Annotated in this window: 50 protein-coding genes and 1 tRNA gene (1 of these 51 running past the window's edge); 19 read left to right on the top strand and 32 right to left on the bottom strand. The window is 69.1% G+C overall.

Features of this window, described 5'->3' with window-relative positions; genetic code table 11:
* A protein-coding gene (locus ACTVZP_RS13680) for a DUF4159 domain-containing protein (protein ID WP_443212705.1) crosses the window boundary here: on the top strand, positions 1–1931 show its 3' portion. 841 nt of this gene lie to the left of the window's left edge; only the last 1931 of its 2772 coding nucleotides appear in the window; the start codon falls outside the window, past its left edge; it ends in the stop codon at positions 1929–1931.
* Positions 1928–3994, top strand: coding sequence for a hypothetical protein (locus ACTVZP_RS13675; protein WP_443212704.1), 2067 nt, complete (start codon positions 1928–1930; stop codon positions 3992–3994). Before ACTVZP_RS13680 ends, ACTVZP_RS13675 begins: the two co-directional genes overlap by 4 nt.
* 87 nt (positions 3995–4081) lie before the next feature.
* On the opposite strand, the gene ACTVZP_RS13670 is transcribed toward ACTVZP_RS13675, so the two are convergent.
* Positions 4082–4837 carry a DUF599 domain-containing protein gene (locus ACTVZP_RS13670; protein WP_443212703.1) on the bottom strand — a complete coding sequence of 252 codons (756 nt, stop codon included), beginning with the start codon at positions 4835–4837 and terminating at the stop codon, positions 4082–4084.
* A gap of 81 nt (positions 4838–4918) precedes the next feature.
* Between ACTVZP_RS13670 and ACTVZP_RS13665 the strand changes: the two genes are divergently transcribed.
* From ACTVZP_RS13665 to ACTVZP_RS13645, 5 genes are all read left to right on the top strand, one after another.
* A complete protein-coding gene (locus ACTVZP_RS13665; RefSeq protein WP_443212702.1) occupies positions 4919–6352 on the top strand; it encodes an FAD-linked oxidase C-terminal domain-containing protein in 1434 nt (477 codons plus the stop codon).
* A 64-nt stretch (positions 6353–6416) separates the two neighbouring features.
* Positions 6417–7493, top strand: a complete 1077-nt coding sequence (locus ACTVZP_RS13660) for an FAD-binding protein (RefSeq protein ID WP_443212701.1) — start codon at positions 6417–6419, stop codon at positions 7491–7493.
* A 12-nt stretch (positions 7494–7505) separates the two neighbouring features.
* On the top strand, positions 7506–8807 hold the full coding sequence (gene glcF / locus ACTVZP_RS13655) for a glycolate oxidase subunit GlcF (protein WP_443212700.1): 1302 nt from the start codon (positions 7506–7508) through the stop codon (positions 8805–8807).
* Positions 8808–8859: 52 nt separating this feature from the next.
* Positions 8860–9669, top strand: coding sequence for a trypsin-like serine peptidase (locus ACTVZP_RS13650; RefSeq protein ID WP_443212699.1), 810 nt, complete (start codon positions 8860–8862; stop codon positions 9667–9669).
* A gap of 291 nt (positions 9670–9960) precedes the next feature.
* A complete protein-coding gene (locus ACTVZP_RS13645; RefSeq protein ID WP_443212698.1) occupies positions 9961–10437 on the top strand; it encodes an Hsp20 family protein in 477 nt (158 codons plus the stop codon).
* 192 nt (positions 10438–10629) lie between these two features.
* Here the strand turns inward: ACTVZP_RS13645 and ACTVZP_RS13640 are convergent, their stop codons facing one another.
* Positions 10630–12579: a vWA domain-containing protein gene (locus ACTVZP_RS13640; RefSeq protein ID WP_443212697.1), complete on the bottom strand. Its 1950-nt coding sequence runs from the start codon at positions 12577–12579 to the stop codon at positions 10630–10632.
* Entirely contained in the window at positions 12576–13115 is a 540-nt protein-coding gene (locus ACTVZP_RS13635; protein ID WP_443212696.1) for an RNA polymerase sigma factor, read from the bottom strand. Before ACTVZP_RS13635 ends, ACTVZP_RS13640 begins: the two co-directional genes overlap by 4 nt.
* A gap of 119 nt (positions 13116–13234) precedes the next feature.
* On the opposite strand from ACTVZP_RS13635, the gene ACTVZP_RS13630 reads away from it, so the two are divergent.
* A complete protein-coding gene (locus ACTVZP_RS13630) occupies positions 13235–14179 on the top strand; it encodes a hypothetical protein (RefSeq protein WP_443212695.1) in 945 nt (314 codons plus the stop codon).
* Between the two features lie 34 nt (positions 14180–14213).
* On the opposite strand, the gene ACTVZP_RS13625 is transcribed toward ACTVZP_RS13630, so the two are convergent.
* On the bottom strand, positions 14214–15692 hold the full coding sequence (locus ACTVZP_RS13625) for an NAD-dependent succinate-semialdehyde dehydrogenase (RefSeq protein ID WP_443212694.1): 1479 nt from the start codon (positions 15690–15692) through the stop codon (positions 14214–14216).
* A 109-nt stretch (positions 15693–15801) separates the two neighbouring features.
* Here ACTVZP_RS13625 and ACTVZP_RS13620 point away from each other — a divergent pair, with 109 nt between their 5' ends.
* On the top strand, positions 15802–16683 hold the full coding sequence (locus ACTVZP_RS13620; protein WP_443212693.1) for an alpha/beta hydrolase: 882 nt from the start codon (positions 15802–15804) through the stop codon (positions 16681–16683).
* A gap of 22 nt (positions 16684–16705) precedes the next feature.
* Here ACTVZP_RS13620 and ACTVZP_RS13615 read toward each other — a convergent pair whose 3' ends face one another.
* From ACTVZP_RS13615 to ubiA, 3 genes are all read right to left on the bottom strand, one after another.
* Positions 16706–17029 carry a hypothetical protein gene (locus ACTVZP_RS13615; protein WP_443212692.1) on the bottom strand — a complete coding sequence of 108 codons (324 nt, stop codon included), beginning with the start codon at positions 17027–17029 and terminating at the stop codon, positions 16706–16708.
* Between the two features lie 240 nt (positions 17030–17269).
* Complete coding sequence (locus ACTVZP_RS13610) at positions 17270–19234, bottom strand: OmpA family protein (protein ID WP_443212691.1); 1965 nt, start codon at positions 19232–19234, stop codon at positions 17270–17272.
* 68 nt (positions 19235–19302) lie between these two features.
* Positions 19303–20295 carry a 4-hydroxybenzoate octaprenyltransferase gene (gene ubiA / locus ACTVZP_RS13605; protein WP_443212690.1) on the bottom strand — a complete coding sequence of 331 codons (993 nt, stop codon included), beginning with the start codon at positions 20293–20295 and terminating at the stop codon, positions 19303–19305.
* An 11-nt stretch (positions 20296–20306) separates the two neighbouring features.
* Between ubiA and ACTVZP_RS13600 the strand changes: the two genes are divergently transcribed.
* From ACTVZP_RS13600 to ACTVZP_RS13590, 3 genes are read left to right on the top strand one after another with little or no spacing between them, the layout of a single operon-like run.
* Complete coding sequence (locus ACTVZP_RS13600) at positions 20307–21080, top strand: 16S rRNA (uracil(1498)-N(3))-methyltransferase (protein WP_443212689.1); 774 nt, start codon at positions 20307–20309, stop codon at positions 21078–21080.
* Positions 21077–21643 carry a hypothetical protein gene (locus tag ACTVZP_RS13595; RefSeq protein ID WP_443212688.1) on the top strand — a complete coding sequence of 189 codons (567 nt, stop codon included), beginning with the start codon at positions 21077–21079 and terminating at the stop codon, positions 21641–21643. Before ACTVZP_RS13600 ends, ACTVZP_RS13595 begins: the two co-directional genes overlap by 4 nt.
* Positions 21644–21695: 52 nt before the next feature.
* The gene (locus ACTVZP_RS13590; protein ID WP_443212687.1) at positions 21696–23060 is read left to right on the top strand and encodes a glutamate--cysteine ligase; all 1365 of its coding nucleotides are present in this window, start codon (positions 21696–21698) and stop codon (positions 23058–23060) included.
* A 147-nt stretch (positions 23061–23207) separates the two neighbouring features.
* Here the strand turns inward: ACTVZP_RS13590 and plsY are convergent, their stop codons facing one another.
* The 3 genes from plsY to ACTVZP_RS13575 all read right to left on the bottom strand — a co-directional run bounded on the left by plsY (position 23208) and on the right by ACTVZP_RS13575 (position 26267).
* Positions 23208–23813, bottom strand: a complete 606-nt coding sequence (plsY, locus tag ACTVZP_RS13585; RefSeq protein WP_443212808.1) for a glycerol-3-phosphate 1-O-acyltransferase PlsY — start codon at positions 23811–23813, stop codon at positions 23208–23210.
* Between the two features lie 217 nt (positions 23814–24030).
* A complete protein-coding gene (gene pyrC, locus ACTVZP_RS13580; protein ID WP_443212686.1) occupies positions 24031–25308 on the bottom strand; it encodes a dihydroorotase in 1278 nt (425 codons plus the stop codon).
* Entirely contained in the window at positions 25305–26267 is a 963-nt protein-coding gene (locus ACTVZP_RS13575; RefSeq protein WP_443212685.1) for an aspartate carbamoyltransferase catalytic subunit, read from the bottom strand. The genes pyrC and ACTVZP_RS13575 overlap by 4 nt, the downstream gene beginning before the upstream one ends.
* Before the next feature lie 116 nt (positions 26268–26383).
* On the opposite strand from ACTVZP_RS13575, the gene ACTVZP_RS13570 reads away from it, so the two are divergent.
* Positions 26384–27166: a uracil-DNA glycosylase gene (locus tag ACTVZP_RS13570; RefSeq protein ID WP_443212684.1), complete on the top strand. Its 783-nt coding sequence runs from the start codon at positions 26384–26386 to the stop codon at positions 27164–27166.
* 256 nt (positions 27167–27422) lie between these two features.
* Here the strand turns inward: ACTVZP_RS13570 and ACTVZP_RS13565 are convergent, their stop codons facing one another.
* Complete coding sequence (locus ACTVZP_RS13565; protein ID WP_443212683.1) at positions 27423–28220, bottom strand: protein-disulfide reductase DsbD domain-containing protein; 798 nt, start codon at positions 28218–28220, stop codon at positions 27423–27425.
* Positions 28221–28358: 138 nt separating this feature from the next.
* Here ACTVZP_RS13565 and ACTVZP_RS13560 point away from each other — a divergent pair, with 138 nt between their 5' ends.
* Positions 28359–28913, top strand: coding sequence for a YqgE/AlgH family protein (locus ACTVZP_RS13560; protein ID WP_443212682.1), 555 nt, complete (start codon positions 28359–28361; stop codon positions 28911–28913).
* 125 nt (positions 28914–29038) lie between these two features.
* Here ACTVZP_RS13560 and ACTVZP_RS13555 read toward each other — a convergent pair whose 3' ends face one another.
* The 10 genes from ACTVZP_RS13555 to ACTVZP_RS13510 all read right to left on the bottom strand — a co-directional run bounded on the left by ACTVZP_RS13555 (position 29039) and on the right by ACTVZP_RS13510 (position 41265).
* Complete coding sequence (locus tag ACTVZP_RS13555; RefSeq protein ID WP_443212681.1) at positions 29039–31372, bottom strand: aldehyde dehydrogenase family protein; 2334 nt, start codon at positions 31370–31372, stop codon at positions 29039–29041.
* A 4-nt stretch (positions 31373–31376) separates the two neighbouring features.
* Positions 31377–32369, bottom strand: coding sequence for a deoxyribose-phosphate aldolase (deoC, locus tag ACTVZP_RS13550; protein WP_443212680.1), 993 nt, complete (start codon positions 32367–32369; stop codon positions 31377–31379).
* Positions 32370–32639: 270 nt separating this feature from the next.
* Entirely contained in the window at positions 32640–33938 is a 1299-nt protein-coding gene (nhaD, locus tag ACTVZP_RS13545; protein WP_443212679.1) for a sodium:proton antiporter NhaD, read from the bottom strand.
* A 140-nt stretch (positions 33939–34078) separates the two neighbouring features.
* Positions 34079–34465 carry a Na+/H+ antiporter subunit G gene (locus ACTVZP_RS13540; RefSeq protein ID WP_443212678.1) on the bottom strand — a complete coding sequence of 129 codons (387 nt, stop codon included), beginning with the start codon at positions 34463–34465 and terminating at the stop codon, positions 34079–34081.
* 5 nt (positions 34466–34470) lie between these two features.
* Complete coding sequence (locus tag ACTVZP_RS13535) at positions 34471–34740, bottom strand: K+/H+ antiporter subunit F (RefSeq protein ID WP_443212677.1); 270 nt, start codon at positions 34738–34740, stop codon at positions 34471–34473.
* Positions 34737–35228: a Na+/H+ antiporter subunit E gene (locus tag ACTVZP_RS13530; protein WP_443212676.1), complete on the bottom strand. Its 492-nt coding sequence runs from the start codon at positions 35226–35228 to the stop codon at positions 34737–34739. Before ACTVZP_RS13530 ends, ACTVZP_RS13535 begins: the two co-directional genes overlap by 4 nt.
* Positions 35225–36736, bottom strand: coding sequence for a monovalent cation/H+ antiporter subunit D (locus ACTVZP_RS13525; RefSeq protein ID WP_443212675.1), 1512 nt, complete (start codon positions 36734–36736; stop codon positions 35225–35227). The genes ACTVZP_RS13530 and ACTVZP_RS13525 overlap by 4 nt, the downstream gene beginning before the upstream one ends.
* Complete coding sequence (locus tag ACTVZP_RS13520; protein ID WP_443212674.1) at positions 36733–37068, bottom strand: Na+/H+ antiporter subunit C; 336 nt, start codon at positions 37066–37068, stop codon at positions 36733–36735. The genes ACTVZP_RS13525 and ACTVZP_RS13520 overlap by 4 nt, the downstream gene beginning before the upstream one ends.
* On the bottom strand, positions 37068–39917 hold the full coding sequence (locus ACTVZP_RS13515) for a monovalent cation/H+ antiporter subunit A (protein WP_443212673.1): 2850 nt from the start codon (positions 39915–39917) through the stop codon (positions 37068–37070). The genes ACTVZP_RS13520 and ACTVZP_RS13515 overlap by 1 nt, the downstream gene beginning before the upstream one ends.
* A 124-nt stretch (positions 39918–40041) precedes the next feature.
* A complete protein-coding gene (locus ACTVZP_RS13510; protein ID WP_443212672.1) occupies positions 40042–41265 on the bottom strand; it encodes an ROK family transcriptional regulator in 1224 nt (407 codons plus the stop codon).
* Between the two features lie 196 nt (positions 41266–41461).
* Between ACTVZP_RS13510 and ACTVZP_RS13505 the strand changes: the two genes are divergently transcribed.
* The 4 genes from ACTVZP_RS13505 (at position 41462) to ACTVZP_RS13490 (ending at position 45185) form a co-directional block, all read left to right on the top strand.
* A complete protein-coding gene (locus tag ACTVZP_RS13505) occupies positions 41462–42484 on the top strand; it encodes a sugar ABC transporter substrate-binding protein (protein ID WP_443212671.1) in 1023 nt (340 codons plus the stop codon).
* 243 nt (positions 42485–42727) lie between these two features.
* Positions 42728–43819: an ABC transporter permease gene (locus tag ACTVZP_RS13500; RefSeq protein WP_443212670.1), complete on the top strand. Its 1092-nt coding sequence runs from the start codon at positions 42728–42730 to the stop codon at positions 43817–43819.
* The gene (locus ACTVZP_RS13495; protein ID WP_443212669.1) at positions 43819–44595 is read left to right on the top strand and encodes an ATP-binding cassette domain-containing protein; all 777 of its coding nucleotides are present in this window, start codon (positions 43819–43821) and stop codon (positions 44593–44595) included. Before ACTVZP_RS13500 ends, ACTVZP_RS13495 begins: the two co-directional genes overlap by 1 nt.
* Positions 44592–45185: a nucleoside/nucleotide kinase family protein gene (locus ACTVZP_RS13490; RefSeq protein WP_443212668.1), complete on the top strand. Its 594-nt coding sequence runs from the start codon at positions 44592–44594 to the stop codon at positions 45183–45185. The genes ACTVZP_RS13495 and ACTVZP_RS13490 overlap by 4 nt, the downstream gene beginning before the upstream one ends.
* On the opposite strand, the gene ACTVZP_RS13485 is transcribed toward ACTVZP_RS13490, so the two are convergent.
* Positions 45182–46102: a DMT family transporter gene (locus ACTVZP_RS13485; RefSeq protein ID WP_443212667.1), complete on the bottom strand. Its 921-nt coding sequence runs from the start codon at positions 46100–46102 to the stop codon at positions 45182–45184. The two genes, ACTVZP_RS13490 and ACTVZP_RS13485, sit on opposite strands and share 4 nt — an antisense overlap.
* A gap of 230 nt (positions 46103–46332) precedes the next feature.
* Here ACTVZP_RS13485 and ade point away from each other — a divergent pair, with 230 nt between their 5' ends.
* Positions 46333–48030, top strand: coding sequence for an adenine deaminase (ade, locus tag ACTVZP_RS13480; protein WP_443212666.1), 1698 nt, complete (start codon positions 46333–46335; stop codon positions 48028–48030).
* 79 nt (positions 48031–48109) lie between these two features.
* On the opposite strand, the gene ACTVZP_RS13475 is transcribed toward ade, so the two are convergent.
* From ACTVZP_RS13475 to ACTVZP_RS13430, 10 genes are all read right to left on the bottom strand, one after another.
* The gene (locus ACTVZP_RS13475) at positions 48110–48364 is read right to left on the bottom strand and encodes a glycine zipper 2TM domain-containing protein (protein ID WP_443212665.1); all 255 of its coding nucleotides are present in this window, start codon (positions 48362–48364) and stop codon (positions 48110–48112) included.
* Between the two features lie 156 nt (positions 48365–48520).
* Positions 48521–49216: a NapC/NirT family cytochrome c gene (locus ACTVZP_RS13470; RefSeq protein WP_443212664.1), complete on the bottom strand. Its 696-nt coding sequence runs from the start codon at positions 49214–49216 to the stop codon at positions 48521–48523.
* Positions 49217–49234: 18 nt separating this feature from the next.
* Positions 49235–49681 carry a nitrate reductase cytochrome c-type subunit gene (locus ACTVZP_RS13465; protein WP_443212663.1) on the bottom strand — a complete coding sequence of 149 codons (447 nt, stop codon included), beginning with the start codon at positions 49679–49681 and terminating at the stop codon, positions 49235–49237.
* 17 nt (positions 49682–49698) lie between these two features.
* Positions 49699–50607 (bottom strand): quinol dehydrogenase ferredoxin subunit NapH, encoded by a 909-nt coding sequence (napH, locus tag ACTVZP_RS13460; protein WP_443212662.1) that lies wholly within the window; start codon positions 50605–50607, stop codon positions 49699–49701.
* The gene (napG, locus tag ACTVZP_RS13455) at positions 50604–51407 is read right to left on the bottom strand and encodes a ferredoxin-type protein NapG (protein ID WP_443212661.1); all 804 of its coding nucleotides are present in this window, start codon (positions 51405–51407) and stop codon (positions 50604–50606) included. The genes napH and napG overlap by 4 nt, the downstream gene beginning before the upstream one ends.
* 1 nt (position 51408) lies before the next feature.
* Complete coding sequence (gene napA, locus ACTVZP_RS13450) at positions 51409–53895, bottom strand: nitrate reductase catalytic subunit NapA (RefSeq protein WP_443212660.1); 2487 nt, start codon at positions 53893–53895, stop codon at positions 51409–51411.
* Positions 53896–53908: 13 nt separating this feature from the next.
* Positions 53909–54163 (bottom strand): chaperone NapD, encoded by a 255-nt coding sequence (locus tag ACTVZP_RS13445; RefSeq protein ID WP_443212659.1) that lies wholly within the window; start codon positions 54161–54163, stop codon positions 53909–53911.
* Entirely contained in the window at positions 54157–54648 is a 492-nt protein-coding gene (gene napF, locus ACTVZP_RS13440; RefSeq protein ID WP_443212658.1) for a ferredoxin-type protein NapF, read from the bottom strand. The genes ACTVZP_RS13445 and napF overlap by 7 nt, the downstream gene beginning before the upstream one ends.
* A 759-nt stretch (positions 54649–55407) precedes the next feature.
* Positions 55408–55483: transfer RNA gene (locus ACTVZP_RS13435), tRNA-Ala, on the bottom strand.
* Between the two features lie 113 nt (positions 55484–55596).
* Positions 55597–55932 carry a TIGR02300 family protein gene (locus ACTVZP_RS13430; RefSeq protein WP_443212657.1) on the bottom strand — a complete coding sequence of 112 codons (336 nt, stop codon included), beginning with the start codon at positions 55930–55932 and terminating at the stop codon, positions 55597–55599.
* Positions 55933–56090 lie beyond the last annotated feature (158 nt).

The following is a 56090-nucleotide window of genomic DNA, read 5'->3' as shown; positions in this document are numbered from 1 at the left end:
AACTGCGCAACCGGATCTCTCGCTTCGAGATCGCGGGCGTGCGGTCGGCGGGCGCCGTCAGTCTGACGGATGACAGCCTGAAGCGGCGGAAGGTGGCGTTGATCGCCGGCCGCGAGGGGCGCGAGCAGCTTCAGCTTCTGTCGGCCACCCACTACCTGCGGCAGGCGCTGGAGCCGGTTGCGGACCTGATCGACGGCTCGTTGCAGGACGTGCTCCTCGCCAGCCCCGACGTGATCGTGCTGGCGGATGTGGCGCGGCTGACGCAGACGGAGCAGGACGGCATTCTCGACTGGCTCGATGGCGGAGGGCTGCTGCTGCGCTTCGCAGGGCCGCAGCTTGCCTCGTCCGATGTGAGCCGCCTGTCCGAGGATCCCCTTCTGCCGGTGCGGCTGCGCGAGGGTGGCCGGACGGTCGGCGGCGCGATGAGCTGGGGCGAACCGAAGACCCTCGCCGGCTTCCCCGAGGGCTCTCCCTTCCACGGGCTGCCGATCCCGCCGGAGGTGTCGGTCACGGCGCAGGTGCTGGCCCAGCCCGATCCGGACCTGGCCGAGCGCACCATCGCCTCTCTTTCGGACGGCACGCCGCTGGTCACCCGCAAGCCCGTCGGTCAGGGGCAGGTGGTACTCGTGCACGTGACTGCCAATGCCGAATGGTCCAGCCTGCCACTCTCGGGCCTCTTCGTTCAGATGCTGGAGCGGCTGGCTGTCTCGACCAGGCCCGCAGCCCCCGAGGCGGCCGATCTTGCGGGTCAGGTCTGGGCGCCCGAAGTCGTGCTCGACGGGTTCGGCGCCTTGCGCGACGCGGGCGAGGTTGCGGGAGTGCCGGGCGAGGTGCTGGCCGAGGGCGAGCCGGGGCCCGAGCTTCTGCCCGGCCTCTATGCAGGCGCCGACCGTCGCGTGGCGCTGAACGCCGTGGGTCCCGAGACCGAACTCGTGGCCGCGACCTGGCCGGACCGGATCCCGGTCGAAGGGCTGGAGACCGCCGAAGAGCAGGCGCTCAAGGGTGCATTTCTCGCAGGGGCGCTGGCGCTCCTGCTGGTCGACGTGCTCGCGGCGCTCTTCGTCTCGGGGCGGCTTGGCACGCGGATCGGCGCGATGCGTGCCGCGGCGCTGGTCGCGGCCTGCCTCGCGCTTGCCGCCGGCGAGGCGCGGGCGCAGCAGGATCCGGGCCCGGCCGACGATTCCTTCGCGATCGAGTCCACGTCCGCGGTCCATCTGGCCTATGTCGAGACCGATGACTCCGAGGTGAACCGCGTGGCCGAAGCGGGCCTGCGCGGGCTGGGCCTGCGACTGCGCGAACGGACGTCGGTCGAGCCGGGCGCGCCGATGGCCCTCGACATCGAGCGGGACGAGCTGGCCTTCTTTCCCTTCCTCTACTGGCCGGTCACGGCGAGCCAGCCGATGCCTTCGGCTGCGGCCTACGGCAAGCTCAACGACTATCTCCGCACCGGCGGCATGATCCTCTTCGACACGCGCGACGCGGGCTCGTCCGCCGGAGGCTCGACGCCGGAGTCGCGGCGGCTGCAGCAGCTGGCGGCGCCGCTCGACATCCCGCCGCTCGAGACGATTCCGCAGGACCACGTTCTGACGCGCACCTTCTACCTGCTTCAGGACTTCCCCGGCCGTTACCAGAACGCGCCGGTCTGGGTCGAGGCCGCGCCACCGGATGCGCAGCAGGCCGAGGGCATGCCGTTCCGCAACCTGAACGACGGGGTGACGCCGGTGGTGATCGGCGGCAATGACTGGGCCTCGGCCTGGGCAGTGGACGAGCGCGGGATGGAGCTTCTTCCCGTGGGCCGGGGCTATGCCGGCGAGCGGCAGCGCGAGATCGCCTGGCGCTTCGGGATCAACCTCGTGATGCATGTGCTGACGGGCAACTACAAGTCCGACCAGGTGCATGTGCCGGCGCTTCTGGAAAGGCTGGGCCAATGACCGGAAGCGTCGTCTTCGACCCGATCCTGCCCTGGGTCGTCATCTGGATCCTGGCGGCCGCGGGCGCGGTCATGGTGACGGTCGCGCTCTGGCGTGGGCTGTCGGGGTGGTGGCTGCGCGGGCTCGCGCTCGCCGTGCTGCTGCTGGCGCTGGCCAATCCCGCATTGCAGGAAGAGGATCGCTCGCCGCTTTCGGACATTGTCATTGCCGTCGTGGACGAGAGCGCGAGCCAGCGCATCGGCGACCGGGCGGAACAGAGCGCAGCGGCCCTTGCCGCCGTCGAGGCCGAGATCCGCGCGCTGCCGAACACCGAACTTCGCGTGGTGCGGGTCGGAGACGGAGAGGGCGACGAGGGCTCGCTGGTGATGACCGCCCTTGCCGAGGCGCTGGCCGAGGAGCCGCGTGCGCGCGTCGCCGGCGCCATCCTGATCACCGACGGGCAGGTCCATGACCTCGAGCTTGCACCGCAGATGCCCGCGCCCCTCCATGTGCTGCTGACCGGGCACGAGGACGACTGGGACCGGAGGCTGGTGATCCGCAACGCGCCGGCCTTCGCCATCCTGGGCGAGCCGGTCTCGCTGACGCTCCGGATCGAGGATCAGGGGCGGGTGCCGGCATCGGCGGGCACCTCGGCCGAACTCACGCTGTCGGTCGACGGCGGCGAGCCCCAGACCGTGCGCGTGCCGGTGGGCGAGGATCTCGAACTGCCGGTGACGCTGCCCCACGGCGGCATTAACGTATTGCAGTTCCAGGTCGCGGCTTCGGCGCAGGAACTGACTGACCGCAACAATTCCGCCGTGGTGCAGATCAACGGCGTGCGCGACCGGCTGCGCGTGCTGCTCGTCTCGGGCGAGCCCCATGCGGGCGAGCGGGTGTGGCGGAACCTCCTGAAGTCCGATGCCTCGGTCGATCTGGTCCATTTCACCATCCTTCGCCCCCCCGAGAAGCAGGACGGGATCCCGGTGTCGGAGCTGTCGCTGATCGCCTTCCCGACCCGCGAGCTCTTCATCGAGAAGATCGAGGAGTTCGACCTCATCATCTTCGACCGCTACCGGCTGAGGGGAATCCTGCCGACCTCCTACCTCGAGAACGTGCGCGAATACGTGCGCAACGGCGGCACCGTGCTGGTGGCCGCAGGTCCGGAGTTCGGGTCGGCCGACAGCCTCTGGCGCTCGCCCCTCGCCGATGTGATGCCGGTGCAGGCCACGAGCCGGGTGATCGAGGGAGGGTTCCGCCCGGCCCTGACGGACGTCGGCCGCAAGCATCCGGTGACGCAAGGCCTGGAGGCGCAGGCCCCCGAGGACGGCTGGGGCCGCTGGTTCCGCCAGATCGAGCTTTCCGCGACCTCCGGACAGGTGGTGATGAACGGCGCGGGCGACCGGCCGCTGCTCGTCCTCGACCGGGTCGGCGAGGGGCGGATCGCCGTTCTTGCCTCGGACCAGATATGGCTCTGGGGGCGCGGCTACGAAGGCGGTGGCCCGCAGCTCGAGCTGCTGCGCCGGCTCGCGCACTGGATGATGAAGGAGCCCGACCTCGAGGAGGAGGCGCTGGTCGCCACGGCCGAGGGAGCGGAGATGACCATCACGCGCCGCACGATAGGCGAGGATCCCGGCGCGGTCACTGTGACCGAGCCTGATGGCGGCGAGACGGCCCTGACCATGGAAGAGAGGGCGCCGGGCCGCTGGGTTGCGACATGGGAGGCGCCCGAGATGGGGGTCTACCGGCTGGCGCAGGGCGAGCAGGCGGCGGTGATTGCCGTCGGCCCCTCGGCTCCGCGCGAGTTCGAGGAGACGATTGCCAGCGGCGACAAGCTGGCGCCGGTGATCGGGCCGACCAATGGCGGGGCGCTCAGGCTCGAGGACGGTTCGCCGGACATCCGCTCGGTGCGCGAGGGCCGGGTTGCGGCGGGTCGCGGCTGGATCGGCATCACCCCGCGCGGCGCCCATGTCACGCAGGATGTGCGGGTGGCGGCGTTGCTGCCGGGCTGGCTTTACCTGCTGATTGCGGCCAGTCTCGCGCTGGGCGCCTGGCTGCGCGAAGGCCGCTTCGGCCGCCGCGCCTGACAGAGGTAAACCGGACCGAGGCGGCAGGACCGCCCGGCGGACCTGGCCCTCGTCGGCCCCTCGTCCGGCCGCTGCCCTGTTGCTCCGCTAACGCTCGGGGTCGGACGGCGGGCGCGGTCCCACGGGACCCGGATAGAGAAGCCGCGGGTCGCGGCCGCCGGGATCGATGATCGCCTCGCGGGTGGCCGAGCCGAACTCGGCCCTCAGGATGGCGAAGCTGGTTGCGAGCGTCGTGAGGATCAGCGCCACGGGCCCGAGCAGCCAGCCGAGCGCGGCCAGCGCGAAGAACACGGCCCTCAGTCCGCTGTTGAAGTTGCGGGCGGCGTTGATGTTGACCTCGGCGGCCTGCGCGGCCAGCGGATAGGCGCGAGGGTCGTCGGGCTCGTTCGGCACGGCGGCCATGAGGATCGCGCAATAGCCGAAGACGCGATGCGACCAGACGAACTTCAGGAAGGCGTTGGCCGCGATGAAGAGCACGAGGATCACCCGAAGCTCGAGACGCACCGTGTCGGTGGGCAGCGTCAGGTCCTCGACCAATGTCTCGAGCCGGTCCGGGTTGCCGATCAGCGCCATGCCGCCGCCGATGGCGATCATCGATCCGGAGGTGAAGAAGGCCGTTCCCCGCCGCAGGCTGTCGATGACGCTTGCGTCGAAGATGCGGGGGGACCGGCTGACCATCTCGCGCATCCAGGCGCGGCGATGGTCCTTCATCAGGTAGGAGACCGACGGCCGCCGGGCCGGAGGATGCTCGCAGAGAAAGCCCGTGCCGCCCCATGCGACGAGAAGGAGCGCGACCGCAAGCAGGTCGAGAGGCATCAGGGCGGCAGGCAGTTCGAACGGCATGGCCGCACCATAAAGCAATGCCGTCCTGTTGCCATGAGGCAAAATTGGTTATAAAAGCTGACCACGCGAGGGAGGACCGCCATGCACATGCCGCCACCGGATCCGGGCGTCCTGTCCCGGAAGTCCAGCATCGTCGAGCGGCTGCGGGCCGTCCTGCCGGAAGACGCGGTCGTTCACGACGAGGCCGAGACGCGCGCCTACGAATGCGACGCGCTGACGGCCTATCGCTGCCCGCCGCTGGCCGCCGTCCTGCCGCGCTCAACGGCCGAGGTCGCCGCCGTACTGCGCGTCTGCCATGAGGAAGGCGTGCCGGTCGTCCCGCGCGGCTCGGGCACCTCGCTGGCCGGAGGGGCACTGCCCACGGCCGACTGCGTGATCCTTGGCATCGCGCGCATGAACCGCGTGCTCGAGACCGACTATGCCAACCGCTTCATCCGGGTCGAGGCGGGGAGGACGAACCTCTCTGTCACCGGCGCGGTCGAGGCCGACGGCTTCTTTTACGCGCCCGACCCGTCGAGCCAGCTCGCCTGCGCCATCGCGGGCAACATCGCCATGAACTCGGGCGGGGCGCATTGCCTGAAATACGGGGTGACGACCAACAACCTCCTCGGCGTGACCATGGTGCTGATGGACGGCACGGTGGTCGAGATCGGCGGCGCCCATCTCGATGCGGGGGGGCTGGACCTGCTGGGGGTCATCTGCGGCTCGGAGGGGCAACTGGGTGTCGTGACCGAGGCCACCCTGCGCATCCTGCCAAAGCCCGAGGGGGCGCGGCCCGTGCTGATGGGATTTGCCTCGAACGAGGTTGCGGGGGCCTGCGTGTCCAATATCATCCGGGCGGGCATCCTGCCGGTCGCGATCGAATTCATGGACCGGCCCTGCATCCGCGCGACCGAAGCCTTCGCCCATGCGGGCTATCCCGACTGCGAGGCGCTGCTGATCGTCGAGGTCGAGGGCTCTCCGGCCGAAATCGATGACCAGCTGGCCCGGATCGTCGAGATCGCGCGGCGGCACGATCCGGTCGAGCTGCGCGAGAGCCGGTCGGAGGAGGAGAGCCGGAGGATCTGGCTCGGGCGCAAATCGGCCTTCGGCGCCATGGGTCAGATCAACGACTACATGTGCCTCGACGGGACCATCCCGGTCACGGAACTGCCGCTCGTGCTGCGCCGGATCGGCGAGATGGCGGCCGAGGCGGGACTCGAGGTCGCCAACGTCTTTCATGCGGGTGACGGGAACATGCATCCGCTGATCCTCTTCGACGCGAACAGGCCGGGCGATCTCGAGCGCTGCGAGCGGCTGGGGGCGGAGATCCTGAAGCTCTGCGTCGAGGTGGGCGGGTGCCTCACCGGCGAGCATGGGGTCGGGGTCGAGAAGCGCGACCTGATGGGCGTGCAGTTCTCGCCCGTCGATCTCGAGGCGCAGATGCGCGTCAAGGACGTGTTCGATCCGAAGTGGCTGCTGAACCCGGCCAAGGTCTTCCCGCTCGACGCGAGCGGGGAGCGGCGTGCCTGCTGACGCGCCGGGGGCTTTGCGCCCCCGGACCCCCGCAGGATATTTGAACGAGAATGAAAGGGGCAGCATGCGGCCTTCGACCGAGACGGAACTGGCGGAGATCGTGCTGGGCGCCGCAGGTCCCCTGTTCATCCGGGGCGGCGGCACGCGCGCGATCGGGCGCACGGCCGGAGATCCGCTCGAGACCGCGGGTCTCGCCGGGGTGCGGCTCTACGAGCCGGGTGCGCTGACGCTGGTGGCCGGAGCGGGCACACCGCTGGCGGAGATCGAGGCGATGCTCGCCGGTGAGGGGCAGCGGCTGCCCTTCGAGGTGCCGGACATGCGCGGGCTTCTGGGCCGCGACGGCGTCTCGACGTTGGGCGGCATGGTTGCGGCCAACGCGTCAGGGCCGCGGCGCATCCAGGCGGGCGCCTGCCGCGACAGCCTGATCGGGGTGCGCTTCGTCGATGGCGCGGGGCAGGTGGTCAAGAACGGCGGGCGGGTGATGAAGAACGTCACCGGCTACGATCTGGTGAAGCTGCTGGCCGGCAGCCATGGCACGCTTGGCGTGCTGAGCGAGGTGTCCTTCAAGCTTCTGCCGATGCCCGAGAGGACGGTGACACTGGCGCTGCCGGACCTTGCGCCGGCGCGGGCGGTCGAGGCGATGGCCATGGCGCTGGGGTCGCCCTTCGACGTCTCGGGCGCGGCGCATTGGCCGGGCAGGGGGACCTTCCTGCGGATCGAAGGCTTCGAGGCCTCGGTGCGGTATCGGACGGCCCGGCTCCGAGCGCTGCTCGCGCGGTTCGGTGAGGCTGGCGAGGTGGATGATCCCTGGGCGGAGATCCGGGACGTGGCGCCCTTCCACGCGAAGGCGGGCGATGTCTGGCGGCTTTCGCTGAAGCCCTCCGACGCACCCGCCGTGGCCGAGCGCGCGGGCGGCGCGGCCCTCTTCGACTGGGGCGGAGGGCTCCTCTGGGTGCTCTGCGAAGCCGGAACGGACCTGCGCGGACGGATCGGTCCGTTCGCCGGGCACGCGACCCTCGTCCGCGGCACCCCGCCGGTCGCGACGTTCCAGCCCGAGCCCCTGCCGCTCGCCGCCATCGCCGCGAGCCTCCGTGCGCGCTTCGACCCGCGCGGCCTGTTCAACCCCGGTCTCATGGCCTGACGGGAGCGCCCCTTGCAGACGAACTTCACCGAAGAGCAACTCCGGGATCCGGGTGTCGCGCGCGCCAACGAGATCCTGCGCGCCTGCGTGCACTGCGGCTTCTGCACGGCGACCTGCCCGACCTATCAGGTGCTCGGCGACGAGCTCGACAGCCCGCGCGGGCGGATCTACCTGATCAAGGACATGCTCGAGGCCGGGCGGCCGGCCGACGAGAAGACCGTCAAGCACATCGACCGTTGCCTCGGCTGCCTCGCCTGCATGACGACCTGCCCCTCGGGTGTTCACTACATGCATCTCGTGGATCACGCCCGCGACCACATCGAGAAGACCTACCGCCGGCCGCTCTTCGAGCGGCTGATGCGCTGGACGGTGGCGCAGCTTCTGCCCTATCCCGCGCGGTTCCGGGTGGCGCTGAAGCTCGCGCAGCTGGGGCGGCCCTTCGCCTGGGCGGTGCCGGACGCCCGGCTGAAGGCGATGCTGGCGCTGGCGCCTCATCACGTGCCGAAGCCTTCACCCAACGACCGGCCGCAGGTCTTCGAGGCGACGGGGCCGAAGCGGATGCGGGTCGCGCTGCTTACCGGCTGCGCGCAGCGGGCGCTCGACACCGACATCAACGACGCGACGATCCGGCTCCTTCGGCGGATGGGCTGCGAGGTGGTGATCCCGAAGGGCATGGGCTGCTGCGGGGCGCTCACCCATCACATGGGCCGCGCCGAGCAGAGCCACGGGCTGGCCGCGACCAACATCCGGGCCTGGATGGACGAGAAGCGGGCGCGGGGGCTCGACGCCATCGTCATCAACACGAGCGGTTGCGGCACGACGATCAAGGATTACGGCCACATCTTCCGCAACGATCCGCTGGCCGCCGAGGCGGCCGAGGTCTCCGGCCTCGCCCTTGACGTGACCGAACTGCTCGAGCGGCTGGGCCTGCCCGAGGGCGCGCCGAAGGGGCTGAGGGTGGCCTATCACTCGGCCTGCTCGCTCCAGCACGGCCAGCGCATCCGGCAGACGCCAAAGGACCTGCTCGCCCGCGTCGGTTTCGAGGTGACCGAGCCCGCCGACCCGCATCTGTGCTGCGGATCGGCCGGGACCTACAACCTCCTCCATCCCGAGATCTCGGCGGAACTGAAGGCTCGCAAGGTCGAGACCATCGAGGCACGGAAGCCCGACGTCGTGGCCGCAGGCAATATCGGCTGCATCATGCAGATCGGATCGGGAACGCAGGTGCCGGTGGTGCATACGGTGGAGCTTCTGGACTGGGCCACCGGCGGGCCGGAACCCCGGCGGCTGGACTTCGGCAACGACCCGCCTTGAAATGGCCATATCGGACCCCTAGCCCCTGAGGCGAGGGCATTCCGGAGCCGCCATGCGCCTGATCCTGAGTTTCATTCTGGCCGTGGCCCTCGCCCTTCCGGCGGCGGCGCAGCAATCGCGGTTGCGCAGCCTCGAGACCGGAGACGACAGCCGCGGCTGGAACGCGGTCGGCAAGCTGCTGCTGGGTGACCGTGGCTTCTGTACCGGCGCGCTGATCCGACCCGATGTGGTGCTCACGGCGGCCCATTGCCTGTTCGAGAAGGGCAGCGGACTGCGGATCGATCCTGCCACGGTCGAGTTCCTCGCCGGCTGGCGCAACGGTCGCGCCGCGGCCTACCGGCACGTGCGGCGCGCGGTCGTCCACCCCGATTACGTCTATTCCGGCGAGGATCCCGCGGATCGGGTGGCCTTCGACGTGGCCGTTCTGGAACTCGACCAGCCCATCCGGCTGCCTTCCGTCCGGCCCTTCGCGGTCGATCACGGCACGCTTTCGGGTGACCGGGTGGGGATCGTGTCCTATGCGCGGGGCCGGTCCGAGGCGCCTTCGCTGCAGGAGGTCTGCAATGTGATCGGCCGGTTGCCGGGAACGCTGGTCCTGTCCTGCTCGGTCGATTTCGGCGCATCGGGCGCGCCGGTGTTCACCATGCGCGAGGGGACGCCGCGGCTCGTCTCGGTGGTCTCGGCCAAGGCGGAGCTTCGGGGGCAGGCGATTGCGCTCGGAGCCGACATCGGAGACCCGCTCGAGGACCTTCTCGCGGAATTTGACGGGGGCGAGGGGATGATCCGGAGGGTTCGGCCTTTGGTGCGCATGGAGGGCACGACGGCGGGAGGAGCGAAGTTCGTCCGGCCGGAGGTGCCATAGACCTCGTGCGCGGCCCTCCGCCTCGCCATGTGAAGCGGAGCGCGCGGATGATCGCGAGATGAGGATTGCCCAGCCCCTGCAGGCGCTTCCCCGGCGCCGGTTCAGGGCTAATCCGTTGTCTCGCATGGCCTTTCCGAGACCTGCCGGAATCTTCGGACGTCCAGCGTCCGGCTCTTGAAACCCCGGCGCTGTCTCCCCAGATTTTTCCTGCCGGGCGCCGCGACGGGTCCGGTGACAGAGGTCCGTCCCCCTGCGGGAGGGCCGAATTGCATCGCTTCTTGGAGGATGACCATGCGCAGCTACGACTTTTCGCCGCTCTACCGTGCCACCGTCGGCTTCGACCGTATCGCCGACCTGATGGACCGGGTGATGACGAGCGAGGTCGCCCAGCCGACCTATCCGCCCTACAACATCGAGAAGACCGCCGAGAATGCCTATCGCATCTCGATCGCGGTGGCAGGCTTCACGCCTGAGGAACTGGCCGTCGAGGTCAAGGAGAACACCCTCCATGTCGGCGCTCGCAAGGCCGCCGACGAGGCCGAGCGGACCTATCTTCACCGCGGCATCGCCACCCGTGCCTTCGAACGCCGCTTCGCCCTTGCGGATCATGTCCGCGTATCGGGCGCGAGCCACGAGCACGGGATGCTCCACATCGACCTCGTCCGCGAGACGCCCGAGGCGCTCAAGCCTCGCCGCATCGAGATCGCCCGCGGCGACTCGGCCGGTACCCGGACGATCGAGGCGGTGAAGGAGCAGGTCGAAGCCTGATCCTTCCCGGTTCTGCCGAGGGCGCGCCAAAAGGCGCGCCCTTTCGTCATTCCGGTGAGCGACCTCGGATCTTCCGTCGCCTGGCCGGTCCCCGCCATTCGCGAAGCGCGAAATGCGGCTGAACCTGATCCTTGCCGTGCTCTGCCAGCCGCTCCGACAATCGGCTGCCTTCCGCCTCCGTGTGAGGCCGCCTCAGTGGATCAGGCTCTCCGCCAGCCGCATCAGTTGAACGGCTTCGACGCGGTAGCCGTAGGGATCCGTGCCGCGGGCGCCGTCTGCCAGCGCGATGGCGTCGTCCCACGTCCAGCGGCCCAGCATCTGCGATCCGCGCAGCAGTTCCCCGAAGCCGGCAATGGCGGCCGAGAAGCGCACCTCGTCGTCAGCCTCCGTCATCGCGTCCGGGATCGGCGTCTCGATCAGGGCCGACTCGCTCTCGCCCGGCGCCTTGTAGCGCAGGCGCAGGAAGCCGAGTTCGTCGCCCTGGCTTTCGCCTTGCGGCTCAGCTTCGCCGTAGCGCAGGGGTTCCGTCAGCCGGGCCGGGCTGTCGACCGGCGTGATCTCGTAGATCGCCGTTGTCGCGTGGCCCGCGCCGATCTCGCCCGCATCCACCCGGTCGTTCGCGAAATCCTCCCGGCGGAGGGCGCGCGTCTCGTATCCGATCAGGCGGTATTCGGCGACGCGCGCCGGGTTCCACTCGACCTGCACCTTCACGTCGTTCGCGATGGGGAAGAGCGCGCCGGAGAGCTCGTCCACAAGGACTTTCTGCGCCTCGTTCAGGCTGTCGATGTAGGACGCCTGCCCATTGCCGTTCTGCGCCAGCGCCTGCATGGTCGCATCATCGAGATTTCCGCGCCCGAAGCCGAGCACGGAGAGGTAGACGCCGCTGTCGCGCTCCTGCGCGACGAGCCGCGTCAGCTCCGCCGGATCGCTGATCCCCAGGTTGAAGTCGCCGTCCGTCGCCAGAACCACGCGGGTGACCTCGCCCGCACCTGCCATCTCGGTCGCGGTGCGGTAGGCGAGCCGCAGCCCTTCCTCGCCCGCCGTCGCCCCGCCCGCGTCGAGGCGGTCGAGCGCCTCGAGGATCGTTGCGCGCTGGTTCGCTTCCGTGGGCGCCAGAACTTCTCCGGCAGAGCCCGCATAGGTCACGATGGCGACCTGATCCTCGGGGCGCAGTCGCCCGAGCATCAGCCCGAAGGACTGCTTCAGGAGCGGCAGCTTGGCCGGATCCTGCATCGAGCCGGAGGTGTCGATCAGGAAGACGAGATTCAGCGGGGGACGGTCCTCCACGGCGGGCTTCCGGCCCTGCAGCGCCACATGCACGAGGCGCGTGCCCGGATTCCACGGCGTAGGAGTGACCGCGACGGTCGGCCGGAAAGGGGGCTCGCCGCTCTCGGGCGCCGGGTAGTCGTAGGGGAAGTAGTTGATCATCTCCTCGATCCGGACGGCCTCCGGCGGAGGCAGCTGCCCTGCGCGCAGGCTGGATCGGATGATGGAATAGCTCGCGGTATCGACATCGATCGAGAAGGTCGAGACCGGCGCCTCGGCCGTCACCCGAAGCGGATTCCCGGGTGCATTGGCGAAGGCCTCGGTATCGCCCTGCTGAACGATGGCCGGCGCCTCGGCGGCTTCCTTCCGCAGCATGATGCTCGGCGCAGGGGCCGCGGACATTGGTGCGGCGTCGCTTTCGGCAAGCGATTCGAGTTGCGGCACGGCTTCATCGGCGGCGAGGGGGACCGGGGCCGCTCGCTGCGTCCTCGCGTCGGCAGGCGGTGCGTCGCTGTCGCGACCGGCTTGACCGGCGGCCTGCGGTTCGATGACACCGGAAGACGGCCCATCGAGCCGGGCGTTCGGCATGATCACGACGAGCGCGAGGCCAAGCGCGGCCAGCGACCCGGTCGCGGCAAGAAGGGGGCGGGATAAGAGGGAACTCGACATGCGGCGCACTCCGTTGAGGAACTCCGCCCGTCCTGGGCGGTCCATCCCCTGACGCGCCTCGGCCGCCCTTCCTTGGAACCGGTCGAAATTCTCCAGAGCGAGCGCCATGGCCCGTGCGCGCGCCTCAGGATCGGGCGCGGGGGCCGCCGTCCGCGACAGTGCCTCGCGCAGCTCGTCGATCTCGTCGCGGTTCCGGTCGTCGCTCATGCGCGGGCCTCCCGGAGGGCCAGAGCCCTCAGCCGTTTCTTCACCTCGGACATGCGCCAGGCGACCGTGCCCTCGGCGAGACCCAGAACGGCGGCGGCCTCGGCTTGCGTCATCTCCTCGCCCAGCACCAGGGCCACCGTGTCGCGCAGCTCGACCGGCAGCGCCGTCATCGCTGCAGACAGCCATTCCTGTGCTTCTCTCGCGCAGCCGATTTCGTCCTGCCGCGCCAGTTCCCAGTCGCCCCAGCCGAGCGCCGCACGGCTGCGGGCAGACTGCCGGCGGCGCAGATCATGGGCCGCATTGACCACCACCCGGTAGAGCCAGGTGGTGAAGCGCGCTTCGCCGCGCCATCCGCGCAGCTTCATCGGCAGGCCGGCGCAGATATCCTGCGCCAGGTCCTCGGCCTCGGTCCGGCTGCCGGTCAGCCGCCAGCTCAGGCCGAAGATGCGGTCGTAATGCCGTTCGACCAGCGCCGAAAAGGCCTCGCGGTCGCCCTTCGCGGCGGCCATTGCCAGGGTGTCATCGGAACCGTCCATGCGCGTCACGATAGGTGAGACGCAGGCCGCGCGGCAATCCTTGGCCGCTCGCATCCGCTTGATCGGTTCGTGAACGCCGCGCTAGGCTCGACGCAATGCGGCTTTGGGCGAGGCGGGGCATGGCGGCATCGGCAGGGATCGGCATTTTCTCGGCGATGTTCCTCGGGCTTCTGGCGGCGTTGCCGCTTCGGGCTGAACCGATGGAGCAGCAGGTAGGAGTGTTCCTGACCGGGGTCGCGGGCTTCAACGCCGGTGCGGGATCGGTAGAACTGGAGGGTTACCTCTGGTCCCGCGGCACCGCAGGCTTCAATGCCGCCAACTCGCTGGAACTGCTCGGGCGCGGGGTGCAGCTGGAGCCCTTCACCAGCGCCGTCCTGCCCGACGGGACGGTGTATCAGGCGGTGCGCTTTTCCGGCCAGTTTCCGCAGCGGTTCGACATGACCGACTACCCGTTCGACCGGCAGACGCTGCGCCTGATGATCGAAAGCTCGGTCGATGCGGAGCGGGTGCGTCTCGATCCCGACAGGCAGGACACCCGCATTGCAGATTTCGTCTCGCTCCCCGGCTGGGAATTCGGGGTGCCGCAACTCGAGTCGGGCCTGATCCGCTACGACACCCGCTTCGGATACCGCGAGAGCGACCCGGCGTTTTCGCGGATCGTGCTGTCGGTGGAAGTGTCGCGCCAGCGCTCGGCCCTGCTGGTCGAGCGGTTCGTGGGCTTCCTCATGGCGCTGATGCTTACGGGGCTGATCCATTTTCTGCCGGTCACCGAACTGGGGATGCGGATCGGGTTGACCTCGGCCGCAGTGTTTTCGGCCGTGGGCAACCGCTACGGGGTGGAGGACATGCTTGGCTTCGACGAAAGCTTCGGCCTCGTGGACCAGATCACCGTGCTGACCTTCGCGGCCATCCTTGTCGCGGTCGGGTCGTCGCTGCACCTGAGCCGCGTCGCGGCGCGCATCGGGCCGGAGGCCGCGCGGGTCGAGGCGAACCGGTGGGCAGCGATCGTGCTGCCCGCGGTGGTCTTGCTTTGGGTGGCGGCCTTCGCCATGGCGATGCTCTGAGGGCTGGGCCGGGGGCAGCCCCCCGGCCGTTTTCTCAGATCGAGAGGCAGACGTATTTCATCTCGAGGTAGTCCTCGATCCCGTGGCGCGAACCTTCGCGGCCGAGGCCCGACTGCTTCACCCCGCCGAAGGGCGCGACCTCGGTCGAGATGATCCCGGTGTTCACGCCCACGATCCCGTACTCCAGCGCCTCCTGAACGCGCGTGATCCGGCCCACGTCGCGGGCGTAGAAGTAGCTTGCCAGCCCGAAGATGGTGTCATTGGCGTAGCCGATCACCTCTTCCTCGGTCTCGAAGCGGAAGAGCGGCGCGAGCGGGCCGAAGGTTTCCTCGGTCGAGACCTTCATGTCCTGTGTGACGCCGGTGACGACCGTCGGCTCGAAGAAGGTGCCGCCAAGCTCGTGCCGCTTGCCGCCGGTAACGATCCGGCCCCCACCGTCGAGGACGTCGCGGATGTGCTCCTCGACCTTCTCCACCGCCTTCTCGTTGATGAGCGGTCCGGCCTCGGTTCCCGCCACCAGCCCGTCGCCGACCTTCAGCTTGCGCACGGCCGCGGAGAGCTTCTCGGAGAAGGCGTCGTAGACGCCGGCCTGCACGTAGATCCGGTTGGCGCAGACGCAGGTCTGGCCGTTGTTGCGGAACTTCGAGGCCATCGCGCCCTGCACCGCCGCGTCGAGATCCGCGTCGTCAAAGACGATGAAGGGCGCGTTGCCGCCCAGCTCCATCGAGCATTTCATCACCTGGTCGGCCGCCTGCCGCAGCAGGATGCGCCCCACCTCGGTCGAGCCGGTGAAGGTCAGCTTGCGGACCTCGGGGTTCTCGCAGAACTCCTTGCCGATGTCCGAGGATTTCTTCGAGGTGATGACCGAAAGGATCCCCTTCGGCAGCCCGGCCCGCTCGCCCAGCACCGCGAGCGCCAGCGCCGAGAGCGGCGTCTCGGCCGCCGGACGGGCGACGAAGCCGCAGCCTGCCGCCAGCGCCGGGCCGCACTTCCGGGTGATCATCGCGTTGGGGAAGTTCCAGGGAGTGATCGAGCCCACGACGCCGATCGGCTGTTTCAGCACCGTGATGCGCTTGTCGCGCATGTGGCCGGGGATCGTCTCGCCGTAGACGCGCTTGGCTTCCTCGCCGAACCATTCGATGAAGCTGGCGCCATAGGCGATCTCGCCCTTCGCCTCGGCCAGCGGCTTGCCCATCTCGGCCGTGAGGATGGCGCCCAGGTCGTCCTGGTTCGCCATCATCAGGTCGAACCACTTCCGCAGCACCTGGGCGCGCTCCTTTCCGGTCCGGGCAGCCCAGTCCTTCATCGCCTCGGCGGCAGCCGCGATGGCCCGCGCGGTCTCGGCCCTACTGAGATCGGGAACGGTGCAGATGACGTCGCCGCGAGCCGGGTTCGTCACCTCGAAAGTTGCACCGTCGTCGGCGCCGATCCACTCGCCGGCCACGAAGGCGCGGGTCTCGAGCAGCGACGGGTCCTTGAGCAGCGAGCGCAGGTCGGTGACGGAATCGAGCATGGGATCCTCCCGGGGATTGGAATTGCGGCCGCCCGGAGGTCCGGGCAGAGTGCGCCATCATGCAAAGCACGGGGCGGGGTGCATGTCCAGTAACGGCGAGGAGAGAGAAATGGGCGACCCGGAGCCTCTGCGCGACGCGAGTGAAGGCCACTCTGCATCTTCCACCGGTGCCGGGGATGCGTGCCCGGCCGCGCAGGATGCGGACGAAAGCCTCGCCTATGCCAACGGGCCGTTCATCCCGGAAGCGGACAGCTATCCCCCGCGCTGGAAGGCCGCCGCCGCAGCCTTCCGCTCGGCCCTGGGGGATCGTGCCCGCCTGGACCTTGCTTACGGCCCCGAAGAGCGCCAGCGCTTCGACCTCTTCCTTCCGCAGATTGACCCGAGGGGCCTCGTCCTCTTCCTTCACGGCGGCTACTGGATGGCTTTCGGGCGCGAGGACTGGTCGCATCTGGCCGCCGGATCGCTCGCGCAGGGCATGGCGGTGGCCGTGCCCTCCTACCGTCTCGCGCCCGCCGCGCGCATTGGAGAGATGGTCAGGGACGCCGCCCGCGCGCTGGAGGCGGCGGCAGAACTGGTGCCCGGACCCATTGCGGTCACCGGCCATTCCGCCGGAGGCCACCTCGCTGCACGCCTCGCCTGTGCGGACGCTCCGCTCTCTCCCGCAGTCGCGGGGCGGCTGCGGCGCTGCGTGCCCATTTCGCCGCTTGCGGAGCTTGCCCCGCTGATCCGGACGGGCATGAACGCAACTCTCCGCCTGGATGCCGTGGAGGTCGAAGCCGAGAGCCCGGCGCGCCTGATCCGCCGCCCCTCGACGGCCGTGGCCATCCATGTAGGCGGACAGGAACGGCCTGCCTTCCTCTGGCAGGCGCGGCTCTTGTCGGAAGCGTGGTGCTGCCCCTGGCACGTCGTGCCGGACCGTCACCACTTCGACGTGATCGATGCACTGGCCGATCCTGGCTCGCCGCTGGTGGTCGACCTCACGGGCGACTGATCCGGGCGAAGGCGCCCACGGCTCAGCCCGCGTTCATGCGCTCGATATAGGCGCGCAATTCCTCTGCCTCGGAGCGCGCTTCGCGCAGCCCGTCCATCGTGGCGCGCAACTCAGCCTCGGTCTGCGCGAGCTGGGCCCCGAGCTCGGCCTCACGGCTTTCGAGATAGAGCACGGCCTGATCGCGCTGCTCCTCGGCTTCGTGGAGGTGCTGCGCGAGCCGGTCCACCTCGGACATGTCGCCGGTCACGCGCGAGAAGCGGCTGACGAGCCAATGCGCGAGCCAGCCGATGCCGAAGGCGAGGAACAGGATGACGGCAGTCGCAATGATGAATTCGGTTCGGTTCATGCTCTTCTCGGTCGTCTGCCGCCCGGGGCGGCCTTGATCTGTGCGGCCGGACCGACACCGGCCCGGATGTCGGACCCGATCCTCTTCCCTTGGCCCGGGAGCGGGGGAGGCCACCGGTCCCGCCGCGCCGCGGCTCCGCGGGTCACGTCCTGCCGCGGGTTCGCGGACGGCCTTCCCGCGGCGGCAGAGGCTGGGCCGGTGCCCTGTTCCGGCACCGCCGTCCCCTGGCGGCGCTGCCGGTCAATCGTCCTGCGGCCGGCGCTTCGGGCGCATCGTCATTTCGTCCGGTGCGGCGGAAGGCCCGTCGTCGAGCTCCGCCCCGGCGGCGCCGTCGGCATCGGCGGAGGCTTCCACCGTTTCCTCCACGACGGGAGCGGCATCGTCAACCGGATTGCCACCCTCGTCCAGCAAAGTGAACTCGATCCGGCGGTTGGCCTCGCGTCCCTCTTCCTCGCCATTGTCGGCAATGGGGCGCTCTTCGCCATAGCCCACGGCCTTCATGCGGCTCACATCCACCCGGCGTCCCTGAAGCGCGAGCAGCACCGCCTCGGCCCGCGCCTGGCTCAGCGCCTTGTTGCCGCCTTCGCTGCCCTGGCTGTCGGTATGGCCGGCAATCTCGAGCGGCATGCCCTTGCAGACCTTGAACACCTCCGCGAGACCGTCGAGCGTTCCGCGAGCGACCTGGTCGATCTCGGCCGAACCGGGCTCGAAGGTGATCTTCTGCCCGGCGAGGACACGGCGGATCCGCGTCATGCATTCCTGCGGCGTCGGAAGCGCGGCCTCGGGGTCGAACTTCTCGTCATAGAGCACGTCGACCTTGAAGCTCCGCCCTTGTCCGAGCCGCGCCGAGAGGACCTGCGAGATGCGGGCGCTGGCCTGCTTCGAGCCGGTGACGCCCTTGACCTCGACCGTGTCGGCGCGCACCAGAAGCTCGCCCGAATGCAGTTGCGCCAGCGACTCCAGCCCCGCGAGAACGCGCGTCGGCCAGCCCTGCGGAAGTTCGGTGTCGATACGGGTGGTGCTGGCCACCTTGGAGGCGCCGAACTGCGCGCGGGCGAAGCTGTCCACGGCCTTCCGGGTCAGCTCGTCGGTGACGCGGCCCGCAAGTTCGACGCGCCCTTCTCCCGACAGCGAAGCGCGGAACTCCGCGGGTCCCTCCGCAACCGCCTGGGGTGCGGGCGGCAGGGTCGCCTCGAGCGAGAAGACGGGCGGGAGCGCAGCCTCGAGCGCGCCCACGGCCCGGTCAAAGTCGGCGCGCGGCAGTCCCGGCCGGGCCTCGAGCGTCACGTCGGCGTCCGAGAAGGTGACGCTGCCCGAGCCGAGCGCAGCCACGGCGCGGATGCCGGCCTCGGCCGCCTCCGCCCAGCGGGGCGAGGGCACGCCGAGGCCTATGGTGCAGGTCGTGTCTCCCTTCAGGCCCACGGCGAGGCCCGCCGCAAGGATCCGGTCGCGGGCGCGCGTCGTGTCGGCCGAGCAGGCGTCGAACCGGGCCCCGTTCTCGTCCATGACGAAGCGGAGCGTGAAGGGCGTCAGCACCGGCCGCGGGGCCGTGATGTTCATCACGAGTTCCAGCCCCTCGGGCGCGAGCCGCAGGATCTGGCCTTCGAGCTTGCGCTTCTCCTGCTCGCTGCCCGAGATGGCGGTGATCGATACACGGTCCGCGGCCACCGAGATCTTCGACTGCGGCAGGAGGCGGAGGGCCCCGAGCCCGAAATCGAGCGCGGCGGACCACCCGTCGGGAGCCGGGAAGTCCGCGGTCTCGAGCATGTCGGCCACCTGAAGTCCCGTCCCGAGGCGGCTCGCGGCCTCCGCGAGATCCTCGGTGCCCGCGTTATCGGGCAGGAGACCGATCAGAGACACGCTGTCGTCGTTCCGGAGCATCTCGACCGAAAAGCGCGGCGCCTCGATCTCGCGCACGGGCGTCACTTCGAGAGCGTCGCGCAGCCGCGTCGCGTCGACCACACCGCCGGCCAGGTTCACGGCCCGGAACCGGGCGGCCTCGTTCGGCGCGGTGCCGCTCAGCCAGACCTGCAGCCCGTCGGCGCGGACGTCCACGAAGGTGAGGCCCGAGGTCACGAGCCGCGACCGGACGGCCTCGACCGACCGGGTTTCGATGACGGTCGCTGCCCAGGACGCGCCGACCACGGCCAGCACGGCGGCCGCAGCGAAAGCGGCGGGGGCGAGGAGGCTCGGTTTCATGCGCATGCAGGGGAATCTCCCGTCGAGAGGTCGTCGGTCGCTTCGTGCTTAGGCGCTGAGCGGCGAGCCTTCAATCAGAGCAGCGCCGCTGCGGCGAGAAACAGCGCAGGGATCAGACCCGCGTCGCGGTTCGACCGGAAGAGCCGGAGGCAGCGATCCGTGTCCTCGGTATCGAGTTGCGCAAGCTGCCAGGTCATGTGCGCGCCGAAGCCCCAGACCCCCGCAAGCGCGACGAGAAGCTGGAGGACGGAGCCCTGCGGCAGCACCGCGAGCAGGACGGCGAGCGTCATCAGGATCGTCGCAACCATCATGAAGACCATCAGCCACCGGCCCGTGTGCCGCCCGAACAGCCGCGCCGTCGAGCGGACCCCGATCAGCGCATCGTCCTCCTTGTCCTGGTGGGCATAGATCGTGTCGTAGAAGAGGGTCCAGGCAATGCCGGCTGCGTAGAGGGCGACCGGCGGCCATCCGAGGCTGCCCGTATGGGCGGCCCAGAGCAGCAGCGCGCCCCAGTTGAAGGCAAGGCCGAGGAAGGCCTGCGGCCACCAGGTGAAGCGCTTCGCGAAAGGATAGATGCAGACGAGCGCCAGCGACGCCACCCCGAGCAGGATCGCGGTTGCGTTGAAGCTGAAGAGGATGAGCGAGGCCACCAGCGCCTGGACCACCATCCAGACGACGGCGCCCTTCGTGCTCACCTGCCCCGAGGGGATCGGCCGCGAGCGGGTGCGGGCGACCGCCGCGTCGAAGTCCCGGTCGGTGATGTCGTTCCAGGTGCAGCCGGCACCGCGCATGAGGAAGGCGCCGATGGAACTGCCGATGACGAGCCAGAGGTCGAGCGGGCGGTAGCCCTCGGGGTCGGCGAGGGCTGCGAGCGCCACGGCCCAGAAGCAGGGGATGAGCAGCAGCCAGGTCCCGATCGGCCGGTCGGCGCGCGACAGCCGCAGGTACGGCCGCGTCACGGCGGGCGCCAGCCGGTCCACCCAGTTGCCGGGCGGGGCGTCGGCGACCGTGCCCGGGGCCGCTCGCCCCGTCGCGGGAGCCTCTGGCGCTTGGCTCGGCTGCTGCATAAGGTGCCCTCATGTCGGATGCGAAAGTCAGGCTTTATGTAGATCAGCCCCTCGGACCCGGGCAACCCGTTCCTCTGACGCAGGACCAGGCGCATTATCTTTTTGGCGTGATGCGGCTCGGCCGCGAGGCGTCGATCCTCGTCTTCAACGGATGCGACGGCGAGTGGCGCGCCGAGGTGACCGAGGCGGGCAAGCGCGGCGGCACGCTCGCCTGCGTCGCGCAGACCGCGCCGCTCCGGCTGCCGCCCGACCTCTGGCTGATCTTCGCGCCGATCAAGAAAGCGCGCACCGATTTCATCGTCGAGAAGGCGGCCGAGATGGGGGCCGCGCGCATCCTGCCCGTGCAGACCCGCTTCACGAACTCCGAACGCATCCGGCAGGACCGGCTGCAGGCCCATGCCGTCGAGGCCGCCGAGCAGTGTGGCGGCGCCTACGTCCCCGAGGTGGCCGAACTGACGAGCCTCGACCGCCTGCTGGCCGAATGGCCGGCCGAGCGGCGGATCATGTGGTGCGACGAGAGCCTGCTCGGCGCGCGGGCGGGGCTTCTGGAAGGCGCAGGCGCTTCCGAGGCGCGCGGCTTCGAGGAGGCGCCGAAGCGTCCTGCGCCCGGCCCATGGGCCATCCTCATCGGCCCCGAGGGCGGTTTCTCCGAAGAGGAACAGGCGCGCCTCCGCCGGATGGAGCAGGTCGTCCCCGTGAGCCTCGGGCCGCGCATCCTGCGTGCCGACACGGCGGCCGTGGCCGCGCTGACGCTCTGGCAGTCGGTCCTCGGGGACTGGGTGTGAGCTTCCTGCGACCGGAGGTCGAGGCGCTCCTTCTCCGCTGGCGCGAGCCCGCGGCGGCGGCGGCGGCCATGGGCGGCGCGCTCTGGCTCGCCTCGTTCGGCGGCTGGTTCTTCGTTCCGCTGGGCCTGACGGCCTTTGCCGCGGCGGCGGGCTGGGGCGTGATCGCGCTGCGCCGGGTGCGGTTCGGACAGTCCGCCGACGGGCCCGGCGTCGTGGAACTCGACGAGGGCCAGATCGGCTATCTCGGCCCCGATGAGGGCGGCTTCGTTGCCGTCGAAGACCTCGAGGAGCTGCGCCTCGTCACGGTCCGCGGCCAGCGGCACTGGCGGCTCCGCCAGTCGGACGGCCGGATCCTCGTCATCCCGGTGGGGGCCGAGGGAGCCGAGCGCCTGTTCGACGTCTTCGCCACGCTGCCGGGGCTCGAGATGGGAAGGCTGCTTGCAGCCCTGCGCGGGCCGGCCGCCGAAGCGCCCGCCGCAGGCAACGTCATCAGCCTTTCGTCGCAAGCGCCGATGATGGGGCAGGTGATCTGGCGCAGGCCCGCCCGCGCGGTCTTGACTTGACTGCGGCGAAGCGACAGGTCTTGCGTCCCGAATGAACGATCGGAGCGCGTGCATGTCCATTCCCCAGTCCGGCGGCGGGCCGATCGAAAGCTTCGACCAGCTGGCAGCCTATATGGAGGCGGGATGCAAGCCCGCCCGGGACTGGCGCATCGGGACCGAGCACGAGAAATTCGGCTATCTCACATCCAGCCTCGGACCGCTGCCCTACGACGGGCCTGCCTCGATCCGGGCGGTTCTCGAAGGCCTCCGCGACCGTTTCGGCTGGACGCCGGTGATGGAGAAGGAGGCGATCATCGGCCTCTCGCGGGACGGCGCCAACATCTCCCTCGAGCCGGGTGGGCAGCTCGAACTGTCGGGCGCGCCACTCGAGACGGTGCATCAGACGAAGGCCGAGCTCGAGGATCACCTGCGCGAGGTGGAGGAGGTGGCCGGGCCGATGGGGGTGCGTTTCCTCGGCGTGGGAGCGGCGCCGATCTGGACCCACGAGGACATGCCGGTGATGCCGAAGGGCCGCTACCGGCTGATGACCGACTACATGCGCCGGGTCGGCACCCATGGCACGCAGATGATGTACCGCACCTGCACCGTGCAGGTGAATCTCGACTTCGCCTCCGAAGCGGACATGGTGAAGAAGTTGCGCGTGGCGCTGGCGCTGCAGCCGGTGGCGACGGCGCTCTTCGCCTCGTCGCCCTTCTTCGATGGCCGGGTGAACGGACACAAGAGCTGGCGGTCGCGCATCTGGCGCAGCCTCGACGCCGCGCGGACGGGCATGCTTCCCTTCGTCTTCGAGGAGGGGATGGGCTTCCAGCGCTATGTGGACTGGGTGCTCGATGTTCCGATGTATTTCGTCTATCGCGACGGGGTCTACATCGATGCGCTCGGGCAGTCCTTCCGTGATTTCCTGAAGGGCGAACTGCCGGCTCTGCCGGGCGAGAAACCAACGCTCTCGGACTGGGCCGACCACATGACGACCGTCTTCCCCGAGGCGCGCGTCAAGCGATACATCGAGATGCGCGGCGCGGATGCGGGCCCGCTGCCGCATCTCGTGGCGCTGCCGGCGTTCTGGGTCGGGCTGATGTACGACAGCTCGGCGCTCGATGCCGCCTGGGATCTGGCCAAAGACTGGAGCGCGGAAACGCGGGAAGGGCTACGCGTGGCAGCCTCGGTCGATGGGCTTCAGGCCGAGGTCGGGGGCGTGCGCCTTCTCGACGTCGCGCGCGAGGCGCTCCGTCTCTCGCAGGGCGGGCTCCGCGCAAGGGCCATGTCCGGCGAGGGCGCCGAGGACGAGGCAGCCCATCTCGACGTGCTGGCGGAGAGCGTGGAGGCGGGCCGGGTGGTCGCGGACGACCTGCTCCTGCGCTATCACGGCGAGTGGGAGGGCGACCTGCGGCGGATCTACCCCGAGATGAGCTACTGAGGAATGACCTCTGGTCGCCGATGAGGGATCGGCACCGGGCGGGCCGGCTCGGGGGGCATCGAGCCCCCGCTCGCCGGCGCTGCCGCGGAACCGGGCCGTCGTGGCGCCCAAGGTCGCGTGCGGATGCGCGACGGAGTCGGGCGCCGCCTACTTCCGGCCTATCCTCGGCTCGGCCCCGGCAAGGATCCGGCGGATGTTCGCCTCATGCCGGATGAAGATCAGCGCCGCGAGCACCAGTCCGAGCGCTGCCATCTGGCCGTAGCCGAGGAGCAGCATCCAGACCACGCCGCTCGCTGCCGAGACCAGCGCGGAGAGCGATGAGATCCGGCTGACGAGGGCTGTCGCGAGCCATGTGAGGCAGCAGGCGATGCCCACGGGCCAGGCGAGCGCCAAGAGCGTGCCGAGGAAGGTCGCAACACCCTTGCCGCCGCGGAAGCCGAGCCAGACCGGGAAGAGGTGCCCCAGAAACGAGGTGAAGGCCGCGAGTTGTGCCGCATCCTCGCCGACGGCCGCGCGGGCGATCAGCACGGCGATGGCGCCCTTCCCCGAATCGAGGAGCAGCGTCGCGAGCGCCGCGGGCTTGTTGCCGGTGCGGAGCACGTTGGTGGCGCCGATGTTGCCCGAGCCGATCTTGCGCAGGTCGCCCAGCCCCAGCGCGCGGGTGATGACGATGCCGAACGGGATAGAGCCAAGAAGGTAGCCCAGCACCCCCGTCAGGATCAGCGCCCAAAGGCCGCTCTCGATGGCCGGCATGTCATTCACTCCCGCTCTGCTGGTCCCGGGCGCCGGGACGGATGTGGTCCATTGTGGTCCGGCCGAGGCCCCGGCGCGAAGAGGGCGTGCCGCCGCAGGCTTGGTCACGAAGCGGGCCGGCCGCAGGCCTGTGTTCCGAAGATGGCCTGCTGCTGCAGGCCGGGCCTCGAGGATCGCCTGCCGTTCGCGAAGCGCGAATGACAGGCCCGTCCCTACCTCATTCGCCTGCGGCGTAGACCCGGCGGCCGCCGACGTAGGTCGCGAGCACCCGCCCCTCCATCCGCTGCCCGTCGAAGGGCGTGTTCTTCGACTTCGAGCGCAGGGTGAAGCGGTCGAGCACGAAGGGCGCGTCGGGGTCGAAGAGCACGAGGTCGGCGGGCGCGCCCTCGGAGAGCCGCCCCTGCGGCAGGCCGAGGCGCTTGGCGGGGTTGAGTGCCATGGCCCGGAAAAGCTGCGGCAGGGTCAGGAGGCCCGCATGGTGCAGCCGGAGGGCTGCGGGCAGGAAGGTCTCGAGCGCGACGGCGCCCCAGGCGGCCTCCTCGAAGGGCAGGCGCTTCGACTCCTCGTCCTGCGGCGTGTGCATCGAGGAGATGATGTCGATCAGCCCCGACCCCACCGCTTCGACCATCGCCAGCCGGTCTTCTTCCGAGCGCAGCGGCGGCTTCAGCTTGAAGAAGGTGCGGTAATCGCCGACGTCGAATTCGTTCAGCGTCAGGTGGTGGATGCCCACCCCCGCCGTCACGTCGAGCCCGTTGGCCTTGGCCCGTTCCAGCGCGGGCAGGGTGCGGGCGGTCGTGACCTGGTCGGCGTGGTAGCGCACGCCCGACATCTCGACCAGCGCCATGTCTCGGTCGAAGCCCATGCGCTCGGCCATCGGATGAACGGCCGGGATGCCGCGCAGGCTCGCGAACTTGCCGTTGGTGGCCGAGGCGCCCGCCGAAAGGCCCGGATCCTGCGGATGGCCGATCACGAGGGCGCCGAGGCTGCGGGCATAGGTCATGCAGCGGGCGGCGACCTTGGTGGTCTCGATCACATGATCGCAGTCGGAGAAGGCCACGGCGCCGGTGTCGAGCAGGAAGCCGAGCTCCACCATCTCGCGCCCCTCGCGGCCCTTGGTCAGCGCCGCCATGTGGCGGATGCGGACGGGGCTCGCCTCGGCGGCGCGGCGGGTGACGAATTCCAGCACCTCGGGCGTGTCGATGGCGGGCATCGTGTCGGGGCGCGCGATGATCGTGGTGACACCGCCCGCGGCCGCGGCGAGGCCCGCCGAGCGGAAGCTCTCGCGGTGGCGTTCGCCGGGCTCGCCCACCTTCACGCCGAGATCGACGATGCCGGGGGCGAGGCACTTGCCGCCGCAGTCGATCACCTCGGCGCCGGGCGGCGGCTCGAGCGCGCCCACGGCGGCGATGAGGCCGCCCTCGATCAGCAGGTCGCCCTCGGTCTCGGTGCCGGCCTCGGGGTCGATCAGGCGGGCGTTGGTGAGAAGGAGGCTCATGCCATCACTCCCACGGCCGCGCGGCCCCGTTCGGCGCGCAGGTTCCGCGCCAGAAGATCCATGCAGGCCATGCGCACCGCCACCCCCATCTCGACCTGATCCTGAATCACCGAGCGGTTGATGTCGTCGGCGAGCGTGCCGTCGATCTCGACGCCGCGGTTCATCGGGCCCGGATGCATGACGATCGCATCCTCCTTCGCGAAGGCGAGCTTCTCGGCATCGAGCCCGAACCGGTGGTAATATTCGCGCTCGGAGGGGATGAAGGCCCCGTCCATCCGCTCTTTCTGGAGGCGCAGCATCATCACCACGTCGGCCCCCTCGAGGCCCGCCTTCATGTCGTCGTAAAGCTCGCAGCCGAACTCGCCCACCCCCGGCGGCATCAGCGTGGGCGGCGCGATCAGGCGCACGCGGTTCTCCATCTTGCCGAGCAGGATCAGGTTCGAGCGCGCCACCCGGCTATGGGCGATGTCGCCACAGATGGCGACGGTCAGGCGCTGGATGCGGCCCTTGGCGCGGCGGATGGTGAGCGCGTCGAGAAGCGCCTGGGTCGGATGCTCGTGCCGTCCGTCGCCCGCATTGAGGACGGCGCAATTCACCTTGGAGGCCAAGAGGTTGACGGCGCCCGAAGCCGGGTGGCGCACCACCAGAAGGTCGGGGTGCATCGCATTCAGCGTCATGGCGGTGTCGAGGAGCGTCTCGCCCTTCTTCACCGAGCTCTGTGCCACCGCCATGTTCATCACATCCGCGCCGAGCCGCTTGCCCGCGAGCTCGAAGCTCGACTGGGTGCGGGTCGAATTCTCGAAGAACATGTTGATCTGGGTCATCCCCGCCAGCGCGTCCGACTGCTTCATCGTGCGGCGGTTGAGGTCCACATAGCTGTCGGCGAGGTCGAGGACGGAGCGGATCTCGTCGGGGGCCAGATGCTCGATGCCGAGCAGGTGGCGGGCGCGGAAGGTCATGGGCAACTCCCTCGAGGACCGGGCTGCGGCGCTTATAGGAAGGCGGGCCCCGCGGGGCAAGGCGGTTGCCGGGAGGCGGGCCGCGGCCTAGGGTCTGCGCGCGAGTCGGAGGGGCGATGGACGGGCTGGACTGGAACGCAGCGCTGGCGGCACTGGCCTGGCAGGTGGATCTCGGCGCGACCGAGGCGATCCTCGATGCGCCGGTGAACCGCTACGAGCTGGGCGACGTGCAGCCGGTGCCGAAGGCTGCCGCTGCCGCGATGGCGGCGACGGCCGCGCTCGATCCGGTTGCGGCGGCCGATCCGGTGGAGGAGGCGCGGCGCGCGGCCGCGGCCGCGCGGAGCCTCGAGGCGCTGCGGGGGGCGATGGCGGCCTACGACCATTGCGACCTGAAGCGGGGCGCGCGGAATACGGTCTTCTGCGACGGTAGCCCGGCCGCGCGGATCATGCTGATCGGCGAGGCGCCGGGGCGTGAGGAGGATGCGGCGGGCCGCCCCTTCGTCGGGCGGGCGGGGCAGCTTCTCGACCGGATGTTCGCGGCCATCGGCATCGCCCGCACCAGCCCCGACCCCGAGACCGCGCTCTATATCACCAATGTGATGCCCTGGCGGCCGCCGCAGAATCGTGACCCCTCCGCCGAGGAAGTGGCGATGATGAAGCCTTTCCTCGAGCGGCATGTGGAACTGGCCGCGCCCGATCTGATCGTGGTGATGGGGAACACGGCCTGTTCGGCAGTGCTGGGGCGGACCGGGATCACCCGGCTCCGTGGCCGCTGGGCCGAGGCCTGGGGGCGGCCGGTGCTGCCGATGTGCCACCCGGCTTACCTGTTGCGCAATCCCGAGGCCAAGCGCGAGGCCTGGGCGGATCTTCTGGAGGTGAAGGCCCGGCTGGGGCGCTGACCGGGGTTCGCGGACGGCGGCCGTGGGCGAGGCGTGGCCGGATCAGAGGATCGCGCTCAAGCCCGCGTGCGAACTCAGGCACCGGCGCGGCGGGGTCAGGTGCGGGCGAATGGCGCTCTGCGGATTGCCTGCTAGGGCGTCCGGGAGTTGGCGGCAGAAGCGAGGCTTCGGCCGGTGCGGCAGTGCCGGCGCCGGGGACGCCGCGTCGGGGGCATCGAGCCCCCGCCCCGGCGGCCGCAGTCGCGGCGGCCGCACCTCAGGGGGCCGGACAGCCGCGGATCTCGACCGCGCGGCGATCTCCCAGCACGGTGACCGTCAGCGCCGAACGATCGAGCGCGAAGGGCGCTCCGCCCGGTCCCACCATGTCCGAAACCGCAGTCAGGCGCGCGCCCTGCCGGGAGGTCACGGCCTCCGAGGTCCAGATCGCGGGCGTTCCGGGCTCCAGCACGACAACCTCGGAGCCGCCCGTCTCGGGCAGGTCCAGTTCCGCCGTGAGGCGCAGGCCATCGTCGATCGGCTCGACCCGGCATGCCACGCGACCGACGCCCGCCTCATGCCCCGTCTCCGGGCGCGAGCGCAGCGCCTCGACGATGGAGGCGTCGGGTCCGCCGCCGGGGGCAAGCTGCGCGTCGAGGTCGAATTCTGCCGGCACGCAGATGTCCCGACAGACGCCGAGGTCCACCCGCGCGCGAAGCCGGATCGGCCGGGAGGCGTCGCGGGCCACGATCTCGAAGGGCAGCACGACCTCGCCGCGGTAGCCGATCGTCTGCATCCCGTTCAGGGTGAAGACATGCGGCACGGGCCAGTGCATCCGGACCGACACCATGTTCTCCGACCCGCTCCAGTCGAACTCGGGCGGGATGCCGGCCTCGCCCGGGCTGCGCCAGTAGGTCTTCCACTCGGGTGCGAGTCGCAGGCGGACGGCCGCGATGTGTCGCCCGCCCTCGCGCCAGCCGGGCAGCAGTTCGGCCGTCAGTATCTGGTCGGGCGGGGTCGCGGAAGCCGGCAAGGCCGCCAGGGAGAGGCACGAGGCGATGAACATTCGGATCAGCATGGGTCGCACAATTCAGCAGCAATGCCCGGATGGAAAGTCACAATCCGGCGAAGGTCGCCATGATCGCGCGCCTGTGCTCACGCGCCCCCCTTGAGCCGGTGCCCCTGTCGCCCCATAGTCTGGGAAAGGGACACGCGCATGGATCTCTCTGGAAGCCTGCTCATCGCCATGCCCAGCATGGCCGACCCTCGGTTCGAGCGCAGCCTCGTTCTGATCTGCGCCCATTCATCGGATGGCGCGATGGGTCTCGTCGTCAACAAGCCCGTCAACGACCTCAGCTTTGCGGGGATGCTCGAGCAGCTGAACATTCCGCTGGCCCGGAACGGTCGCGACATCCGCGTGCATCTCGGCGGACCGATGGAACGCGGCCGGGGATTCGTGCTGCATACGCCCGACTACATGAGCGTGGGCGCGACGATGCTCGTCTCGGGCAAGTTCGGCATGACGGCGACGGTCGACATCCTCGAGGCGCTGGCGCGGGGTCAGGGACCGAGTTCGGCGATCATGGCGCTCGGCTATTCGGGCTGGGGTCCGGGCCAGCTCGAAGCCGAGGTGCAGCGCAACGACTGGCTCACGGCCGAGGCGCCGTCGGATCTGGTGTTCTCGGACGACGATCCGGGCAAGTGGACCAGCATGCTGCGCCACATGGGAATCGATCCGCTGACGCTTTCGCCGACCGCCGGTCACGCCTGAGGGCCCGTTGGGCTCGACGTCCCTTCACGGTTGGCGCGGGCTCCGCCGGCTGCACGGCGGCTTTTTCCTGCCTGGACCTTTATCCCTGCAGGTCGTGCGAGGCCTCGGCACTGGCGACCGGGCGCTCACTCCCCGGCCGGCAACCAGACCGTCTTGACCTCGACCGCCGCGGTCAGGAAGGCGCGGGTGTCGGCGGCTGCCCAGCTTTCGGTCAGGCCACGGCCGCTCCAGACCCGCTTGAGGTTCGCAGCCGACCCGCGCTCCACCTCGGCAAGCCGCCCGGCGCCGCCGGAAAAGCACCAGACAGCATCGAGGTCCATGTGGCCTGCCAGAGGTGCTGCGAGCTCGGCATGCGAACCGGTCACGATGTTGACCACGCCTGCCGGCAGGTCCGACGTCTCCAGCACCTGTGCGAAATCGGTGGCGGCGAGCGGGAAGGGTTCGGACGGGAGGGCGACGACGGTATTGCCCATCGCAATGGCGGAGCCTACCAGCGAGACGAAGCCCAGAAGCGGCGCCTCGTCGGGGCAGAGGATGCCGATCGTGCCCACCGGCTCGTTCAGCGCGACGACCAGCCCCTCGAGCGGCACGGGCTTCACGCGTCCTTCGATCTTGTCGGCCCGGGCGGCGCAGTCGAAGAGCCGGCGGATTGCGGCCTCGACCTCGGCCTCGCCCGCCTCGCCGGTCAGGTCGCGCAGGCGCCCCGCGAGTTCGGCGGCCCGGGCCGAGAGGTTCTCGGCGATGTAGTAGAGCACCTGCGCCCGATTGTGGGCCGAGGTCGCGGCCCAGCCCTTCGCGGCGCGGGCCGCCTCGACGGCGTTGCGGATGTCCTTGCGGTTGCCCTGCGGCGCGTGGCCGAGCAGCCGTCCCCTGGACGACCAGACCGCGCGCGAGCCGCCACCATCCGGGCGCTGCTGCTTGCCGCCGATGAAGAGCTTGGCGGTCCGGTCGATGCCCTCGATCCCGGGCCGCTTCGGCTCGGCCATCGCCGCCACGGTGCGAAGCTTCAAGGGCTTTGCGGCCGGCTTCAGCCACTCGGCGAACCCCTCGCGCCCGCCCTCGCGGCCGAAGCCGCTTTCCCGCAGGCCGCCGAAGCCCGCCGCAGCGTCGAAGAGATTGGTCGCGTTCACCCAGACGACGCCCGCCTTCAGCTTCGGAGCGATGCCGAGCGCGAGGTTCACGTTCTCGGTCCAGAGGGTCGCGGCCAGTCCGTAGCGGCTGTTGTTGGCAATCTCCACCGCCTCGGCCGGCGTGCGGAATGTCGTCGAGACGAGGACCGGCCCGAAGATCTCCTCGTGCATCAGCGGCGAGGAGGCGGAGAGACCGGTGATGAGCGTCGGCGCGCAGAAGCAGCCCTCGGGCGCGGCCCCGGCGACGAAGGTCTCGCCCTCCGCCGAGGCGACGAGGCCCCGGATGCGCTCGAGCTGGATGCGGTCCACGATGGCGCCCACGTCGGTGCACTTGTCCATCGGGTCGCCCACGCGGAGCCGCTCCATCCGCCGGCGGAGGCGGTCGTGGAACCGGTCGGCGATGCTCTCCTGCACCAGAAGGCGCGAGCCTGCGCAGCAGACCTGGCCCTGGTTGAAGAAGATCCCGTCCACCAGCCCCTCGACGGCGGAGTCGAGATCGGCGTCGTCGAAGACGAGGAAGGGCGACTTGCCGCCGAGTTCGAGCGTCAGGCCTTTGCCCGAGCCTGCCGTCGTTTCGCGGATGCGGCGCCCGACCTCGGTTGATCCGGTAAAGGCCACCTTTGCCACGCCCGGGTGGGCTGCCAGCGCGGCCCCCGTTGCCCCGTCGCCCGTGACCACGTTCAGGACGCCGGGCGGCAGTCCCGCCTCTCGCGAAAGCTCGGCGAAGAGGAGCGCGGTGAGGGGCGTCTGCTCGGCGGGCTTCAGGACCACCGCGCAGCCCGCGGCCAGCGCGGGCGCAACCTTCCAGGCGAGCATCAGGAGCGGGAAGTTCCACGGGATCACTGCCGCGCCCACGCCCACGGGCTCCATCCCCGGATTTTCGGCCTCGAGGATCTGCGCAAGGCCGGCGTGGTAATAGAAGTGCCGGGCAACGAGGGGCACATCCACATCGCTGCTCTCGCGGATCGGCTTGCCGTTGTCCAGCGTCTCGAGCACGGCCAGCAGGCGCGCGTGCTTCTGGACGAGACGCGCGAGGGCATAGAGAACGCGCGCCCGCTCATGCCCCGAACGCCGCGCCCAACCAGCCTGCGCGCGGGAAGCAGAGCGGACGGCTGCGTCCACGTCCGCCTCGGTTCCCTGCGTGACGCGGGCGAGAAGGGTGCCGGTTGCCGGATTTTCGGTGGCGAAGGTCTGGCCGGGTTTGGCGAAGGCGCCGTCGATCCAGGGGCCGAAGACCGCGCTGTGGCGCTCGATCCAGGCCAGCGCCTCGGCGGGGCTTTCGGGAGAGGGCCCGTAGCTCATGGCGTCGAAGATGTCGCGGACGGTCATGCTCTCACCCCATCGGATGGCGGTTGGCGGCGCTGTAGCGGCCGGTGACGTGATGTTCGAGTTGACGCTCGATGTCGCCCAGCAGCGACGAGGCTCCGAAGCGGAAGAGGTCGGGCTGCAGCCAGGGATGGCCCAGCTCCTCCTTCATCATCGCGAGGTAGGTGAGCGCGTCCTTCGCCTTCGAGATGCCGCCCGCGGGCTTGTAGCCAATGCGGAAGCCCGTCCGCTCCTCGTAGTCGCGGATGGCGCGGATCATGGTGAGCGAGACGGGCAGCGTCGCGTTCACGGCCTCCTTGCCGGTCGAGGTCTTGATGAAGTCGGCGCCGCCCATCATGCAGACAAAGCTGGCGCGGGCCACGTTCCTGAGCGTGCCGAGTTCGCCGGTGGCGAGGATGGCCTTCACGTGTGCGCCACCCGCGGCCTGACGCATCTCGCGCATCTCGTCGTAGAGAGCCTGCCAGTTGCCGGTCAGGACATGGCGTCGCGAGATCACGATGTCGATCTCCTGCGCACCGGCGGCGACGCTTTCGCCGATCTCGGCAATGCGGAGGCGGTAGGGCGAGAGGCCGGCGGGAAAGCCGGTCGAGACGGCGGCCACCGGGATGCCACTGCCGTCCAGCGCCCGGACGGCGGTCTCGACCATGTCGTGATAGACGCAGACGGCGCCGGTGGTCAGCCCCTCCATCCCGAGGGCTTCCAGCAGATCGGGCCGGACCGGCTGGCGGGCCTTGGCGCAGAGGCGACGAACCCGCTCGGGCGTGTCATCCCCTGCGAGCGTGGTGAGGTCGATCAGGCTCACGGCCTTGCAGAGCCAGGCGGCCTGATGGTCCTTCTTCAGGCTGCGCCGGGCGGGCAGGCTCGCCGCGCGGCGCCGGATCGCGGGGGTGTTGGCCTGGGCGGAGGCCACCCAGTCGAGATCGAGCTCCATGCCCGGATTGCGCGGGTGGGCCAGCTGTGGCAGTTGCGCCACCGCGCTGCGGGTGAGGTCTGTCTGCACGGGTGCCTCCTCCGGTTCGGCAGCGGCATGGCGTCCGGGGCCACCGCTCGGCTGCAGCGTGGCACGAGGCCGGACCGGACCGCAAGGGAGCCGGGCGCTGACGCGCCGTCAGGATCTCGGGGTCTCGGCGGAGGATCGCGGGCCGGAAGAAGGAAGACGGCTGCGCCGCCGGACAGCGGGGTCCGGCGGCGCAGCCGTCTTGCGCAGGAAAAGGTGCCGCGGAAGGGCGGGGACGAGGGATCCGCGTCCCGAAGGACGCGGAAGACGGTCTCAGAAGTGGTGCGCGTTGATGACCAGATGGGCCGCGATGGAGGCAAGGTAGCCGAGGGCGATGGCCCAGGTCCACTTGAGGTGCGCCATGAAGGTATAGGCGCCCTTCGCCTGACCCATCAGCGCCACGCCGGCGGCCGAGCCGATCGAGAGCATCGAGCCGCCCACGCCGCAGGTCAGCGTGATCAGTAGCCACTCACCGTGCGACATCGCCGGATCCATCGTCAGCACCGCGAACATGAGCGGGATATTGTCCACAATGGCCGAGAGTGCGCCGATGATGACGTTGGCCGATGTTGCGCCGAGGTCGGTGTAGAGAAGCTGCGAGGCGAGCGTCAGATAGCCCAGCACGCCAAGCCCGCCGACGGCGAAGATGATGCCGAAGAAGAACAGGAGCGTGTCCCACTCGACCCGCTGGATCTGGTGGAAGCTCTCGAGCACCATGTCGTCGTCGCGGCGCCGCGTCCCCTTCTGCTTGAGGATGTAGGACCAGATCTGCAGATAGCCGAGGCCCAGCATCATCCCCAGCGCGGGCGGCAGGTGGAGGAAGTTCTTGAAGCTCACCGCGGTCGCGATCGTCAGGCCGAAGAGGATGGCGACGCCGAGGGCCCCGGGCTTGGCACGGACCCGCTCGGACTGCGGCTCGGGCGAGCCCTTCGGGACGGCGAAGAACATGATCGCCGCGGGAACCAGCCAGTTCAGGAGCGAGGGGAAGAAGATCGCGAAGAACTCGAAGAACTCGAGCTTGCCCTTCTGCCAGACCATCAGGGTGGTGATGTCGCCGAAGGGCGTGAAGGCCCCGCCGGCGTTGGCCGCGACCACGATCGAGATGCAGCCGATGGTCACGAAGCGCGGCGAATGGGATCCCAGTGCCATGACGACCGTGCCCATCACCAGCGCCGTGGTGAGGTTGTCGAGGATGCCCGAGAGGACGAAGGCCAGCACGCCGGTCAGGCAGAAGAGGCTTCGGTAGCTCAGACCGAGGTTCACGAGCTTCGCCCGCAGGACCTCGAAGCCGCGCCGCTCCTCGAGCGTGTTGACGTAGGTGATCGCCACGAGGAGGAACAGGAAGAGCTCGCCGTATTCCTCGATGATATGGGCGGAAAGCTCGTAGGTCTCCTCGCCGTGGCCGGCCATCGCATAGGCGATGCCGATGAGCAGCCAGATGAGGCCCGCCGCCAGCATCACGGGCTTGGACTTCCGCATGTGGGTGGCTTCCTCGAAGACGACGAGGATGTAGGCAATCACGAAGATGACGAGGGACAGCACCCCCGCCCAGTGAGACGTCAGGTCGAGCATTGGAGGGAGCACCTTTCCGCGACACGCAAGCTTCGCTCCACAAGCACGCGGCCCGCCTCCGGTCAAGCGGAGTGAGAGACAGGCCTCCGCCTGTATGCGCCCGATGCATGCTTAAGTTGCACTCCGAGCGGGCGCGGCGCTCAATCTCCCGGCAGTTTGGGCTCCGGCCCCTTGAAGGTCGGGTCGAAGGTGGCCCAGTCGCGCCGGGTGCCGGTGTCGGGCAGCGCCTCGCGCGGGATCGACTGGTGCATGTGGATCTTGCCCAGGAAGAGCGCGGTGATCGGCGCCGTGACGAAGAGGAAGGCCGCGACCAGCAGTTCCTGCCAGGTCAGCATGTTCTGGTAGTGATAGAGGTCGATCACCGAGGCCACGAGCGCTGCGCCGACACCCACCGTCGTAGCCTTGGTCGGCGCGTGCAGGCGCTGCACCGCGTCGCGCAGGCGCACGAGGCCGAAGCTGCCGATCAGGCCGAAGGTGCCGCCGATGACGAGCAGCGCGGAAATCATGATCTCGAAGGCGGTTTCCATGGGGATCACTCGATGATGTTGCCGCGCAGGACGAATTTGGCATAGGCCACGGTCGAGACGAACCCCGTCATGGCGAAGAGGAGCGCCGCCTCGAACGTCATCGTGGCGCCGCCGCGGATGCCGTAGAGCACGACAAGCGCGATCATGTTGATCACCATCGTGTCGAGCGCGAGGATGCGGTCCGCGATGGACGGGCCCTGCAGCAGGCGCACGAGGTTGAAGAGCAGCGCGAGGCCGAAACAGCCGAGCGCATAGGTCAGGGCGAGCGAGATCATGCGAAGATCCTCTTCAATCGGGCCTCGTAGCGGGTCTTGATCTCCTTGCGCACCGCGTCCGGATCGGGCGCATGCAGGCAGTGGACGAGCAGCACGCGACCGCAGGCGGAGACGTCGGCGACCAGCGTGCCGGGGGTGAGCGTGATCGTGCCGGCAAGCAGGGAAATCGCCTCGGGCGAGGTCAGTTCGATCGGGACGGCAATCCACGCCGAGCGGATGCTCTCGGCGCGGTAGAACAGCACGATCTTCGCGACCGCCACATTGGCCTGGATGATGTCCCAGATCACCAGCAGCACGTATCCCGCCAGCCGGAGGGGGCTCTTGATCGTTGTCTGGCCCGGCCAGTAGGGCGCGACGAGCAGCGGTATCACGATGCCAAGGATGACCGCGAAGACGAAGCTGCCGAGCGCCAGCTTGTTCACGAGGAGCATCCAGGCGACGATCAGCGTGATGGTCAGCCACGGGTGCGGAAAGAGCCTTCGGATCATAGCGGTTGCTCCGTCAGGCGGTTGGAGGCGATGTAGGGGGTGCGCTCGGCGAGTTCCGCAGCGACGGATCCGAGGCTTTCCGCGACGGGCCCCGCGGCCAGCACGAGGGCCACGAGCCCCGCGACAAGGCCGCCTATCGCCACGAAGGCCAGCGGTTCAGGGTGGTGAGGCTCATGCTCGGTGAGCGTCTCGTGCGACTTCCAGAACAGCAGGCTGCCCGCGCGTGCGAAACCGACGATCATCACGAGAGAGGTGACGAGGATCGTGCCCCAGATCGCCACCATGCCGGGTCCGCGCATCGCGTCGAGGATCTGAAGCTTGCCGAGGAAGCCCGAGAGCGGCGGCATCCCGGCCAGCGCGATGGCGCCAAGGAAGAAGAGCGATGCCACAAGCCCCTCCTGCGCGATCGGCGGGCGCCGCTGGACAAGATCCTCGGACCCGCGCCGGGCGAGCACGAGGTCGGCCACGAGGAAGAGCACCGCCGTGGCGAGGGTGGAGTGGACGAGGTAGAAGAGCGCCGCCGCCATTGTCTCGGGCTGGAAGCCTGAGATGGCGGTGAAGAGCGTGCCCATCGAGGCGATGGCTGCGAAGGCCACGAGACGGCCGAGGCTCGCCGCGCCCAGCACGCCGAAGGCCCCGATCACCAGCGTCACGAGCGCGGCAGGCAGCAGGATCTCGGCGAAGAAGCTGCCGGTGGCAGGCGTCTGCGGCGGGAAGACGAGGCTGAAGACCCGGATCACCGCATAGGCGCCGACCTTGGTCATGACGGCAAAGAGGGCGGCCACGGGTCCCGGCGCCGAGGCATAGGTGGCCGGCAGCCAGAACTGGAACGGCACCAGCGCGCCCTTGATGGCGAAGACGATCAGCAGCAGCACGCCGGCGATGCGCAGGATCGCGGCCTCGCCCTCGGGCAGCGTCTCGACCCGCAGGGCGAGGTCGGCCAGGTTGAGCGTACCGGCAACCGAGTAGATCGTGGCCAGCGCGAAGAGGAAGAGGGTCGAGCCGACGAGGTTGTAGGCCACGTATTGCACGCCGGAGCGCAGGCGGACGCGACCCCCGCCGTGGATCATCAGCCCGTAGCTTGCGATCAGCAGCACCTCGAAGAAGACGAAGAGGTTGAACGCGTCGCCGGTGAGGAAGGCGCCGCAGATCCCCATGAGCTGGAACTGGAAGAGTGCGTGGAAGTGCTGGCCTCGCCGGTCCCAGCCGGTGCCGATGGCGTAGAGCTGCACCATCAGCGCGAGGAAGGCCGTGAGCGCGACCATGATCGCCGCCAGACGGTCGAGCACCAGAACGATGCCGAAAGGCGCGGGCCAGTTGCCGAGGAAATAGGCCTCGGGCGGGTTGTTCGCCGCTGTGGCCATCAGGATGGCCGCCACGCCGCAGAGCGCGACGGTCCCGGCAAGCGAGAAGACGCGCTGCAGCAGGAGATCGTGGCGCATGAGCAGCACGATCAATGGCGCGAGCATGGCCGGCAGGACGACGGGCGCGATGATCCAGTGGTTCATCGGCCGGCCTCGTCGTCGCTGTCCATGCGGTCCGTTCCGGCCTCGAGGAAGGCGCCGAGCGCCACCATCACGATGACGGCGGTCATCCCGAAGGAGATCACGATGGCGGTCAGCACAAGTGCCTGCGTCAGCGGGTCGGTATAGGCGGTCGCGTTCTTCGACAGGACGGGAGGCAGTCCGACCGCGAGCCGGCCGGAGGCGAAGATGAAGACGTTCACGGCGTAGCTCAGCAGGGCGAGGCCCACGATGACGGGAAAGGTCCGAAGGCGCAGGATCAGGTAAACCCCGGCTGCGGTCAGCGTCCCCACGGCGGATGCGACGAGGATTTCCATCAGCGGTCTCCGTACCCGTCGCGCGGCAGGTCGATGTCATAGGGCGCTGTCGAGACCTCCTCGCCCGCCCGCACGGCAATCCGCGAGATCGAGGCGAGGGCGAGCAGCACCGCCCCCAGGACGGCAAGGAAGACGCCCGTATCGAAGATCATGGCGGTGGCCAGTTCGAACTCCTCGAGTGGCGGAAGATGGACATAGCCATAGTCCGAGGTCAGGAAGGGCCGCGCGGCGAACCATGCCCCGACCCCGCTCGCGGCGGCGACCAGAACCCCTGCCGCGATCAGCGTGTGGTATTCGAACCGCTTCCGCGCGGCTGTCCATCCATAGCCTGACGCCATGTACTGCATCAGCGCGGCAATCGCCACGACGAGGCCCGCGATGAAGCCGCCGCCCGGCAGGTTGTGGCCGCGCAGGAAGATGTAGATGCCGACCACCAGCGCCACCGGCAGCATCATCCGTGTGGCAACGACCAGCATCAGCGGGTGGCGGTCGCCGGCGTGGCGATGCTCCTGCGCCCAGGTCAGCAGGCGGTTGTTGGCTGGTCCCGGCCGCAGGATCGTCTCGGTCACGGCGAAGATCACCAGAGCGGCGATCCCCAGCACCGTGATCTCTCCGAAGGTGTCGTAGCCGCGGAAATCGACGAGGATCACGTTGACGACGTTGGTGCCGCCGCCACCGGTCTTGGCGTTCTCGAGGTGGTATCCCGCGATGCTCGGGAAGGCGAAGTCGCGCATCATCATCATGTAGATGAGCCCGCCGACGCCCAGCCCCGCCCCTGCCGAAAGAAGGGCATCGCGCAGACGGCGCGACGTCGAGTGTTCGACGGGCGTCCGCTTCGGCAGGAAGTTCAGCGCGAGCAGCAGGAGCATGACCGTCGCCACCTCGACGAGGATCTGCGTCAGCGCGAGGTCCGGCGCCGAGAGATAGGCGAAGCCCATCGAGATCACGAGCCCCAGCACGCCGAGCACCACGAGCGCGACGATCCGGTTGTGATGCACGAGGACCAGCGCACCGGTGGCGGCGATGAGCAGGAGCCAGGCCACGACCGGCACGACCTCGACCGGCGTCGGCGCCCGCAGCCCGGGGGAATGGCCGCCCGACAGGAAGGCGTAGCCTCCGGCCACGAGGATGGCGAAGGTCGCGATGGCGAAGTAGCGGCTCAGCGCGCCGTCATGCAACGAGCCGATCACGACGCGTGCGCCGGACGCCAGAGGCTCCACGATCCCGTCGAAGATCCGCTTCGCCTCGGGACGTGGCGTGGCGAGCCAGGCGCGCATCAGCGGAGCATGCAAGCCGAGCAGCACGAGGCCGCCGCCGATCGCCGCGACCGACATCCAGAGCGCCGGGGTGAGGCCGTGCCAATGATAGATGTGGGCGTGGACCGCCTCGCCGGTGGTGGCGCCTGCGGCAGCATCCACCAGCCAGCCCGCGACCGGCATGGGCGCGAGCCCGATGGCCACGACGAGCAGCGCGAGGAAGGCGGGCGCTGCCCACATGCCGAAGCCCGGATCATGGGGGTGGTGCGGGTAATCCTTGCGGACCGGCCCGAGGAACGTGTGGGCCACGAAGCGCAGTGAATAGGCCACCGAGAAGAGGGCCCCGAGGGTCGCGAAGACCGGGATCAGCCAGGCCTGTCCCGCCCAGACGGTATGGGAGGCCTCTTCGAGCATCATTTCCTTGGACAGGAACCCGTTCAGCGGCGGGATGCCCGCCATGGACAGCGTCGCGATCGTCGCGATGGTGAAAGTTACCGGCATGAGCTTGCGCAGGCCGCCGAGGCGCTTGAGGTCGCGCGTGTGCGCCTCGTGATCGACGATGCCCGCCGTCATGAAGAGGGCGGCCTTGAACGTCGCGTGGTTGATGATGTGGAAGATCGCGGCCATGGCGGCGGCCTTGGTCCCGAAGCCCAGGAGCATCGTGATGAGGCCCAGGTGCGACACGGTCGAGAAGGCGAGGAGCGCCTTCAGGTCGTCCTTGAAGAGCGCGATCTTGGCTGCGACGACCATCGTCACGAGGCCGGTGGTGGCGACGAGGTAGAACCACTCGGGCGTGCCGGCCAGCGCCGGCCACATCCGCGCCATGAGGAAGAGCCCCGCCTTCACCATGGTCGCCGAATGCAGGTAGGCCGAGACCGGCGTGGGCGCGGCCATCGCATGCGGCAGCCAGAAGTGGAACGGAAACTGCGCCGACTTGGCGAAGCATCCGATCAGGATCAGCACCAGCGCCGGCAGATACCATTCGGAGGCCTGGATCGCCTCGCGCGCCTGAAGGATCACGGTCAGGTCGTAGCTTCCCGCGATGTCGCCGAGGATCAGCATCCCCGCAATCATCGAAAGCCCGCCCATGCCGGTGACGGTCAGCGCCATCCGCGCGCCCTGACGGCCCGCGGGCAGGTGCTTCCAGTAGCCGATGAGCAGGAAGGACGAGAGCGAGGTCAGCTCCCAGAAGATCAGGAGCAGCAGGATGTTGTCCGACAGGACGATCCCAACCATCGCGCCCTGGAACAGCATGAGGTAGCTGTAGAACTGCCCCATCGAGTCCTGCCGCGAGAGATAAAAGCGGGCGTAGAGGATGATCAGCAGGCCGATGCCCAGGATCATGCCCGCGAAGAGCAGCCCGAGCCCGTCGAGAAAGAAATTCACGTTGAGACCGAGGCCGGGCATCCAGTCGATGCGGGTCTGCACGATCTCGCCGCGCAGCACGGCCGGGGCGTGAAGCCCCAGCATCAGAAGCGCGAGGGCGGTGACGCTGCCCGTGACGATGGCGCAGGCGGTGCGGCTGGATCGGATCATGAGGCCCGGAAGCAAGGCCCCGAAGAAGGGGAGGGCGGCGATCAGTGCGAGGGACATGCCGCCGCCGCCTCCATTCCTGATGCGAAACGTCGCGAGGTCATGAATTTCTTTCACATTCGGGTGGTTTTAGGCCAAATTGGTGTTCTGTTCTTCACAAGTCAACCCGAAGAGGCGCTGAAACTCAGCCTTCCGGCGTGGCGCCCCAGGCCTCGACCAGATATCGCTGCGACAGTGGGATGGCCGCCGCGCCGAGCGCACGGGCCTGAGCGCCAACCGTGCCCTCCCGGATGCGCGGCGGCTCGATGCCCGAAAGGTCGAGCCGGTGCAGCGCCTCGCGGGTGCGGCGCACGATCTCGGCGCGGATCGCGGGCGGCATCCAGCCGTCGATCATGACCGTCTCCATCTCGACCAGGGCCGAGGCCGAGAGGATGGCCGAGGCGAGGCCGGCGGCCGCTCCCTCGAGCCAGTCGGACAGGATCGGTTCGCTCACGTCCCAGCGATCGGGATCTTCCCACAGGCCAGCCGCGTTCTCGCCGGCCTTCTCCATCGCCTCGGCAAGGACCGACATCGAGGCCACGTTCAGCAGCCGCCTCATCTGCCCGTCACGCCCCGGAACCGGCATCGGCCCGACGCCCGCCGCATTGCCGGTGCGTCCCGCGAAGAGGTGGCCGTTAAGCACGAGGCCGCCCCCGATGAAATAGGCGAAGTAGAAGTAGAGGAAGTCCTTCGGCCGCTCTCCCGTGCCGAAGACGAGTTCCGCGCCGCAGGCGGCGGTGGCATCGTTGTGGACATGAACGGGCAGACCCGTCAGCGCCGCGAGCTCCGCCTGGACGTCGCGGGTGCGCCAGGCATCCATCTCGGATTGCGGGGCGCCGACATACTGGACCCAGTTCCAGAGCTGGAAGGGCATCGCGATCCCCATGCCGCCCACGCGGGACCGCTCCTCAGGCGACAGGCCCTCGGTCAGCAGGGGAAGCGCCTCGGTGGTGAAGGACACCACCTCGTCCGGGGTGGGGTAGCGGTAGAGCCTCCTCCGCGCACCGACCGGGCGGCCGAGAAAGTCGATCAGCACGAGCTCGGCCGAGCGGCGTCCGATCTTGAGCCCGAGAAAATAGGCGCCGTCGGCTGCGAGCGACATGGGAACGGACGGCTGGCCGATGCGTCCCCGGATCGGCTCGCCGCGACACAGCAGGCCGTCGCGCTCGAGTGCGCGCATGATGACCGACACCGTCTGCGCCGACAGCCCGGTCATCCGCGCGATGTCGGACTTGGCGAGCGCCCCCTCGCGCCGGACGAGCGACAGCACGAGGCGCTCGTTGTGCGCCCGCATCCCGCTCTGGTTCGATCCCCGCAGTCGCGACCCGCCCGCGGCCGGACGTTCCACCGTCTCCTGTTCCTGTCTCACCTTGTTCTCCCTGCCCGTCACGCGAGCCCCCGGACATTGGGCGCCGAGAGAGGGCACCTGTCAATATTAAATCACTATGATTTATTTATTGACGGGCTGCGGGGAATCGGTTTTCCTGAAGAGGTCGCGGCGGGAGGAACGCTTGCGCAACGCGAAACGGCGGGCGGAGAATGGCCCGCTTCTGGGAGGAGACATCGTGACGAATTTCAAGATCGCCCTCATGGGGGGTGCGGCGGCGCTCGCCCTGTCGGCTGCCCCGGCGCTCGCACAGCAGGTCAACGCCTGCCTCATCACCAAGACCGACACCAACCCGTTCTTCGTGAAGATGAAGGAGGGCGCGACCGCCAAGGCCGAGGAACTGGGGATAAACCTCAAGTCCTACGCGGGCCGCATCGACGGCGACAGCGAGAGCCAGGTGGCCGCGATCGAGACCTGCATTGCGGATGGGGCCAAGGGCATCCTCATTACGGCCTCGGACACGAAGGGGATCGTGCCGGCGGTGCAGAAGGCGCGCGACGCCGGCATCCTCGTGATCGCGCTGGACACGCCGCTCGATCCGATCGACGCGGCGGACGGCACCTTCGCCACCGACAACTTCCTCGCGGGCGAGCTGATCGGGCAATGGGCCAAGGCGCAGATGGGCGACGAGGCAGAGGATGCGCGGATCGCGCTCCTGAACCTCGACGTGTCCCAGCCTTCGGTGGACGTCCTGCGCAACCAGGGCTTCCTGCAGGGCTTCGGCGTGGAACTCGGCGACGAGAACCGCTGGGGCGACGAGGAGGATCCTCGGATCGTCGGCCAGGAGGTGACACAGGGCAACGAGGAAGGCGGCCGCCGCGCGATGGAAAGCCTGCTCGCGCAGGATCCGACCATCAACCTCGTCCACACCATCAACGAGCCGGCGGCGGCGGGCGCCTACGAGGCGCTGAAGTCCATCGGGCGTGAGGCCGACGTGCTGATCGTCTCGGTCGACGGTGGCTGCCCGGGCGTGCAGAACGTCAAGGACGGGGTGATCGGCGCGACCTCTCAGCAATATCCGCTGCAGATGGCGGCGCTGGGTGTCGAGGCGATCGCAGCTTTCGCCAAGGATGGAACCAAGCCCGCGACGACGGAAGGCAAGGATTTCACCGATACAGGCGTGGCGCTGGTGACGGACAAGCCCGCCGAGGGCGTGGAGTCCATCGACAGCACGAAGGGTGCCGAACTCTGCTGGGGCTGAGCAGCAGGGCGCGCTGACATGAGATCGGCTGGCGGTGGATGGTGCGGCATGGGCCGCGCCTGCCGTCGCCAGTCGGGCCGTCGGCACTGACCGGCGGAATACCCTGATCAAGCGGGACCGGCGGACGATGAGCCCCGGTTCCGCCACGGGCGCGCAGCATGGCTGCGGAAGGATCCGGACTGCGCCGCTCCGTGCGGATCCGGTGGGCGCGGCAGGCCGCGCGGCAAAGCGGGAGGTCATGGAATGCCAACGGAAACCCATGGGCCGCAGGGCTACGAGGCCGCGTTGAACCGCGGATCGGAGTCCGTGGCCGAGTTCGAGCAGCGCAAGTCGCCGGTTCAGCAGGCGCGTCACCTCCTGCACCAGACGCCTTCGCTGGTGCCCCTGATCGTTCTGGTCGTGTCGATCTCGATCTTCGGGGCGCTGTTGGGCCAGAAGTTCTTCTCGGCCTTCACGCTGACGCTGATCCTGCAGCAGGTGGCGATCGTGGGCATCGTCGGCGCGGCGCAGACCCTTGTCGTGCTGACGGCAGGCATCGACCTCTCGGTGGGTGCGATCATGGTGCTCTCCTCGGTCGTCATGGGGCAGTTCACCTTCCGCTACGGGATCCCGGCGCCGCTCTCGGTGCTCTGCGGCCTTGCCGTCGGCGCCGGCATCGGCTTCGTCAACGGCACGCTGGTGGCGCGGATGAAGCTTCCGCCCTTCATCGTCACGCTGGGCATGTGGCAGATCGTGCTGGCGGCGAACTTCCTCTACTCCGCGAACGAGACCATCCGCTCGCAGGACATCTCGAACGAGGCGCCCATCCTCCAGTTCTTCGGCACGACCTTCCGGGTCGGCGAAGACGAGGCCGGTCGCGGTGGCGCGGTCTTCACCTATGGCGCCGTGCTCCTGATCCTGCTGGTGCTGGTCATCGCCTATGTGCTGCGCCAGACCGCCTGGGGGCGCCATGTCTATGCGGTGGGCGACGACCCGGATGCGGCCGAACTGGCCGGCGTGCAGACCAGAAGCGTCCTCGTCACCGTCTACACGCTCTCGGGGCTGATCTGCGCCCTGGCCGGCTGGGTGATGATCGGCCGTCTCGGATCGGTCTCGCCCACGGCCGGCCAGTTCGCCAACATCGAATCGATCACCGCCGTCGTGATCGGGGGGATCAGCCTCTTCGGCGGCCGCGGCTCGGTGCTCGGCATGCTCTTCGGGGCGCTGATCGTGGGGGTGTTCTCGCTCGGGCTCAAGCTGATGGGGACGGACCCGCAGTGGACCTACCTGCTCATCGGCATCCTCATCATCGCGGCCGTGGCCGTGGACCAGTGGATCAGAAAGGCGGCTGCGTGATGGAACCGATCCTGAAGGCCCGTGGCCTCGTGAAGCGCTACGGTCGCGTGACGGCGCTGAATCACTGCGACTTCGACCTTTATCCGGGCGAGATCCTCGCGGTGATCGGCGACAACGGGGCCGGGAAGTCCTCGCTCATCAAGGCGCTCTCGGGCGCCATCCGGGTGGACGAGGGCGAAATCGAGCTCGAGGGTCGCCCGATGAGGTTCGACTCGCCGCTCGATGCGCGCGAGGCGGGGATCGAGACGGTCTACCAGAACCTCGCGCTCTCGCCCGCGCTGTCCATCGCCGACAACATGTTCCTCGGCCGCGAGATCCGGAAGCCGGGGTTCATGGGCAAGTGGTTCCGCGCCCTCGACCGGGCCGAGATGGAGCGGAGGGCGCGCGAGAAGCTGACCGAACTCGGCCTGATGACGATCCAGAACATCGGGCAGGCGGTCGAGACGCTTTCGGGCGGGCAGCGGCAGGGCGTGGCGGTGGCGCGCGCCGCGGCCTTCGGCTCGAAGGTCGTCATCATGGACGAGCCGACCGCGGCGCTGGGCGTGAAGGAGAGTCGCCGCGTGCTCGAGCTGATCCTCGACGTGAAGCGGCGGGGCCTGCCCATCGTGCTCATCAGCCACAACATGCCGCATGTGTTCGAGGTGGCCGACAGGGTGCATGTCCACAGGCTGGGCCGCAGGCTCTGCGTGATCGACCCCAAGCGCCATTCGATGTCGGACGCGGTGGCGCTGATGACGGGTGCCATGGCGCCCGAAAAGATGAACGAGTTCGCATGACACCCGAGGCGCTCGCGCAGGAGATCGGGCGGGCGGCGGACGGCAAGCGCCGTTTCATCGCGGCGCTCGCGGGGCCACCGGGGGCGGGAAAATCCACCCTCGGCGCGGCCCTGGTGCATGCGCTCGGTCGCGGCGCGCGGCTCGTGCCGATGGACGGGTTCCATTTCGACGACCGGGTGCTGGCCGCGCGCGGCCTCTCGCACCGGAAGGGCGCACCCGAGACCTTCGACGGCTGGGGTTTCCTCAACCTCATGGAGCGGCTGAAGGCAGGGGGCGAGGTCGCCATCCCCATCTTCGACCGCGAGATGGAGCTCTCCCGCGCCGCGGCCGATGTCGTCACCGACGAGGACCGCATCCTGATCGTCGAGGGCAATTACCTGCTGCTCGACGAAGATCCCTGGCGGCGGCTGCGGCCCTTCTTCGACCTGACGATGTTTCTCGACGTGCCCGAGGCGGAACTGGAACGGCGCCTGCTAGGCCGGTGGGAAGCGAGGGCCGATGGCGCGGTCTGGGTGGCCTCGAACGATCTTCCGAACGTCCGCCGCGTTCTGCACGGCTCGGTGCAGGCTGACCGGATCATCCGGTTCTAGCCCTGCGGCGTGGTCACCTTGCGCTGCCGCGCCCGTTCGAGGCCCAGCCTCCGCTCGCGCCAGATGATCAGGATCCCGGCACAGACGACGAGGCTCGCGCCGCCCAGCATGACGAGCGTCGGCATTTCGCCGAAGACGAAGAAGCCGATCAGAAGGGCGAAGATCATCGAGGCATAGTCGAAGGGCGCGATGAGCGAGGCATCGGCGAAGCGGTAGGCCGAGGTCAGCAGGATCTGCGCGACCCCGCCAAGTATGCCCGCGCTGACCAGCAGCGCCGCCTCGGTCGGCGTCGGGCGCACCCAGCCGAAGGGAAGGGTGACGAAGGACAGGAGCGTCGCCGTCAGAGAGAAATAGAAGACGATGGCCGCCGTCGCCTCGGTGCGGACGAGCTTGCGGATGAAGACCTGTGCCAGCCCCGCAAAGACCGCGCCGCCCAGCACCAGCGCAGCCCCGAAGGCCTCGCGATGGCCCATGCCCCCCGACAGCACCGTGAGGCGGGGCGAGAGCACGATCAGCACGCCCCCGAGGCCGAGGACCACGGCCGAGATCCGGAAGGCGCGCACCTCCTCGCCCAGGAACATCGCCGCGAAGATGACGGTGAGGAGGGGGGCGGCATAGCCGAGTGCGGTCACCTCGGGCAGCGGCAGGTAGGCGAGGCCGGCGAATCCCAGCCCCATGGCCATCGTGCCCACCAGTCCGCGCCAGACATGCCCCATCGGGTTCACCGCGCGCAGCCCGGTGCGCAGCTCGTGCCGCCAGGCGAGCCAGACGAGGATCACCGGCATGGCGAAGAACGAGCGGAAGAAGACCGCCTCGCCTGACGGAACCCGGTCGGAGGTCGCCTTGATGAGCGCGGACATGACGATGAAGATCAGGACGGAGGCGACCTTGAGGCCGATGCCGCGCAGCGGATGCATGGGAATCTCTCGGAATGACGCGCGGCAGAAGGATCATCCCCGCCCGTCAGGCGCAAGGGCGAAAGACTCACGCGCGCGCTCCTTTTCCGAGAGCCACACGCGGATGTCGTGCGGCCGCTTCGCCGAATGCTCCGGACGGGTTCTGCCTTGCGTTCCGGCCCTCGGTCCCACGCAATCCGCTGGACTGCCTTGCAGCCTTGGGCTTCTCTTGCACCAGCAGAGGAGGTCCCATGCGGCGCAGCCTATCCGAGTTCATCGACCAGGGCCGGGGTCTCGTCCCGGCGGATCTTGTCCTGAAGGACGGGCGGATCTTCGACCTCGTGACCGGGGAGCTCGTGCAGACCGACGTGGCCATCTGCGGCGACCGGATCGTGGGAACCTTCGGCACCTACACCGGCCATCGCGAGATCGACTGCCGGGGCCGGATCCTCGTGCCGGGCTTCATCGACACGCATCTGCATGTCGAAAGCTCGCTCGTCACGCCGTTCGAGTTCGACCGCTGCGTGACGCCGCGGGGCATCACCACCGCGATCTGCGACCCGCACGAGATCGCCAATGTCTGCGGGCTCGAGGGGATCCGCTACTTCCTCGAGGCCTCGGCCCATCTCGTGATGGACCTGCGGATGCAGCTTTCCTCCTGCGTGCCCTCGACCCACATGGAGACCGCCGGGGCTGCGCTCGAAGCCGCCGATCTTGCGCCGCTGATGGATCATCCCCGGGTGATCGGGCTGGCCGAGTTCATGAACTTCCCCGGCGTGCTGATGAAGGACGCCGGCTGCCTCGCCAAGCTCGAGGCCTTCCGTGGTCGTCACATCGACGGCCACGCGCCGCTCCTGCGGGGGAAGGACCTGAACGGCTACATCGCGGCCGGCATCCGGACCGAGCACGAGGCCACCACCGCCGAGGAAGCGCTGGAAAAACTGCGCAAGGGCATGCGGGTGCTGATCCGCGAGGGGTCGGTCTCGAAGGACCTGCACGCCCTCGCGCCGCTCCTGACCGAGCGGCATTCGCCCTATCTCTGCCTCTGCACGGACGACCGGAACCCGCTCGACATCGCCGAGCACGGGCATATCGATCACATGATCCGCACCGCCATTCACCTCGGCGCGCCGCCGCTTGCCGTCTATCGCGCGGCGAGCCTGTCTGCGGCCGAGGCCTTCGGGCTGAGAGACCGCGGCCTGATCGCTCCGGGCAAGCGCGCGGATGTCGTGGTGCTCGACTCGCTCGAGGACTGCCGTGCGGCGCTGGTGCTGGCGGGCGGCACCGTGGCGGACGAGGCGGCCTTCAAGGCCCGCGGATCGGTGGAGCCTGTTGCCCGCGCCTCGGTGAAGGTGGCGACCGTCGAGGCGTCCAGCTTCCGCTGCCCGGGCAACCGCGCCGAGACGCCGGTGATCGGCATCCTGCCCGGCAAGATCATCACCGAACACCTGACCGTCGAGATCGAGCCCGTGGACGGCGACAAGCGGCCTGACGCATCGCGCGACCTCGCCCGGATCGCCGTGATCGAGCGGCACGGCCTGACGGGCGGAAGCGCCACCGGCTTCGTCCGCGGCTTCGGCATCCGCCGCGGGGCGATTGCCTCGACCGTCTGCCACGACCATCACAACCTCGCGGTTGTCGGCATGGACTACGCCGACATGGCGCTGGCGGCGAACCGGCTTCGCGAGATCGAGGGCGGCTTTGCGGTGGCGGCCGAGGGCGAGATCCTGGCCGAACTGGCCCTTCCGGTCGGGGGACTCATGAGCCTGCGCCCGTTCGAGGAGGTTCGCGACGCGCTCGTGAAATTGCGCGAGGCTGCGCGAAGCCTCGGGGTCACGCTCGAGGAGCCGTTCCTGCAGCTGGCCTTCCTCGCGCTGCCGGTGATCCCGCATCTGAAGATCACCGACCGGGGCATGGTCGACGTTGACCGGTTCGAAATCCTGCCTTGACGCAGGTGCGCATGGAGAAGGCCCGACCTCGCCGGTCGGGCCCTTGATGCGCAAGCCGTCACCTGAGTTCGCTTAGGGATCAGCAGGGGCCCGTGAAGCGCTGGCCGCGGGTGTTGCGGTAATAGCAGGTCCCGCTGCCGGTCGGCCCGATCAGGGTGCCCGCGACCGCGCCGGCGGCCGCGCCGAGCGCCGCGCCCTGCACCCGGTCGTCGTCGCTGGAAACAGCCGCGCCGAGGGCCGCTCCGCCAAGGGCGCTTGCCGCGGTGGTCTGGTCGGCCGTCTCACAGCCGGCGAGGACGGCCACGATGGGAACAAGCACGAAAAACTTCTTCATGATGCATCTCCGAAGAATGAAACTCCGCGGAGACAACTTCGCCCGCATCTTGCGGTTCCGCCATCGCCTGCTCCGAGGCGGCGCGATGCCGATGGCTGACGTCCACGCAGCCTGCCTCCGCCCGGAAGTCGGCCGGAGGCAGGGTCCTGCGGCGGATCAGTCGGTTTCGTCCAGGAAGGCGGAAACGGCCGCCGGACCCACGTTCTCGGGCGGGATGATGCCGCGTTGCTCGAGATCCTCAACCAGCGCGTGGTAGCGCTCCAGCCCGCCTTCGGGCAGATCGTGCGCGATCCCCTGGTGGCAGTCGATGCAGGTCTTGCCCGTGTCCATCGCCCGCTGGTGATCGGCCGCCGCGCGATTTTCCTGCAGGGTGAAGTCCATGAACTCGAAGTTGTGGCAGTTCCGGCATTCCTGGCTGTCGTTCCGCTTCATGCGCGTCCACTCGTTGGTGGCAAGCTCGATGCGGCGCTCCTCGAACTTCTCGGGCGTCCAGATCGACTTGGACACGAAGTGGCCGTAGAGTTCCTTCGAGGCCTTGATCTTGCGGAGCATCTTCGGCCCCCACTCCTTCGGAACGTGGCAGTCGGGGCAGGTCGCCCGCACGCCCGAGCCGTTCCCGCGATGGGGCGACTCGCGATATTCGACGAAGACGTTGTCCTTCATCTCGTGGCACGAGACGCAGAATTCCTCGCGGTTCGTCATCTCGAGCGCGGTGTGGAAGCCACCCCAGAACAGGATGCCCGCCCCGAAGCCCGCAATGAGCAGCAGGCCCAGCGAGAAGATGCCGGAGGGCGAGGCAAAGAAGCGCCAGATCCGGCGGATCAGGCCGGGGCGGGGGGAAGTGTCGGTCATCGCTCGTGTCCTCCGCGCTCACTCGCCCGAAGGCTGGAAAAGGTTCTCGACCAGGGCCGGTGCATCGGCCTGCGGAACGTGGCACTGGTTGCAGAACCAGCGGCGGGTCGCGACGGTGTCGGACTGGACGCTGTCGCGGCTCAGGTAGTGGGTCATCGACAGCGTCGGTGCGCCGCGGTCACCGGCGTTGCGCCATTCGTGGCATCCGAGGCACTCATTCGCCTTCATGTCGATCTGGTACTTCTCGATCGAATGCGGGATCAGCGGCGGCTGGAGGCGGTAGTTCCGGACGAAGCGCTGCTTGTCCTGATGAAAGATGGGTGCGGTCGCGATCTCCTGATCGGGGTCGGCGCCGCGCAGGGTTTCTACTCCTGCAGGGGGCGGCACCTGCGACTGGGCGAGGGCAAGGCCCGCCAGAAGGGCTGCGGGAAGCGCGAGGGCGCCAAGGAAGGCGATCGGTTTCATGGCGGGTCTCCGTGATCTCATGTGGCGCGGCTGGGGCCGGCCGGGCAGGGGGTGGCAGCGTCGCGGCCCGGAGCGGGGCGCGTGTCGAAGCGGTGGGTGAAGCGGAAGACGTCGCGGTCGCAGACGTCGATGCAGCGGCCGCAGTTGGTGCAGTCACCGGACAGGATGATCGGCGTGTCGGCGGTCTTGCCGCGCAGGGCGGGTGTGATGACGGCCATCTCGGGACAGACCGCGAAGCAGTCCATGCAATCGTCGCAGGCGGCCCGATTCGCCGCCGAGACGCGGAGCAGCGACTTCGACCCCAAGAGCCCGTAGAAGGCGCCGACGGGGCAGAGCCTCCCGCACCAGCCGCGCCGGGCGACGAGAAGGTCGAAGAGAAAGACCGCGACGACCAGCGCCCAGCCCGCGCCCACTCCGAAGACGATCCCGCGCTGCAGCATGGTTACCGGGTTGACCAGCTCCCATGCGATCATGCCGGTCAGGGACGAGACGGCAATAGCGGTGCCGAGCAGCCAGAGCCGGGTGGAGGCCTTGGGCTGCCAGCCCTTCGGCAGGCCGAGCCGGGCGTGAAGCCAGTGGGCCGCATCCGTCACCGGGTTCACCGGGCAGACCCAGGAGCAGTAGGTCCGCCCGCCGATCAGCGCATAGGTGGCGGCCACGATCCCCGCGCCCAGAAGCGCCGTCGCTTCTGGCCAGTGCCCGGCGGCGAGGCCTTGCAGCAGCACCAGCGGATCGGTCAGCGGCAGCACGTCGAGCGTCGTCGAAGCTGCCAGGTTCCCCTTCACCCACCAGATCCCGGCCCAGGGGCCGAGGAGGAACAGCCCGAGGAAGACCGCCTGCGACAAGCGCCGCAGGATCAGCCAGCGATGCGCGCGGATCCAACCCTTGCGGATCGTGGCTTCGCGGCCGGGGAGGTGCATGCTCATGGCCTGCCCCCCGGAAGCGTCATCAGGGGCTGGAAGTCGGGCACCGTTTCCGGTGCGGCCTCGGGCATGCGGTCGGGAAGATCCACGATCCCCTCGACCACGGGCGCTCCCTTCTTCTCCATCTCCTCCCACCCGAGGCGGTAGTGCCCGGCCGGAGTGGCCCGGGCCAGGCGGGTGGGCAGGACCTTGATGGCGGCCTCGGGCAGCACGCAGGAGTTCTCGCACTTGCCGCAGCCCGTGCAATGTGCGGCATGGACGGTCGGCAGGAACATCGCATGATGCCCCGAGCGGGCGTTGTGGCGGCTTTCCAGCGTGATGGCCTCGTCGATGGCCGGGCAGACGCGGTAGCAGACGTCGCAGCGCAGCCCGAGCAGGTTCAGGCAGTTCTCCTGATCGACCAGCACCGCCACGCCCATCCTTGCCTCGTCGATGTCGGTCAGGACGGGGTCGAGCGCGCCGGTCGGGCAGGCCACGACGCAGGGGATGTCCTCGCACATCTCGCAGGGGACCTCGCGGGCGGTGAAGAAAGGCGTGCCGGTCGCCGGCCCCTCGCCCAGTTCCGCCAGCGAGAGCGTGTCATAGGGGCAGGCCCGGACGCAGAGGCCGCAGCGGATACAGGCGCCCAGGAAGTCGTCTTCGGCCAGCGCCCCCGGCGGGCGCAGCGCCTCGGCCGGAAGCGCCCGGGCGTCGCGGGCGTAGAGCGCCAGGAGCGTGCCCGCCACCGCGCAGCCCGCCGCCGCGCGGGCCGCATCCGTCAGGAAGCGCCGTCGGTCGATGGGAGAAGCGGGGCGGGCGGGCATGTCAGGCGCGCTCCACCTTGCAGGCGCATTTCTTGTAGTCGGTCTCCTTCGAGATCGGGCAGGTCGCGTCGAGCGTGAGCTGGTTCACCAGCTGCCCCTCGTCGAACCAGGGGAAGAACACGACGCCTTCCGGCATCTTGTTGCGCCCGCGCGTCTCGATGCGGCTCAGCACACGTCCGCGCCGGGTGGAGATCGCGATCTCCTGCCCGCGCTTCAGGCCACGCGCCTCGGCATCGTCCGGGTTCATGAAGACCACCGCGGAAGGGAAGGCGCGGTGCAGTTCCGGCACCCGCCGCGTCATCGAGCCGGAGTGCCAGTGTTCCAGCACGCGGCCCGTCACCAGCCAGAGGTCGAACTCGGCATCGGGGCTCTCGGCCGGCGGCTCGTAGGGCGCGAAGATGATCTTCGCCTTGCCGTCCTTGTTGCCGTAGAACCTGACGCCCTCGCCGGGCTTGACGTAGGGGTCATAGCCCTCGCGGAAGCGGTAGAGCGTCTCCTTGCCCTCGACCACCGGCCAGCGCAGGCCGCGTGCCTGGTGGTAGGTCTGGAAGTCGGCCAGGTCGTGGCCGTGGCCGCGCCCGAACGAGGCGTATTCCTCGAAAAGGCCCTTCTGCAGGTAGAAGCCGAAGTGGCGGCTTTCCTGGTTCCCGAACCCTTCAGCGGTTTCCTCCAGCGGGTAGCGGTTCACGACGCCATTGGCATAGAGCAGGTCAAAGAGCGTCTTGCCGCGGAGTTCCGGCTTCTGGTCCAGCAGCTCGGCCGGCCAGACCTCATCGACCGTGAAGCGCTTCGAGAACTCGACCAGCTGCCACAGGTCCGAGCGCGCCTCGCCGGGGGCGTCCACCTGCTGGCGCCAGAACTGCGTGCGCCGCTCGGCATTGCCGTAGGCGCCTTCCTTCTCCACCCACATCGCGGTGGGCAGGATCAGGTCGGCCGCCATCGCGGTGACGGTCGGGTAGGGATCGGAGACGACGATGAAGTTCTCGGGGTTGCGGTAGCCGGGCCAACCTTCCTCGTTCATGTTGGGCGCGGCCTGCATGTTGTTGTTGCACTGCACCCAGTAGGCGTTGATCTTGCCGTCCTTCAGCAGCCGGTTCTGCAGCACGGCATGCGCGCCGGGCTTTTCCGGGATCGTGCCTTCGGGCAGGCCCCAGAGTTCCTCGGTATGGGCGCGGTGTTCCGGGTTCGTCACCACCATGTCGGCGGGCAGGCGGTGCGAGAAGGTGCCGACCTCGCGCGCCGTGCCGCAGGCCGAGGGCTGGCCCGTCAGCGAGAAGGGCGAGTTGCCCGGCTCGGCGATCTTTCCGACCAGCAGGTGGACGTTGTAGGCATTCGAGTTCACCCACGAGCCGCGGGTGTGCTGGTTGAAGCCCATGGTCCAGAGCGACATGACCTTGCGATTCGGATCGGCGTATTGCTTCGCCAGACGCTCCAGCTTCTCGGCCGGCACGCCGGACAGCGCCGCCACCTTCTCGAGCGTATATTCGGAAACCGCGGCCTTGAACTCCTCGAAGGTGATCGGCTCCATCTCGCCGGTGGTCTTGGGGTCAACCCCGTCCTCGAGCGCATGGGTCGGGCGCAGGCCGTAGCCGATGCCGGTCTTCGTCTTCATGAACGTCGTGTGCTTTTTCACGAAGTCCCAGTTCACCGCATCGGTCTGGATGATGTGGTTCGCGATGTAGTTCAGGATCGCGAGGTCGGTCTGGGGCGTGAACACCATCCCGTTGTCGGCCAGCTCGAACGAGCGGTGCTCGAAGGTCGAGAGGACGTGGACCTCGCAGCCGGGCTTCGTCAGGCGCGTGTCGGTGATGCGCGACCACAGGATCGGGTGCATCTCGGCCATGTTCGAGCCCCAGAGCACGAAGGTGTCCGCTGCCTCTAGGTCGTCATAGCAGCCCATCGGCTCGTCGATGCCGAAGGTGCGCATGAAGCCCGCCACGGCCGAGGCCATGCAGTGCCGCGCGTTGGGGTCGAGGTTGTTCGACCGGAAGCCCGCCTTCATCAGCTTCGAGGCGGCGTAGCCTTCCCAGATCGTCCACTGGCCCGAGCCGAACATGCCGATCGCCTCGGGGCCCTTGGCCTTCAGCACGGCCTTCCATTTCTCGGCCATGATGTCGAAGGCCTCGTCCCACGAGATGGGCTCGAACTCGCCTTCCTTGTCGTAGACCCCGTTGGTCTTGCGCAGCATGGGCTGGGTCAGGCGGTCCTTTCCATACATGATCTTGGAGAGGAAATAGCCCTTGATGCAGTTGAGGCCGCGGTTGACCGGCGCCTCCGGGTCGCCCTGGGTCGCGACCACGCGACCGTCCTTGACGCCCACGAGCACCGAGCATCCCGTGCCGCAGAACCGGCAGGCCGCCTTGTCCCAGCGGATGTCGCCGACGGCATCGGCAAGGGCGGGCCCGGCGAGCGGGATGCCGGCCGCGGAGGCCGTCGCCGCGGCGGCGGTGGCCTTCAGGAACGAGCGGCGCGAAGAGGAAAGCGTCATACCGGGTCTCCCGTCAGAGGGTCGCGGGCGCCGCCTCGGGCGCCTCGAAATGATGGTAGGCAAGTGTCACCCCGATCACGCCGGGGATCTGGTGCAGGTCCATGATCTGGTCCGAGGCCCGGCGCGCGGCGGTATCCTCGATGGTCACGACGATGCGGCCGGGCTGGTGCGCGTGCACCGCACCGCCTTCGGTGGCCGAGATGGCCGCGATGACGTCCGGCGTGAACTCGGCTATGGTCTGGACGAGGCAGCCGCAGATGTTCAGCATCGGCAGATCTCCTTGCGGGTCAGGTGGATGACCTGCTCGGGGCAGGGCGCGATGCAGGCGCCGCAGCCGGTGCAGGTCTCTGGGTCGATGATGGGACGGGCGCGTCCCCCGAGTTGCGGGCGGAAGCGGATGGCGGCCCGGTCACAGAAGTCCTCGCAGGCGCGGCAGGGGATACCCGCCATGTCGAGGCACCCCGCGCCGACCTCGGCTCGCCAGTTCCACGGCTCTGCCGGCGCAAGAGCTCCGGTCGGGCAGGCGCGCGTGCAGTCGCGGCAGAAGGTGCAGGCGCCGGCCCGCATGTCCACGACCGGCAGGCCCTCGCGGTCACGCAGGATGATGCCCTGCGGGCAGGCACGGGCGCAGTCGCCGCAACCGGTGCAATCGTCGGCGAAAGCCTGAGTTGCCACGGCACCCGGCGGGCGGGGATGGGGCATCTCGGAGAGATGTCCGGTCAGGAGAGCGCGGCGTGTGGCGGTGCTGGGCATGCGGAGCCTGGCTTATTGGGGCAAACGTTGTATCCGTTTTAGCCAGTAGTGCGCCGCGCCTCGGTCTCTCCATGATCCATGTCAAAGAGCGCTCGGGCGCCGATTTGCCTTGGACGGCGCTCGGCGTGTGCGGTCGACGATTGGTGGCCGCGCGCTCCGAGGCGGCCTGTTCCCCAGGGCGGCCGCCTGTCGGTCCGGCGTTCGGCGGCACATGTGTCGCTTCGAGGAGCGGGGGCAACGGACGGGACGTGAAGTTGTTTTCCGCCACCCAACGGCTGCGCCTGTCGCAACGGCCTACGGCGTCCGACCAGGCCGGGACGGGACGGTCGTCCTTCCGCGATGATGCACGACGGAGGGCGGGGCGCGCTTCCGGAGGCGTGCGCATCTTGCAGATAATCGATGCGCCGCCTCACTCCCGGCCCGCACAGACACCGAAGCGCATGGCGCAAGGCGAGTCGTCCTGAAGGATAGGCGTCAGGCACCGTGTCGCCGCGACGAGAAGCCTCTGCCATTGGGGATCGCCGGCCGGATAGTGGGAGCCCGCCGCAGAGTCACGTCGCGTGTGTCTGGGCGGAGTTGGCGGCCTGCCGCCTTCCGGGAGACGGGACGTGCAGACCCGCTGCCCAACCCTTGCCGGGCAGATCCCCTCGGGCCGCAGGGCATCTGTGCGGAGCGTCCACCTGCGCGACGTCCCCGACCTTGCAAACGCCTGACCCTGCAGGCCGCATCGTCAGCGGATCAGATTGTTCGGGATTTATTTGGTGGAGCCAGGCGGGATCGAACCGCCGACCTCTTGAATGCCATTCAAGCGCTCTCCCAACTGAGCTATGACCCCACCGGAGGTGCGGACCCTGTCGGATCCGCTTGGGTGCGAACCGGTTCCGGTTCGCTCGGCGTAATTAGAGGCTCACGAAGAGGGGCGCAAGAGGAAAAATACGCCCCTTGCGGTCAACCTTCCTCGTCGTCGCCGGCCACGTCGGCCAGGTCGTCCAGCGAGACGTTGTCATCCGAATCGTCCTCGAGCAGGTCGTCATCGACATCGGCATCATCGCTGGTTTCGGCGTCGAGCAGGTCTTCGTCGTTGTCGATGTCGTCCACGAGCACGTCATCGTCTTTCTCGGGCGCGACGCGCGAGATGACCGCTGCCACGGCCTTGCGGCGCGCGCTTTCGATGTCCACGACTTCGCCGGTGTAGGGGCTGACGACGGGACTGCGGTTGAGGTCGTAGAAGCGCTTGCCCGTCGTCGGGCAGACACGCTTCGTGCCCCATTCTTCCTTGGGCATGGTGATCCCCTTGCAAGGCTGTCTGCTGCAGAATTGGGGAGCCATGCCACAAGCCCCCGGCACTGTCAAAGCCTTTCCGGCCCTCGCCTTCCGGCAGATTTTCAGGGCTTTTCACCGTTCGGCGCGGCAGTAATCTGGCGCCGCTGAAGGAGATCTCG

The organism is Rhodobacter sp. NSM, assembly GCF_052244495.1.
In the GTDB taxonomy this organism is placed as follows: Bacteria; Pseudomonadota; Alphaproteobacteria; order Rhodobacterales; family Rhodobacteraceae; genus Cereibacter_A.
This window is presented reverse-complemented; position numbering and strand designations above follow the sequence as displayed.

Coding starts and splice junctions, on each gene's coding strand:
- ACTVZP_RS13675 (WP_443212704.1), top strand. CDS start 1,928: ATGACCGGAAGCGTCGTCTTCGACCCGATCCTGCCCTGGGTCGTCATC.
- ACTVZP_RS13670 (WP_443212703.1), bottom strand. CDS start 4,837: ATGCCGTTCGAACTGCCTGCCGCCCTGATGCCTCTCGACCTGCTTGCG.
- ACTVZP_RS13665 (WP_443212702.1), top strand. CDS start 4,919: ATGCACATGCCGCCACCGGATCCGGGCGTCCTGTCCCGGAAGTCCAGC.
- ACTVZP_RS13660 (WP_443212701.1), top strand. CDS start 6,417: ATGCGGCCTTCGACCGAGACGGAACTGGCGGAGATCGTGCTGGGCGCC.
- ACTVZP_RS13650 (WP_443212699.1), top strand. CDS start 8,860: ATGCGCCTGATCCTGAGTTTCATTCTGGCCGTGGCCCTCGCCCTTCCG.
- ACTVZP_RS13645 (WP_443212698.1), top strand. CDS start 9,961: ATGCGCAGCTACGACTTTTCGCCGCTCTACCGTGCCACCGTCGGCTTC.
- ACTVZP_RS13640 (WP_443212697.1), bottom strand. CDS start 12,579: ATGAGCGACGACCGGAACCGCGACGAGATCGACGAGCTGCGCGAGGCA.
- ACTVZP_RS13635 (WP_443212696.1), bottom strand. CDS start 13,115: ATGGACGGTTCCGATGACACCCTGGCAATGGCCGCCGCGAAGGGCGAC.
- ACTVZP_RS13630 (WP_443212695.1), top strand. CDS start 13,235: ATGGCGGCATCGGCAGGGATCGGCATTTTCTCGGCGATGTTCCTCGGG.
- ACTVZP_RS13625 (WP_443212694.1), bottom strand. CDS start 15,692: ATGCTCGATTCCGTCACCGACCTGCGCTCGCTGCTCAAGGACCCGTCG.
- ACTVZP_RS13620 (WP_443212693.1), top strand. CDS start 15,802: ATGGGCGACCCGGAGCCTCTGCGCGACGCGAGTGAAGGCCACTCTGCA.
- ACTVZP_RS13615 (WP_443212692.1), bottom strand. CDS start 17,029: ATGAACCGAACCGAATTCATCATTGCGACTGCCGTCATCCTGTTCCTC.
- ACTVZP_RS13610 (WP_443212691.1), bottom strand. CDS start 19,234: ATGCGCATGAAACCGAGCCTCCTCGCCCCCGCCGCTTTCGCTGCGGCC.
- ubiA (WP_443212690.1), bottom strand. CDS start 20,295: ATGCAGCAGCCGAGCCAAGCGCCAGAGGCTCCCGCGACGGGGCGAGCG.
- ACTVZP_RS13600 (WP_443212689.1), top strand. CDS start 20,307: ATGTCGGATGCGAAAGTCAGGCTTTATGTAGATCAGCCCCTCGGACCC.
- ACTVZP_RS13590 (WP_443212687.1), top strand. CDS start 21,696: ATGTCCATTCCCCAGTCCGGCGGCGGGCCGATCGAAAGCTTCGACCAG.
- plsY (WP_443212808.1), bottom strand. CDS start 23,813: ATGCCGGCCATCGAGAGCGGCCTTTGGGCGCTGATCCTGACGGGGGTG.
- pyrC (WP_443212686.1), bottom strand. CDS start 25,308: ATGAGCCTCCTTCTCACCAACGCCCGCCTGATCGACCCCGAGGCCGGC.
- ACTVZP_RS13575 (WP_443212685.1), bottom strand. CDS start 26,267: ATGACCTTCCGCGCCCGCCACCTGCTCGGCATCGAGCATCTGGCCCCC.
- ACTVZP_RS13570 (WP_443212684.1), top strand. CDS start 26,384: ATGGACGGGCTGGACTGGAACGCAGCGCTGGCGGCACTGGCCTGGCAG.
- ACTVZP_RS13565 (WP_443212683.1), bottom strand. CDS start 28,220: ATGCTGATCCGAATGTTCATCGCCTCGTGCCTCTCCCTGGCGGCCTTG.
- ACTVZP_RS13560 (WP_443212682.1), top strand. CDS start 28,359: ATGGATCTCTCTGGAAGCCTGCTCATCGCCATGCCCAGCATGGCCGAC.
- ACTVZP_RS13555 (WP_443212681.1), bottom strand. CDS start 31,372: ATGACCGTCCGCGACATCTTCGACGCCATGAGCTACGGGCCCTCTCCC.
- nhaD (WP_443212679.1), bottom strand. CDS start 33,938: ATGCTCGACCTGACGTCTCACTGGGCGGGGGTGCTGTCCCTCGTCATC.
- ACTVZP_RS13540 (WP_443212678.1), bottom strand. CDS start 34,465: ATGGAAACCGCCTTCGAGATCATGATTTCCGCGCTGCTCGTCATCGGC.
- ACTVZP_RS13535 (WP_443212677.1), bottom strand. CDS start 34,740: ATGATCTCGCTCGCCCTGACCTATGCGCTCGGCTGTTTCGGCCTCGCG.
- ACTVZP_RS13530 (WP_443212676.1), bottom strand. CDS start 35,228: ATGATCCGAAGGCTCTTTCCGCACCCGTGGCTGACCATCACGCTGATC.
- ACTVZP_RS13525 (WP_443212675.1), bottom strand. CDS start 36,736: ATGAACCACTGGATCATCGCGCCCGTCGTCCTGCCGGCCATGCTCGCG.
- ACTVZP_RS13520 (WP_443212674.1), bottom strand. CDS start 37,068: ATGGAAATCCTCGTCGCATCCGCCGTGGGGACGCTGACCGCAGCCGGG.
- ACTVZP_RS13515 (WP_443212673.1), bottom strand. CDS start 39,917: ATGTCCCTCGCACTGATCGCCGCCCTCCCCTTCTTCGGGGCCTTGCTT.
- ACTVZP_RS13500 (WP_443212670.1), top strand. CDS start 42,728: ATGCCAACGGAAACCCATGGGCCGCAGGGCTACGAGGCCGCGTTGAAC.
- ACTVZP_RS13495 (WP_443212669.1), top strand. CDS start 43,819: ATGGAACCGATCCTGAAGGCCCGTGGCCTCGTGAAGCGCTACGGTCGC.
- ACTVZP_RS13490 (WP_443212668.1), top strand. CDS start 44,592: ATGACACCCGAGGCGCTCGCGCAGGAGATCGGGCGGGCGGCGGACGGC.
- ACTVZP_RS13485 (WP_443212667.1), bottom strand. CDS start 46,102: ATGCATCCGCTGCGCGGCATCGGCCTCAAGGTCGCCTCCGTCCTGATC.
- ade (WP_443212666.1), top strand. CDS start 46,333: ATGCGGCGCAGCCTATCCGAGTTCATCGACCAGGGCCGGGGTCTCGTC.
- ACTVZP_RS13475 (WP_443212665.1), bottom strand. CDS start 48,364: ATGAAGAAGTTTTTCGTGCTTGTTCCCATCGTGGCCGTCCTCGCCGGC.
- ACTVZP_RS13470 (WP_443212664.1), bottom strand. CDS start 49,216: ATGACCGACACTTCCCCCCGCCCCGGCCTGATCCGCCGGATCTGGCGC.
- ACTVZP_RS13465 (WP_443212663.1), bottom strand. CDS start 49,681: ATGAAACCGATCGCCTTCCTTGGCGCCCTCGCGCTTCCCGCAGCCCTT.
- napH (WP_443212662.1), bottom strand. CDS start 50,607: ATGAGCATGCACCTCCCCGGCCGCGAAGCCACGATCCGCAAGGGTTGG.
- napG (WP_443212661.1), bottom strand. CDS start 51,407: ATGCCCGCCCGCCCCGCTTCTCCCATCGACCGACGGCGCTTCCTGACG.
- napA (WP_443212660.1), bottom strand. CDS start 53,895: ATGACGCTTTCCTCTTCGCGCCGCTCGTTCCTGAAGGCCACCGCCGCC.
- ACTVZP_RS13445 (WP_443212659.1), bottom strand. CDS start 54,163: ATGCTGAACATCTGCGGCTGCCTCGTCCAGACCATAGCCGAGTTCACG.
- napF (WP_443212658.1), bottom strand. CDS start 54,648: ATGCCCAGCACCGCCACACGCCGCGCTCTCCTGACCGGACATCTCTCC.
- ACTVZP_RS13430 (WP_443212657.1), bottom strand. CDS start 55,932: ATGCCCAAGGAAGAATGGGGCACGAAGCGTGTCTGCCCGACGACGGGC.